Origin of the sequence: Erwinia sp. PsM31, from assembly GCF_030433775.1 — a bacterium.
GTDB classification, from domain to species: Bacteria; Pseudomonadota; Gammaproteobacteria; order Enterobacterales; family Enterobacteriaceae; genus Erwinia; species Erwinia aeris.
On the sequence record NZ_JARUWZ010000005.1, the window covers coordinates 1 to 57,671 of the forward strand.

General features: G+C 51.3%; 51 protein-coding genes, 2 tRNA genes and 1 pseudogene (1 of these 54 running past the window's edge). 20 read left to right on the forward strand and 34 right to left on the reverse strand.

Annotation, left to right across the window (positions count from 1 at the left end; all coding sequences use genetic code 11):
* On the reverse strand, window positions 1–292 hold a 292-nt coding region (locus tag QCD69_RS05685; protein WP_441004975.1), incomplete at its 3' end, for a flagellin N-terminal helical domain-containing protein.
* A gap of 358 nt (window positions 293–650) precedes the next feature.
* On the opposite strand from QCD69_RS05685, the gene paoA reads away from it, so the two are divergent.
* From paoA to QCD69_RS05705, 4 genes are read left to right on the forward strand one after another with little or no spacing between them, the layout of a single operon-like run.
* Window positions 651–1,364: an aldehyde dehydrogenase iron-sulfur subunit PaoA gene (paoA, locus tag QCD69_RS05690; protein WP_301251312.1), complete on the forward strand. Its 714-nt coding sequence runs from the start codon at window positions 651–653 to the stop codon at window positions 1,362–1,364.
* Window positions 1,361–2,311: an FAD binding domain-containing protein gene (locus tag QCD69_RS05695; protein ID WP_301251313.1), complete on the forward strand. Its 951-nt coding sequence runs from the start codon at window positions 1,361–1,363 to the stop codon at window positions 2,309–2,311. Before paoA ends, QCD69_RS05695 begins: the two co-directional genes overlap by 4 nt.
* Before the next feature lie 3 nt (window positions 2,312–2,314).
* Entirely contained in the window at window positions 2,315–4,513 is a 2,199-nt protein-coding gene (gene paoC / locus QCD69_RS05700) for an aldehyde oxidoreductase molybdenum-binding subunit PaoC (RefSeq protein WP_301251314.1), read from the forward strand.
* Window positions 4,514–4,522: 9 nt separating this feature from the next.
* The gene (locus tag QCD69_RS05705) at window positions 4,523–5,470 is read left to right on the forward strand and encodes an XdhC family protein (RefSeq protein WP_301251315.1); all 948 of its coding nucleotides are present in this window, start codon (window positions 4,523–4,525) and stop codon (window positions 5,468–5,470) included.
* A 108-nt stretch (window positions 5,471–5,578) separates the two neighbouring features.
* Here the strand turns inward: QCD69_RS05705 and QCD69_RS05710 are convergent, their stop codons facing one another.
* Complete coding sequence (locus QCD69_RS05710; RefSeq protein WP_301251316.1) at window positions 5,579–6,478, reverse strand: LysR family transcriptional regulator; 900 nt, start codon at window positions 6,476–6,478, stop codon at window positions 5,579–5,581.
* A 141-nt stretch (window positions 6,479–6,619) separates the two neighbouring features.
* On the opposite strand from QCD69_RS05710, the gene QCD69_RS05715 reads away from it, so the two are divergent.
* From QCD69_RS05715 to QCD69_RS05730, 4 genes are all read left to right on the forward strand, one after another.
* The gene (locus QCD69_RS05715) at window positions 6,620–7,345 is read left to right on the forward strand and encodes an SDR family oxidoreductase (RefSeq protein ID WP_301251317.1); all 726 of its coding nucleotides are present in this window, start codon (window positions 6,620–6,622) and stop codon (window positions 7,343–7,345) included.
* 251 nt (window positions 7,346–7,596) lie between these two features.
* On the forward strand, window positions 7,597–8,775 hold the full coding sequence (locus QCD69_RS05720; protein ID WP_441004976.1) for an alpha/beta hydrolase-fold protein: 1,179 nt from the start codon (window positions 7,597–7,599) through the stop codon (window positions 8,773–8,775).
* A 348-nt stretch (window positions 8,776–9,123) separates the two neighbouring features.
* The gene (locus tag QCD69_RS05725; RefSeq protein WP_301251318.1) at window positions 9,124–9,672 is read left to right on the forward strand and encodes a GNAT family N-acetyltransferase; all 549 of its coding nucleotides are present in this window, start codon (window positions 9,124–9,126) and stop codon (window positions 9,670–9,672) included.
* Between the two features lie 426 nt (window positions 9,673–10,098).
* The gene (locus QCD69_RS05730) at window positions 10,099–10,302 is read left to right on the forward strand and encodes a hypothetical protein (RefSeq protein ID WP_301251319.1); all 204 of its coding nucleotides are present in this window, start codon (window positions 10,099–10,101) and stop codon (window positions 10,300–10,302) included.
* A gap of 327 nt (window positions 10,303–10,629) precedes the next feature.
* Here QCD69_RS05730 and QCD69_RS05735 read toward each other — a convergent pair whose 3' ends face one another.
* The 5 genes from QCD69_RS05735 to QCD69_RS05755 form a co-directional block, all read right to left on the reverse strand.
* Entirely contained in the window at window positions 10,630–10,932 is a 303-nt protein-coding gene (locus QCD69_RS05735) for a contact-dependent growth inhibition system immunity protein (protein WP_301251320.1), read from the reverse strand.
* A gap of 279 nt (window positions 10,933–11,211) precedes the next feature.
* Entirely contained in the window at window positions 11,212–13,608 is a 2,397-nt protein-coding gene (locus tag QCD69_RS05740) for a DUF4062 domain-containing protein (protein ID WP_301251321.1), read from the reverse strand.
* Window positions 13,609–13,933: 325 nt separating this feature from the next.
* Window positions 13,934–14,179 (reverse strand): ogr/Delta-like zinc finger family protein, encoded by a 246-nt coding sequence (locus QCD69_RS05745; protein ID WP_301251322.1) that lies wholly within the window; start codon window positions 14,177–14,179, stop codon window positions 13,934–13,936.
* Window positions 14,176–14,829 carry a hypothetical protein gene (locus QCD69_RS05750; protein ID WP_301251323.1) on the reverse strand — a complete coding sequence of 218 codons (654 nt, stop codon included), beginning with the start codon at window positions 14,827–14,829 and terminating at the stop codon, window positions 14,176–14,178. Before QCD69_RS05750 ends, QCD69_RS05745 begins: the two co-directional genes overlap by 4 nt.
* Before the next feature lie 119 nt (window positions 14,830–14,948).
* Window positions 14,949–15,060, reverse strand: a tRNA-Ser gene (locus tag QCD69_RS05755).
* 25 nt (window positions 15,061–15,085) lie between these two features.
* Here QCD69_RS05755 and QCD69_RS05760 point away from each other — a divergent pair.
* The 3 genes and pseudogenes from QCD69_RS05760 (at window position 15,086) to QCD69_RS05770 (ending at window position 17,268) form a co-directional block, all read left to right on the forward strand.
* Window positions 15,086–16,159, forward strand: a complete 1,074-nt coding sequence (locus QCD69_RS05760; RefSeq protein ID WP_301251324.1) for a site-specific integrase — start codon at window positions 15,086–15,088, stop codon at window positions 16,157–16,159.
* A 9-nt stretch (window positions 16,160–16,168) separates the two neighbouring features.
* The gene (locus QCD69_RS05765) at window positions 16,169–17,059 is read left to right on the forward strand and encodes a hypothetical protein (protein ID WP_301251325.1); all 891 of its coding nucleotides are present in this window, start codon (window positions 16,169–16,171) and stop codon (window positions 17,057–17,059) included.
* Window positions 17,046–17,268, forward strand: a pseudogene (locus QCD69_RS05770) (antitoxin VbhA family protein). The gene QCD69_RS05765 and the pseudogene QCD69_RS05770 overlap by 14 nt, the downstream one beginning before the upstream one ends.
* A gap of 21 nt (window positions 17,269–17,289) precedes the next feature.
* Here QCD69_RS05770 and QCD69_RS05775 read toward each other — a convergent pair.
* The 5 genes from QCD69_RS05775 to QCD69_RS05795 all read right to left on the reverse strand — a co-directional run bounded on the left by QCD69_RS05775 (window position 17,290) and on the right by QCD69_RS05795 (window position 20,947).
* Window positions 17,290–17,502, reverse strand: coding sequence for a hypothetical protein (locus tag QCD69_RS05775; RefSeq protein ID WP_301251326.1), 213 nt, complete (start codon window positions 17,500–17,502; stop codon window positions 17,290–17,292).
* Window positions 17,503–17,571: 69 nt separating this feature from the next.
* Entirely contained in the window at window positions 17,572–18,966 is a 1,395-nt protein-coding gene (trbL, locus tag QCD69_RS05780) for a P-type conjugative transfer protein TrbL (RefSeq protein ID WP_301251327.1), read from the reverse strand.
* A 187-nt stretch (window positions 18,967–19,153) separates the two neighbouring features.
* Complete coding sequence (trbJ, locus tag QCD69_RS05785) at window positions 19,154–19,948, reverse strand: P-type conjugative transfer protein TrbJ (RefSeq protein WP_301251328.1); 795 nt, start codon at window positions 19,946–19,948, stop codon at window positions 19,154–19,156.
* A gap of 81 nt (window positions 19,949–20,029) precedes the next feature.
* Entirely contained in the window at window positions 20,030–20,383 is a 354-nt protein-coding gene (gene traJ, locus QCD69_RS05790; RefSeq protein WP_301251329.1) for a conjugal transfer transcriptional regulator TraJ, read from the reverse strand.
* Between the two features lie 282 nt (window positions 20,384–20,665).
* Complete coding sequence (locus QCD69_RS05795) at window positions 20,666–20,947, reverse strand: hypothetical protein (protein ID WP_301251331.1); 282 nt, start codon at window positions 20,945–20,947, stop codon at window positions 20,666–20,668.
* 708 nt (window positions 20,948–21,655) lie between these two features.
* Here QCD69_RS05795 and QCD69_RS05800 point away from each other — a divergent pair.
* On the forward strand, window positions 21,656–21,913 hold the full coding sequence (locus tag QCD69_RS05800; RefSeq protein ID WP_301251333.1) for a HigA family addiction module antitoxin: 258 nt from the start codon (window positions 21,656–21,658) through the stop codon (window positions 21,911–21,913).
* A 596-nt stretch (window positions 21,914–22,509) separates the two neighbouring features.
* On the opposite strand, the gene QCD69_RS05805 is transcribed toward QCD69_RS05800, so the two are convergent.
* From QCD69_RS05805 to proB, 8 genes are all read right to left on the reverse strand, one after another.
* Window positions 22,510–23,685, reverse strand: a complete 1,176-nt coding sequence (locus QCD69_RS05805) for a YaaC family protein (protein WP_301251335.1) — start codon at window positions 23,683–23,685, stop codon at window positions 22,510–22,512.
* A 62-nt stretch (window positions 23,686–23,747) separates the two neighbouring features.
* Window positions 23,748–24,884 (reverse strand): hypothetical protein, encoded by a 1,137-nt coding sequence (locus QCD69_RS05810; RefSeq protein ID WP_301251337.1) that lies wholly within the window; start codon window positions 24,882–24,884, stop codon window positions 23,748–23,750.
* A gap of 586 nt (window positions 24,885–25,470) precedes the next feature.
* On the reverse strand, window positions 25,471–27,135 hold the full coding sequence (locus tag QCD69_RS05815) for a UvrD-helicase domain-containing protein (RefSeq protein ID WP_301251339.1): 1,665 nt from the start codon (window positions 27,133–27,135) through the stop codon (window positions 25,471–25,473).
* Window positions 27,132–29,036: an ATP-dependent nuclease gene (locus QCD69_RS05820; RefSeq protein ID WP_301251341.1), complete on the reverse strand. Its 1,905-nt coding sequence runs from the start codon at window positions 29,034–29,036 to the stop codon at window positions 27,132–27,134. The genes QCD69_RS05815 and QCD69_RS05820 overlap by 4 nt, the downstream gene beginning before the upstream one ends.
* Window positions 29,037–29,869: 833 nt before the next feature.
* Window positions 29,870–29,945, reverse strand: a tRNA-Thr gene (locus QCD69_RS05825).
* A gap of 179 nt (window positions 29,946–30,124) precedes the next feature.
* On the reverse strand, window positions 30,125–30,754 hold the full coding sequence (locus QCD69_RS05830; RefSeq protein WP_253455156.1) for a LysE family translocator: 630 nt from the start codon (window positions 30,752–30,754) through the stop codon (window positions 30,125–30,127).
* Between the two features lie 72 nt (window positions 30,755–30,826).
* Window positions 30,827–32,080 carry a glutamate-5-semialdehyde dehydrogenase gene (proA, locus tag QCD69_RS05835; protein WP_301251343.1) on the reverse strand — a complete coding sequence of 418 codons (1,254 nt, stop codon included), beginning with the start codon at window positions 32,078–32,080 and terminating at the stop codon, window positions 30,827–30,829.
* 10 nt (window positions 32,081–32,090) lie between these two features.
* Window positions 32,091–33,194, reverse strand: coding sequence for a glutamate 5-kinase (gene proB, locus QCD69_RS05840; protein WP_301251344.1), 1,104 nt, complete (start codon window positions 33,192–33,194; stop codon window positions 32,091–32,093).
* A 243-nt stretch (window positions 33,195–33,437) separates the two neighbouring features.
* On the opposite strand from proB, the gene QCD69_RS05845 reads away from it, so the two are divergent.
* Window positions 33,438–34,538, forward strand: coding sequence for a porin (locus QCD69_RS05845; protein WP_253455160.1), 1,101 nt, complete (start codon window positions 33,438–33,440; stop codon window positions 34,536–34,538).
* A gap of 138 nt (window positions 34,539–34,676) precedes the next feature.
* On the opposite strand, the gene crl is transcribed toward QCD69_RS05845, so the two are convergent.
* The 3 genes from crl to gpt form a co-directional block, all read right to left on the reverse strand.
* Complete coding sequence (gene crl, locus QCD69_RS05850) at window positions 34,677–35,078, reverse strand: sigma factor-binding protein Crl (RefSeq protein WP_125289119.1); 402 nt, start codon at window positions 35,076–35,078, stop codon at window positions 34,677–34,679.
* A 57-nt stretch (window positions 35,079–35,135) separates the two neighbouring features.
* A complete protein-coding gene (gene frsA, locus QCD69_RS05855; protein ID WP_253455162.1) occupies window positions 35,136–36,386 on the reverse strand; it encodes an esterase FrsA in 1,251 nt (416 codons plus the stop codon).
* A gap of 113 nt (window positions 36,387–36,499) precedes the next feature.
* Complete coding sequence (gene gpt, locus QCD69_RS05860; RefSeq protein WP_125289117.1) at window positions 36,500–36,958, reverse strand: xanthine phosphoribosyltransferase; 459 nt, start codon at window positions 36,956–36,958, stop codon at window positions 36,500–36,502.
* A 254-nt stretch (window positions 36,959–37,212) separates the two neighbouring features.
* Here gpt and pepD point away from each other — a divergent pair, with 254 nt between their 5' ends.
* Window positions 37,213–38,670 carry a beta-Ala-His dipeptidase gene (pepD, locus tag QCD69_RS05865; RefSeq protein ID WP_253455163.1) on the forward strand — a complete coding sequence of 486 codons (1,458 nt, stop codon included), beginning with the start codon at window positions 37,213–37,215 and terminating at the stop codon, window positions 38,668–38,670.
* A 77-nt stretch (window positions 38,671–38,747) separates the two neighbouring features.
* Here the strand turns inward: pepD and dinB are convergent, their stop codons facing one another.
* Window positions 38,748–39,803 carry a DNA polymerase IV gene (dinB, locus tag QCD69_RS05870; protein ID WP_301251345.1) on the reverse strand — a complete coding sequence of 352 codons (1,056 nt, stop codon included), beginning with the start codon at window positions 39,801–39,803 and terminating at the stop codon, window positions 38,748–38,750.
* A gap of 239 nt (window positions 39,804–40,042) precedes the next feature.
* Between dinB and dpaA the strand changes: the two genes are divergently transcribed.
* Window positions 40,043–40,777, forward strand: a complete 735-nt coding sequence (gene dpaA / locus QCD69_RS05875) for a peptidoglycan meso-diaminopimelic acid protein amidase (protein ID WP_253455166.1) — start codon at window positions 40,043–40,045, stop codon at window positions 40,775–40,777.
* Here the strand turns inward: dpaA and QCD69_RS05880 are convergent.
* Both QCD69_RS05880 and lpcA read right to left on the reverse strand, forming a co-directional pair.
* On the reverse strand, window positions 40,748–41,515 hold the full coding sequence (locus QCD69_RS05880) for a class II glutamine amidotransferase (protein ID WP_253455167.1): 768 nt from the start codon (window positions 41,513–41,515) through the stop codon (window positions 40,748–40,750). The genes dpaA and QCD69_RS05880 overlap by 30 nt on opposite strands.
* Before the next feature lie 18 nt (window positions 41,516–41,533).
* Window positions 41,534–42,112 carry a D-sedoheptulose 7-phosphate isomerase gene (lpcA, locus tag QCD69_RS05885; protein ID WP_253455168.1) on the reverse strand — a complete coding sequence of 193 codons (579 nt, stop codon included), beginning with the start codon at window positions 42,110–42,112 and terminating at the stop codon, window positions 41,534–41,536.
* A 214-nt stretch (window positions 42,113–42,326) separates the two neighbouring features.
* Here lpcA and fadE point away from each other — a divergent pair, with 214 nt between their 5' ends.
* The 3 genes from fadE to QCD69_RS05900 all read left to right on the forward strand — a co-directional run bounded on the left by fadE (window position 42,327) and on the right by QCD69_RS05900 (window position 46,820).
* Window positions 42,327–44,819 carry an acyl-CoA dehydrogenase FadE gene (gene fadE, locus QCD69_RS05890; protein ID WP_301251347.1) on the forward strand — a complete coding sequence of 831 codons (2,493 nt, stop codon included), beginning with the start codon at window positions 42,327–42,329 and terminating at the stop codon, window positions 44,817–44,819.
* A 191-nt stretch (window positions 44,820–45,010) separates the two neighbouring features.
* A complete protein-coding gene (locus QCD69_RS05895) occupies window positions 45,011–46,132 on the forward strand; it encodes a serine hydrolase domain-containing protein (RefSeq protein WP_301251349.1) in 1,122 nt (373 codons plus the stop codon).
* Between the two features lie 148 nt (window positions 46,133–46,280).
* Window positions 46,281–46,820, forward strand: a complete 540-nt coding sequence (locus QCD69_RS05900; RefSeq protein ID WP_301251351.1) for a DUF2058 domain-containing protein — start codon at window positions 46,281–46,283, stop codon at window positions 46,818–46,820.
* A gap of 71 nt (window positions 46,821–46,891) precedes the next feature.
* On the opposite strand, the gene QCD69_RS05905 is transcribed toward QCD69_RS05900, so the two are convergent.
* Window positions 46,892–47,590 (reverse strand): RluA family pseudouridine synthase, encoded by a 699-nt coding sequence (locus QCD69_RS05905; protein WP_253455175.1) that lies wholly within the window; start codon window positions 47,588–47,590, stop codon window positions 46,892–46,894.
* Between the two features lie 249 nt (window positions 47,591–47,839).
* Here QCD69_RS05905 and QCD69_RS05910 point away from each other — a divergent pair, with 249 nt between their 5' ends.
* Window positions 47,840–48,322: a cold-shock protein gene (locus QCD69_RS05910; RefSeq protein WP_125289108.1), complete on the forward strand. Its 483-nt coding sequence runs from the start codon at window positions 47,840–47,842 to the stop codon at window positions 48,320–48,322.
* A 125-nt stretch (window positions 48,323–48,447) separates the two neighbouring features.
* Here the strand turns inward: QCD69_RS05910 and mtnK are convergent, their stop codons facing one another.
* The gene (mtnK, locus tag QCD69_RS05915) at window positions 48,448–49,647 is read right to left on the reverse strand and encodes an S-methyl-5-thioribose kinase (RefSeq protein ID WP_301251354.1); all 1,200 of its coding nucleotides are present in this window, start codon (window positions 49,645–49,647) and stop codon (window positions 48,448–48,450) included.
* Between the two features lie 124 nt (window positions 49,648–49,771).
* Here mtnK and mtnA point away from each other — a divergent pair, with 124 nt between their 5' ends.
* Window positions 49,772–50,797, forward strand: coding sequence for an S-methyl-5-thioribose-1-phosphate isomerase (gene mtnA / locus QCD69_RS05920; protein WP_301251356.1), 1,026 nt, complete (start codon window positions 49,772–49,774; stop codon window positions 50,795–50,797).
* A gap of 255 nt (window positions 50,798–51,052) precedes the next feature.
* On the opposite strand, the gene QCD69_RS05925 is transcribed toward mtnA, so the two are convergent.
* From QCD69_RS05925 to lpxB, 6 genes are all read right to left on the reverse strand, one after another.
* Window positions 51,053–51,493, reverse strand: a complete 441-nt coding sequence (locus tag QCD69_RS05925) for a hypothetical protein (protein WP_253455179.1) — start codon at window positions 51,491–51,493, stop codon at window positions 51,053–51,055.
* 31 nt (window positions 51,494–51,524) lie between these two features.
* A complete protein-coding gene (locus QCD69_RS05930; protein ID WP_253455180.1) occupies window positions 51,525–51,701 on the reverse strand; it encodes a hypothetical protein in 177 nt (58 codons plus the stop codon).
* 363 nt (window positions 51,702–52,064) lie between these two features.
* Window positions 52,065–53,024 (reverse strand): acetyl-CoA carboxylase carboxyl transferase subunit alpha, encoded by a 960-nt coding sequence (accA, locus tag QCD69_RS05935; protein ID WP_125289105.1) that lies wholly within the window; start codon window positions 53,022–53,024, stop codon window positions 52,065–52,067.
* A gap of 12 nt (window positions 53,025–53,036) precedes the next feature.
* The gene (gene dnaE / locus QCD69_RS05940; RefSeq protein ID WP_301251358.1) at window positions 53,037–56,519 is read right to left on the reverse strand and encodes a DNA polymerase III subunit alpha; all 3,483 of its coding nucleotides are present in this window, start codon (window positions 56,517–56,519) and stop codon (window positions 53,037–53,039) included.
* A gap of 22 nt (window positions 56,520–56,541) precedes the next feature.
* Window positions 56,542–57,153, reverse strand: coding sequence for a ribonuclease HII (gene rnhB, locus QCD69_RS05945; protein ID WP_253455182.1), 612 nt, complete (start codon window positions 57,151–57,153; stop codon window positions 56,542–56,544).
* Window positions 57,153–57,671, reverse strand: the end of a protein-coding gene (gene lpxB / locus QCD69_RS05950; protein ID WP_253455183.1) for a lipid-A-disaccharide synthase. Its footprint extends 621 nt past the window's final position; only the last 519 of its 1,140 coding nucleotides appear in the window; its start codon lies beyond the right edge, outside the window; the stop codon is at window positions 57,153–57,155. The genes rnhB and lpxB overlap by 1 nt, the downstream gene beginning before the upstream one ends.

The following is a 57,671-nucleotide window of genomic DNA, read 5'->3' on the forward strand; positions in this document are numbered from 1 at the left end:
CCTGAACAGTCAGTTCACGGATACGCTGTAAGTTGGTGTTCATCTCGTTCAGAGAACCTTCAGCCGTCTGAGTCAGAGAGATACCGTCGTTGGCGTTACGTGCCGCCTGAGTCAGACCTTTGATCTGAGAGTTCATGCGGTTAGCAATCGCTTCGCCTGCTGCGTCGTCTTTTGCGCTGTTGATACGCAGACCAGAAGAAAGACGCTCGATAGCGGTGCTCAGAGAAGCCTGTGATTTGTTCAGGTTGTTCTGAGTGGTCAGGGACATAATGTTAGTATTGATAACGGACATAGTCGTTTCCTTAAAATTTTTACCAGAGTTCGGATACGGCGCCAGGATGCCCGTCACCGTCTGTATTCTTTATCGTCACGCCCTGGCAAAACTTTAAAGCGACTTGCATAAAAATCTGCAAAAACTGCCGTTTAGGATAAGTCTTAACTTGTGCGAACCAACAAAAGAACCAGCCCTGAAATAGTCGACCGCCGCCGCTAAAACTTTATCCTTTTTCATTAATTAATTTCCCTCACAACAGCATTGCGGAATCAAAGGCTATCCCCCGGCCAGTAGCGTCTATGCTTAATGCTCTAAAAACAGAAATAGTCCCTACCTACTTTGTCGTTCCTTTCTCTTTGCATACCGGAGGCCTGGCATGAGCAACCAAGGCAATAACAGTAAGAACCAGCCGTTTCGCCGCACCACGGGCGAAGCCAGTAACCAATATGAAAATATCCCTTTTCACCTGACGCGCCGCACGCTGCTGAAAGTAAGCGCGGCAACAGCGGCTACGGCGGCAGTTGCGCCCGGCGCGGCGCTGGGCGACAGCGAACGTCCAACCGCCCGCGCGCCGGAAATGCTGCCCCTGACGCTAAAAGTGAATGGTGAGAGCAAACAGCTTAACGTTGACACTCGTACCACGCTGCTGGATGCGCTGCGCGAGCACCTGCACCTTACCGGCACGAAAAAAGGCTGCGATCACGGTCAGTGCGGCGCCTGTACCGTGCTTGTGGATGGCCGCAGGCTGAACGCCTGCCTGACGTTGGCCGTGATGCATCAGGACGCCGAGGTCACCACGATCGAAGGTCTGGGCACGCCCGACAACCTGCATCCGATGCAGGCCGCCTTTGTGAAACATGACGGCTACCAGTGCGGCTACTGCACGCCAGGCCAGATTTGCTCGTCCGTGGCGGTGCTGAAAGAGATCGAAGCGGGCATTCCCAGCCACGTCACGCTCGATCTGGTGTCATCCCCGGAAGCGACGGCGGATGAGCTGCGGGAGCGAATGAGCGGCAATATCTGCCGCTGCGGCGCTTACTCCAATATTCTTGCCGCGATCGAAGATGTCGCCGGGAGCCAGAAAGCATGAAGGCCTTTACCTATGAGCGTGTGAAAACGCCCGCCGAGGCGGCAGCCAGCGCGCAGCGCACCCCCGGCGCTAAATTTATTGCGGGCGGCACCAACCTGCTCGACCTGATGAAACTGGAAATTGAAACGCCTTCCCATCTGATAGATGTCAATCATCTGGCGCTGGATAAAATTGAACCCACGACCGACGGCGGTTTGCGTATCGGCGCGCTGGTGCGCAATACCGATTTGGCCGCCGACGAGCGCGTCCGCCGCGATTACGCCGTGCTTTCCAGGGCGCTACTTGCCGGCGCGTCGGGCCAGCTGCGTAATCAGGCCACCACGGCCGGCAATCTTCTTCAGCGCACGCGCTGCCCCTATTTTTACGACACCAACCAGCCCTGCAATAAGCGTCTGCCTGGCAGCGGCTGCGCCGCACTGGAAGGCTTCAGCCGTCAACACGCGGTGATTGGCGCCAGCAAAGCCTGTATCGCCACCCATCCCAGCGATATGGCCGTTGCCATGCGGCTGCTGGATGCGGTGGTGGAAACGGTCAGCCCGGACGGTAGCGAACGCCGTATTCCCCTCAGCGATTTCTATCTGGCGCCGGGCGACACGCCTCACCGTGAAACCGCGCTGAAGCCGGGCGAGCTGATTGTCGCCGTTACCCTGCCCCGCCCGCTCGGCGGCACGCATATCTATCGCAAGGTGCGCGATCGCGCTTCTTACGCTTTTGCGCTGGTGTCGATTGCTGCTGTCGTGCAGCCTGATGGCACGGGGCGCGTTGCGGCTGGCGGTGTGGCGCATAAGCCCTGGCGGCAGGAAGAGGCGGATGCACAGCTGCCGCATGGCGTGCAGGCGGTTTACGATCGGCTGTTCGCCGACGCGCACCCCACCCATGAAAATGAATACAAGCTGCTCCTGGCGAAGCGCACGCTCGCCTCGGTACTGACGGAAGCGAGGGCATAAAATATGAAATTCGATAAGCCCGCAGGCGATAACCCTATCGATCAGCTGAAAGTTGTAGGGCGTCCTCACGATCGTATCGACGGCCCGATGAAAACCACGGGAACCGCGACTTACGCCTATGAATGGCACGATAAAGCGTCCAACGTGGCCTATGGCTATGTTGTCGGTGCCGCCATCGCTAAGGGGCGTATCACCTCAATGGACCTTCAGGCCGCGCAGAGCGCGCCGGGCGTGCTGGCCGTGGTCACGGCGAAAAACGCCGGCAGCCTCGGCAAGGGCGAAAAAAATACCGCCACGCTGCTGGGCGGGCCGGAGGTTGAGCACTATCACCAGGCCGTGGCGCTGGTAGTGGCGGAAACCTTTGAGCAGGCACGCGCGGCCGCCCAGCTGGTTGACGTGCAGTATCGCCGTGAACGAGGTAGCTGGGATCTCGCTGCGGAAAAACCTGGCGTCACCGAAGCGCCGGAAGACCAGCCGGATACCCACGTCGGTGATTTCAACCAGGCCTTTTCCTCGGCGGCGCTGAAGCTTGACGCTTCCTACACCACGCCGGATCAAAGCCATATGGCGATGGAGCCGCACGCTTCTATGGCGGTCTGGGAGGGCGAAAAGCTGACCGTCTGGACCTCTAACCAGATGATTAACTGGTGCCGAACAGACTTAGCGAAAACGCTGAAGCTGCCGGAAGAGAACGTGCGCGTGATCTCGCCCTATATCGGCGGCGGCTTCGGCGGCAAACTGTTCTTACGCAGCGATGCGGTGCTGGCCGCGCTGGGCGCTCGTGCCGCAAAAAGGCCGGTAAAGGTGATGCTGCCGAGGCCGGTTATCCCTAATAACACCACGCACCGCCCGGCCACCATCCAGCATATTCGTATCGGCACCGACCAGTCTGGTCATATCACCGCTATCGCCCATGAAAGCTGGTCGGGCAACCTGCCCGGCGGCACGCCGGAGACGGCGGTGCAGCAGACCGAACTGCTTTATGCCGGCGCGAACCGTTTCACCGGCCTGCGGCTGGCGAAGCTCGATCTGCCCGAAGGCAACGCCATGCGCGCGCCGGGCGAAGCGCCAGGTCTGATGGCGCTGGAGATCGCCATTGATGAGATGGCGGAGAAAGCGGGTATCGATCCGGTGGCCTTCCGCATCCTTAACGATACCCAGGTCGATCCTGCCAATCCTGACCGCCCTTTCTCGCGTCGTCAGCTGGTTGAATGCTTGCGCACCGGCGCGGAGCGCTTCGGCTGGGATCGCCGCAACGCTACGCCCGCACAGGTAAAAGAAGGTCGCTGGCTGGTCGGCATGGGCATGGCGGCAGGCTTTCGTAATAACATGGTGATGACGTCCGGCGCGCGAGTACATCTGGATGCCAACGGCATCGTTACCGTGGAAACGGATATGACCGATATCGGCACCGGCAGCTATACCATTATTGCCCAGACGGCGGCCGAGATGGCGGGCGTGCCGCTGGAAAAAGTGGTGGTGCGGCTGGGCGACTCCAGCTTCCCGGTTTCCGCCGGTTCCGGCGGCCAGTGGGGCGCGAACAGTTCTACTGCGGGCGTTTATGCCGCCTGCGTCAAGCTGCGCGAGGCGATAGCCAACAAGCTTGGCTTCGATCCGAACACAGCGACCTTTGCCGATGAACAGGTACGCGACGGAGAGCGCAGCGCTCGTCTTGCCGATGCGGCAGCGGACGGTACGCTAACGGCGGAAGACAGCATCGAGTTTGGCGATCTGGAAAAGCAGTATCAGCAATCCACCTTCGCCGGCCACTTTGTCGAAGTGGGCGTGGACAGGGCGACCGGTGAAGTCCGGGTGCGTCGAATGCTGGCCGTGTGCGCTGCGGGCCGTATCCTTAACCCTAAAACCGCCCGTAGCCAGGTAATTGGCGCGATGACGATGGGCCTGGGCGGCGCGCTGATGGAAGAGCTGGCGGTTGATAAGCGGCTGGGCTATTTCGTCAATCACGATCTGGCGGGCTACGAAGTGCCGGTTCACGCCGACGTGCCGGAACAGGAAGTCATTTTCCTGGATGACACCGACCCCGTTTCCTCACCGATGAAGGCGAAAGGCGTGGGCGAGCTGGGCCTGTGCGGCGTCAGCGCGGCTATCGTCAACGCGGTGTATAACGCGACCGGCGTGCGGGTGCGGGATTATCCCGTTACGCTCGATAAGCTGATCGCTTCGCTGCCGGATGTCGTTTAAGGAGGCGCTATGCTGCAACAGGCTTTCCTTAGCGACCAGGCTGCGCCAGCGAACCCGGTGCCGCAGCAGGCGCTGCTGACCGACGACAGCGCCGCTATCCTGCGCTTCGCGGTAGAAGCGTTAAAAGCGGGCGTCGCGGCGGCGCTGGTCACGCTGGTGGCGATCCGCGGCGGCGCGGCGCGTGCGCTGGGCGCGCAGATGGTGGTGCGCGAAGACGGTTTGTACTGCGGTTTTGTCTCCGGCGGCTGCGTGGAGGCCGCTGTCGCTCACGAAGCGATGGCGGTTATCGCCTGCGGCCGCGACCGTCAGGTGATGTATGGCGAAGGCTCGCCCTGGTTCGATATTGTGCTTCCCTGCGGCGGCGGCATTACGCTCAGCATCCATAAACTGCGCGGCGCGCGGCCCCTGCTGGACGTGCTGAACCTGCTGGCGCAGCGTCAGCCTGCGGGGCTGCGCTACTTTCCGCAAAGCCAGCGGTTACAGAGCGACGCCTCGCTTATCCGGACGGGCTGGCACAACGATTTTTTCGCCACCGGCTATCGCCCCTGTACGCGGACCATTGTGTTTGGCCGTTCGATAGAGGCGCAGATCACGGCCAGCCTTGCCCAGGCGGCGGGCTATGATGTGCACCTCTGCGAAGCGCTCGATCCGCAGGCTGCTGCACAGATAGATGCGCATACCGCCGTGCTGCTGCTCTGGCACGATCTGAACCGCGAGCTGCCGGTATTACAGGCCGCCCTGACGGCCAGACCGTTTTACATTGGCGCGCTGGGCAGCCAGCGCACCCATGCCAGACGCGTGCAAAAACTCAGCGAGCTGGGCTGGCGCGATACGGATATCGCCCGCATCAAAGCGCCCATTGGGCTGTTCCCCAAAGCGCGCGATGCCAGCTCGCTGGCGCTTTCCGTTCTGGCTGATGTCGCGGCGGCCCGCCTTAGCCTGGCGGAGGATGGCTAGCCGGATTGGGCGGCTTTAAGGTACCGACAGGGCAGCCCTGTTCGGCTGCCTTAAAGTTGTTGCCAGGGTAATCCTGCCCGGCTGCCTTAAAGTGCCGATACAGTTGTTTCACCGATCCTGAAGCCCCTCGCGTTCCCCGGCGAGAAAGTCCACAAACGCGCGTAGCGGCGCGGACATAAAGCGGCTGGGGAAGTAAAGCCAGGGGCCTTCAAACGCGGTCCACCATGCCGGGAGCACCGGCAGCAGCTCGCCCGTAGCGAAATGGGGTTGCAGCCAGTTTTCAAAAGTAGCGATTACGCCTTTGCCGCTGCGTGCCAGATCGATAGCCGCGGCAGCGCCGTTAACGCCGATAGTCAAACGCCCGGCGGGATTGACGCTGACGGTTTCGCCATCGCGTTCAAATTCCCACGGGATCAGGGCGCCGCTTGAATATTTCAGGCGAATGCAGTCATGTGCCACCAACTCTTTCGGATGCAAAAGAGCACGGTGAGAACTGAGCCAGCAAGGTGCGGCAGCCAGCGCCAGCCGCTGCGTTCGCGGCCCTATGGGGACAGCGATAATATCTTTTGCCAGATGCTCGCCGTAACGGATACCGGCATCGCAGCCTTCGGCCGTTGCTTCAATAAGACGGTCATCCACCATGATTTCTACGTGTAAGCCCGGATGACGACTAAGAAAACGGTCCAGCAAGGGCGGTAAGATATCAACCATGACCGCGCCGGTAACGTTCAATTTAAGCGTGCCGCGCACCTCTTGCTGAGAGCTGGCAACGTCATTCAGTACCGATCGCATTTCATCAAGCAGCGGCGTCATTCGTTCAGCCAGCGTCCGGCCTGCTTCGGTTGGCATAACGCTACGCGTGGTGCGAATAAAAAGCGGCACGCCAAGCCTCACCTCCAGCGCCGTGATCCTTTCACTGACCGTGGAAGGCGACAGGCCCAGCTTTTTTGCCGCTACCCGAAAGCCCTTATCTTTAAAAACCGCGAGGAAAACCGCTAAATCATCCATTGCCCTTTCCCGTGATTGTTCGCTATTGCGATCACCTTATTCGTATTGCACCCGATTATCAAACAGCGCCGCACAGGTTATAAATCAGACAACGCACTGCTTTCCGTTACGGAAAAAATCAAACCTGACTGGAGCCCGCATATGAAAAACAAAAGTGTTCTTATTACCGGCGCGAACAAAAGCATCGGATTCGAAACGGCCAGACAGCTGGGCCTGCTGGGTTACAAAATTTGGCTGGGCAGCCGCGACAAAGAGCGTGGGCAAGCTGCCGTAGACAAACTTACCGGATGGGGCATCAACGCCCATTTGGTTATTATTGACGTCACCAAAACAGAAAGTATTGAGGAAGCTGTTCAGCAGGTGCTAAAGGAAGACGGGAAGCTGGATATTCTTATCAACAATGCCGGCATTTCGGGCGCGCAGCCGGTAGCCCCGAGCGCGCAAAGCATCAGCGATGTTATGGCGGTCTACGACACCAATGTTTTTGGCATTATCAGGGTCACGCAGGCTTTTATTCCGCTGCTTAAAGCCGCGCAGGAGGCCAGGGTTATTATGATCGGGAGCGGGCTGGGCTCGCTGACATGGGTCGCCGATCCCAGTCATCCTTATTCCCACGTACAGGCAATGGGCTACACCAGTTCAAAAACGGCCGTTAATGCGATAACGGTCGCCTTCGCTAAAGAGCTTACCGCTTACGGTATCAGCGTGAACGCAGTCGATCCGGGCTATACCGCCACGGATTTCAACGGCCATTCCGGCCCCAGAACGGTTACCGAGGCTGCCGCCGGCATTGTCTGGCTGGCGGACCAGGCGCCTGGAGAGACCACCGCTGGCTTCTATTTCGATCAAAATCGCGCGCCGTGGTAATGCTTTAAAGCGTGTAATTATCTGAGCAGAGGTGATGCCCTCGCCTCTGCGATCGTGCCCCGCCTGACAGTATCAGCACCCCTTTTCCCAATAACAGCAAAGGCCGTTATCACGCAGGCCCTGGACAAAAAGCGTGCTGTTGATACGCTGGATAACGACCAGGCCAACCGCCTCGTTTACAGCAGGCGCTCTGATTGACCTGCCAGTCGTACCCGTTCAAAGGTTGTGTATAAAAAAATAAGGGACTTAAAATGAAAAACAACATCGCCTGCCTGACCCTGGCCGCCACCGCCCTGCTGGGCTGTGCGGCTATGCCTGCCGCCGCCGCGCCTTTTCCGGCCACGCCTGATTTATCGGTGCCGGTTAGCCGTTACGTGACGCAGGTAAACGCAGATAAAAGCGTGACCTTCCGTCTTTTCGCGCCGGATGCAAAGCGGGTATCAGTCATTACCGGCTCCTCCCCGGATAGCTTTGTCTCTCACGATATGAGCAAGGATAAAAGCGGCGTGTGGTCGTGGAAAAGCGGCTCGCTGGCCCCGGATTTGTACGAATACTACTTTGATGTAGACGGCTTTCGTTCTGTCGATACCGGCAGCCGTTTTCAGAAGCCGCAGCGCCAGGTCAATACCAGCCTGATCCTGGTGCCGGGCAGTATTCTGGACGATCGCGCCGTGCCGCATGGCGATCTGTTGACGATGACTTACCACTCAAAAGAGCTGCATTCAGAGCGCAGGATGTTTGTCTGGACGCCGCCGGGCTATAGCGGCAAAAGCGAACCGCTGCCGGTGCTCTATTTCTATCATGGCTTTGGCGATACCGGACTTTCCGCTATTGACCAGGGACGCCTGCCGCAAATCATGGATAACCTGCTGGCCGAAGGCAAAATCAAACCGATGCTGGTCGTTGTCCCGGATACAGAAACGGATATCGCTCAGGCAATCCCGGAAAATTTCCCGCCGAAAGATCGCCGCAAAACCTTTTACCTTCTTAATGCCAAAGCCGCAGACCGCGAACTCATGCACGATATTATTCCGCTGGTCGACGCCCGATTTAACGTGCGCCGGGATGCGAACGGCCGCGCGCTGGCCGGCTTATCGCAAGGCGGTTTTCAGGCTCTCTTTTCCGGCATGAACCATCTGGACAGCTTTGGCTGGCTGGCGACGCTGAGCGGCGTAACCAGCGCAACGGTGCCGGATACAGGCATTGCTCGTCAGCTCGACAGGCCCGAGGAGATTAACAGGCAGCTGCATAACTTCACCGTGGTGGTGGGCGAAAAAGATTCCGTTACCGGCCAGGATATTGCCGGGCTGAAAAACGAGCTGGAGAAAAAGCACATCAGGTTCGACTATAAAATGTATCCTGGCTTAAACCATGAGATGGATGTCTGGCGTCCGGCCTATGCCGAGTTCGTGCAGAAACTGTTTAAATAATGTTTTGCGCCTCCTTCAGGACTGGAGGGGGCGTTGGAATGATTTTGCGCCTGGTCTGTCGGCTAACGGCACCTTCATCATGTCGGGATGCAGCACTGCGCTGAGAATTTATTTTCGTTTTCGGACAGGAATGACCGCAGATGGAAGACATTAAGAATAAGTTCACCCAGCTGTACTGACGTGGGTAGCGTCGTAGCGTTAGCGACAGTAGAAGACCCGGCATGTGACGAACCTTCAGTTTGTAAACCGGACTTCTGGTGTGACCGGGAGCCATTCTTAATGATAAGAACCCGCAGCCGCTGACGTCACTGTTCGAAAACGTCGAAATACACAAAAGGAAATTGACTGATGCAGATACCTACGCTCATAACGGAACGTCTGTGGCTTAAACCGCTGGTTACAGAAGATGCGCTTCAGATTCAAAAGCTCTACCCGCATTGGGAGATTGTCCGCTATATGGTCGCCTCAGTACCATGGCCTTATCCTGATAACGGCGCTGAGAATTACGTTAATAACGTTGCATTGCCCGATATGGCAAAAGGAATCGCCTGGTTCTGGACTATCAGACGTCGTGAGGCACCTGATGACCTTATGGGTTTAATTTGTCTTTATGACGTTGAGGATAATAATCGTGGATTTTGGCTGGCGCCGGAGTATCAGAGGCAGGGCTATATGCGTGAGGCCAGTACTGTGGTTACAGATTATTGGTTTAATACATTAAATAAGCCGCTACTGCGAGCTCCGAAGGCTGCACTCAATAGCCGATCACAGCTTATTTCAGCCAGTAGCGGTATGCGGCTTATCAGGACGGGGAAGCAAGAATATGTCAGCGGCCTGCTTGATTCCGAACTCTGGGAAATTACCCGCGACGAGTGGAATGCCCGTCAGGTTAACTGATATTTTTTATGGATACCCGCTTTCCGCTCCAGGACGAAGAGCGCCTTCTTATCCCTGCCGGGCTGCTAAACGCCAGAAGCGGATATCGGCTGTACAGCGAGATACAATCGGGCAGCATGTTCCTCAACCGCGTGTTGCAGGGATCTGTCCTTTTTGTTTTCTGCCGATGGTTCTTCCCTGAGTGACGAGACAGCTTTGCTGGCCAAATTTGACCCTCTACGAAAATTTCCCATAGCGCTTCTACGGCCCGGGGCATCTTGCTGCAGCCCGGAAAAGCCTCATCTCAACGAAGATCCAGAGGGCGCGGTCTTTACCTGCAATCCGCTGAGCTCAGGGGAGCTTTTCAGGATAGGCTAAAATTCTATAAGGAAGGGTCAGTAAAACACCCCAGAGTTACCACGCGGTTTATCAGAAAGAGGACGGGAAATGAAAATTACTGTGATTTTTGAGGATACAGGCATTGAAGAGGAGCATGATTTTGACACTAAACCTCGCGCCGGAGAGTTAGTAACTTTAGTTCGCGATGGTAAGGATGCAGATTATATCGTTATAATTGAGCCTGATCCCGACCATACTCATGATAATGGGCGTGACGGATATCCTACAAAGGCCAGGGTCCGGCCAGCTTAATAAGCAATGATTTAACCGACCGCCCACCAAGGCGGTTTTTTGCATGGCCGGGAGCTAACCATCCTGACTGGCTTCGTACTGCTCATCACCCTAACCCTCCACGTAATGCCGGTATCAGACAGCACCTCCCCTGCTAAAGCCGCCTGTAAGCAGATAACGGTATGTTCACTGGAGCGCCGGTCATTTGTTCAGCTTAAGTATGGGTAAGTAAGAAATAAACTTCCTGCTGACGATTTAAAGAAAGTAATATTTGTACGAGCGAGGAAGTAATGTGGGCGATACAGTATAGCCGTTAAGTTCAATCATCAATTACGCGTAAGACGCCAGTCAAAAAAGTTGTCGTTTATTATCAAAATGGCTTTTAACTTTCTCTAAGAAAGATCGTATCGTTTCCCCCCAAGGTTCGGGGCAGAACTCTCCCTGACTGATAGCGCCAAATGCCTCTGTAAGCGCACCATCGTTTAACGACAGTAAATCATCAGTTTCCTGGTAAACTTTCAAAGCTGTTTTGGGGTTTTCGGTTTCTAAGTAGCTGTCCAGTATTTCTTCTATCGTTTCGCCAAACAGATCGTAATCCTGACCAAAAAACACCCGTACAAGCGTCCCGACATTTTTATAATTTTTAGCCATTGCCAGCCTCAAAAAGAAGGATATGAAGTAATAAACATGCGAAAAAGCACGCTGCCATTTAGCAAGACGCTGAAGAAACGCTGATTTTATTAAGAAAGTGGTGCCGATAATAGGAATTAAACATCACAGCAACTAATTGAAAAAAATGAAAAATAACAATAAAAAATATAATCCCCTCATTAATGCCCCCTATATATTGTCTTGCCTTTCTGCTTCTGCCCCTCCCTCTTGGTAAAAGGCAGCCGCAATTGATATAAAGCTTTCTTTGATCACATTGAATTACTTCATTTCGATGAAGTCTTCCAAAACCAACCTTGTCGCACGTTGGGAAATTTCTTTTTTCATTGATAGTCCTAAATCAAGCCAATGGACAACATTATAGAAGTATTGATGAGTGCTGAGAACATCAGCCATGATAGTTTCAATTTTAGACCTCGAGGAAAACTGAACGACCTTTTGTGAGGTTTTTTCTCTTATAGCTGAGTTTTCATGCCCAAGCAGCTTCTTGATATTTTCATCAGATATACTCATGAAAGCAGTTTTGTTAAAGCCAGCAACAATAATCGCTAAAATATTTTCGTTGATAGAGAATGTCAGAAGTTCATTCTCTCTACCTCTAGCAAGTTTTAAAATTGTTTGGGCCGCCAAAATAGACACTTTGTTACTTAACCCTCCTAGAAGCTTTTTATTTCCGTTTAAATCCTCATTAGGACAACATATTAATTTTATATCCTCCCACTCACCAAACCTCGACAAATAACTCAACACAACAGGCGTCAAGGAAATACAGTTATCACTTAGCAACCTCCTCAAAATTATTAGATCGGAATCATCCATATGTTGGAGGAGCCACTCAGCACACTGAGAAACTATATTACTCCTAACATTGTCTCCTATCTTGTTCAGTGCATCAATCAAGGCTTCATTTTTATTAGGTATTGCGCTAACAATACTTTTAAAATGCTCCTCGCAATTATCATTCAATATCCCTCTAACTTTGGGAGTGTACTTTTTTTTATCCTTTACAGCCAATGCAAGTAATGCATCAACATTAAAGTTAAAAGACTCACTGGCTTTTGCTTCTAAATATTTTTTATCTTCTAAGTAGAGTGTTAATTTAGTATACACATCATGTAAAGATTTATTTTCCTTCCCGTCCTTATCTTTATAAATAAGAATCTCTTTAGATTTGGCTTTATATAGATAAAATGACTTACGAGAAAGGTTTATTAAACACTCAGCTCTTATGTCATAATCCTCATGCTCTAAAAGAGTAATTAAAAAATCATCATTAACTATCTGGCGACTTAAAACTTCTTCAAGACAAAGCATTCTTATTCTGCCATTTTTATGGCTTAAACCTTCTACAAGCTCTTCATTGGAGATGATTTTAATATTCCCCTTTATTTTTCTTACTATCTTCTCGCCAATTACTACAGGTTGCAACTCTAACAACGCGTGAAAACCACTTGAGATTGAATCTCTTATTTTAATATTTATTATTGCATCAATCGCTTCATTATTCGTTAAAATATCTTTCTTTTCATATTCTTTCATTATTACAGAAAGGTCATTACTCAAACCGTTCTCAGATAAATATTTTAATGCAGAAACCTTAACTTGACTTGGGCTTTTTTCCGAGAACCAGTCTTCTAGATAAATATCCCTAACCTTCCCAATTTTATGACATAGTAATTTCATAGCATCGATTACCTTATGCCTCCATTCTTTACTTATAAAAAAAGTAAAAGCTTCTATCGGGATATTACTGTTTTTTAACCATATCCATAAAGGAACGTTATGACTATTAAATTTTTCAAAGCCTGCCATTGCCAGACCGATAAACTCACTCCCACCAAAAGAGTAATTATCTTTATAAAGATAAACTAAGTTAGCATCATGTGCGCCCAAGCACTCATTATCATTACCACTCTTTTTCAATATATTTGCCAACAAACGCATGTAAGCAGTATCAGCGGCAGTAGTCTCATTAACCCCTTCAGTCTTCAACTTATCCTTTATATGACCTAAAAAATCAAGGCTAGCTTCAGAAAGGTAAGAATTTTCATGAGTTTTTATTTCCCTTTCTTTTTTATCTTGGCTTACTACTGAAGATTGATCATCTTTCTCAATATTTTTTGTATTATCAACTAAATCATAAATATAAGTAACAAGTCTTCTTCTCAGTTTTCTTTCAAAATCTTTTTCATTGGTGAACTTTTCAAACAAAATCTTTTTTTCACTTATCAACTTACCACTAAAATCAATAACCTTCTTTAAATCCGTACCAGGATCTCTAAGCAACTCTTCATCAACTGCTTTAAAAAGCATACTCATCTGCGGTTTCCCTTCTCGAGTATATCTGTCAATTGATAATGAAAACTCTTCTTCAAAGCCTGATGTATATGCTCCTCCATTATCAGGAGGCGTCCCCCATCTTTTCCAAAGAATACCAATGAAAAGCTCACACCTAGCTAAATCTTTATTAATAATTTCTTGGGGCCTACCTAATGAACCAACAGTTTCTTCCCACCCTACTAAATCAATCTGGTAGCCGGTATATTCTGCGTGAAGTGAATTAATTTCATCAACAAGATCTCTTGCAATTCCACGCTCAGTATTTACATCACCAGGAGAAGCAATAAATACCTTGACCACTTTTCTCATGTTTTGCATGTAAATAATACCCCTTGCAGATAGATTCAAAATTACCAATGATAGTTCGTGAGCCAGGTGCATTGATACCCGGCCATTCTACTTAGCGCGCAATGCTATCCCCGCCACGCCTGCCCGCTTTATGCACCGCTTTTCATGCAGCTGCATGCACGGACTCAGGCCGCGTCAGCACTGGCCATGTTCGTGCTTCCAGTACGCATTTTTTGCATGCAAAACCATGCGGCTCTTGCATGCATCACTATTTATACTCGTCACTCTGCAGAAAATCTTTAGCTTTGTACAAAAAAATCCCCACCGGATAGCAGGGATTGAGTGAGGATTTGGGTCAGTGGCGGAAGGCGCTTCCGTAGCGGCCCAGCGTCTGTGACTGGCGCGGAGGCAGTGGCGGCGGCGCCTCGCAGACTTCAGGCTGCGGCGGCGCGGTGATCACACGGGTAACACTCTCGCTGGTCTTGAACGCACACGAGCAGTCCAAATTGGTGCACTGATGATAACGTTCCTTAACCTGTTCGGACATGTAGCGGCTCGATTTGGCGTGCGCCGGGCTTTTGCAGTACGGGCAGTGCATCATGCCTGGCTCTCCTTCTGCTGTTTTCTCTCAAGCTTTGCCTTGCGCTCGTGTACCAGTTTGTGAATGGCGGCCGGGCTGTTTAAAAGGCGCATATCTACGCCGGTCAGCGCCGGGCGATGAACGCCAATCTCTGACACGACAGGCTCCGCGTCCATATCCAGCCGCGCGGCTTCCGCCTTATCGACCAGCACCTTACCGACCTCGCGGGCGAGTATGGCTTCCGGCTCCACATGCTGCGGGTCGGTATGGCGACCCCGGTCGTTGAGCCGGAGCGACAGCAGCTTAAGACGAACGGCGCGTATCAGCGTCGGGCTGAGGTTGCGCATGGCGGCCTCCCACTGGCCTTCAGCATACTGCGTGAAGGCCGTGTTATGCGCGTTCACGTAAACCCTACCGGTGCCTGCGGCCTTCATCATCTCCCCCTCGTGCTCAAACTCCAGCTCCTCAATCAGGCCGGTGAACTCTTCGGCCAGCTCGCGGCTGACAATGCGCTGGCTGTGCTGCGCCCTCAGCTCGTCGGTGAGATTGCCGCGCAGGCTGCGAAAGCGGGTGCGCCAGCTCGTTTCCGCTTCCTTGCCGTTCTCAATGGCCGCCTTGCGCTCTTTTTTACTGCGGGCTATCGCGGCGGTGATGTCGTTGATTTTCATCATCTGCGCGGTGTGTTCGGCTCTGGCTAAATTCCAGTTGACGTCAGGTAACTGGTATTAAGGCAATATATTTGTTTATAAAGACTTTTATTGAGCTTAATTGTCTTGAAAGTACGTAAGGATGGTGCCGATAATAGGAGTCGAACCTACGACCTTCGCATTACGAATGCGTAAATTGATCTTGTAAAATCAATACCTATCGAATTTAAATGGATTTTTTGCCACAATATTGCCACAGTTCGTTAGGAATCAGACAGAAATGGCGACTATACGCAAACGTGGTAACTACCAATGGGAAGCTCAAATCCGTAAACGTGGTTTTCCCTCTCAAACCAAAACCTTCAACACCAAAGTAGAAGCAGAAGCTTGGGCCAAAATGATCGAGTCAGAAATGGCGAGAGGAGTTTGGCTTAGCCGCAGCGAAGCGGAATCTACGACATTGTATGAAGCCCTAACACGATATGAAAAAGAGATTGTTCCCGACAAAAAAGGGGCAGTGCAAGACCGATCATTGGTGCGGATACTAAAAGGCACTCAGCTGGCGAAAAACTATATGGCCAGCATCAGGAGTGCCGATGTCGCCAAGCTGAGAGATGAATGGTTGAAAATCTATGCTCCTGCAACCGTTTTAAGGCGTTTGGCCTTACTTTCTCATGTATTCAATGTTTCGCGGAAAGAATGGGGCATGGAGAGCCTGCTGAACCCCGTAGAGGCCATTCGCAAACCCCAACCCAAGAACTCCAGGACCAGACGTTTGGAAGCGCTGCCTGTAGTTTCTGAGAAAACCGGTGTTACCTCAGGAAAGGAAATAGCCAACGAGATCGAACATATCATTGCCGCAACACATTCATTAGTATTGCCAGCAATCATTCTTCTGGCGTTAGAGACAGCCATGCGCCGTAGCGAAATCGCAGAACTTCGATGGCGCTTTATCGATCTTGATAGGCGAGTTGCACATTTGCCGGATACTAAGAATGGTAATGCCCGCGATGTCCCTTTATCAACGAAAGCCATTACGATACTGTCCAGTCTTAAGGAACATTCTAAGTCAGATGCTGATAAGGTTTTCGATATGCGTGCAGACGCGATTACTCGGGCTTTTGACCGAGCTGTAAAACGAGCCAGAGAAAGATACGAGAAAGCAAGCTCATTATGCGATAAATCTTTCCTTAAAGATTTAAGATTTCATGACCTTCGACATGAAGCAACTTCTCGACTTGCTGAAATTTTCCCAATGCATGAACTAACCAAAATTACGGGACATAAAGATCCAAGAATGATGATGCGATACTATCATCCCAAAGCTGAAAATTTGGCGTTAAAATTGAAATAAGGACTTTATATGGAATATGAAAATAAGTTAGCTGATGTATCACCAAAATTAAATAACCCTCAACTACTGGCTATAATATACTTAATACCTTTTGGATACTTGATTGTAGAAAACCCATTATGGCTAGAAAATATATACATTGCCGCTCCAGTTTTTCTATCATCTATAGCTTTATTAACTAGTGTATACATAGGATATCGTGATTTATTAAATAAAGTATTCAATAATACAGTGGTTAAATGGGGTATAACTGGCTTTACATATTCAGTATGCTTATGGATCGCAAACTTTAAGCTTAACATAGCTTATGGTATAGCCCCAGAAAATCTTAATTACTCGACATTAGCTTATGCTTTCATGCTCTCATTTCCAATAGGAGCAATGATTTGTGCAATTACAGTCTATATATACATATTTTTGCGAGATGTATCTCCAGCAAAAATAGTAATATCCTCTATAATTTCGGTATATATTGGGAACTTAGCTCAACATCATATGCAGATGAACAATCTTCCTGAAAAAATAATATTAATAGGACTCATAATTATGGTCCCCTATAGCATGGTCAATCTAGCCAGTTCATTATTTATTAAAAAGAAATTTAATTTTAATCGCTTAGTATCAGGCTTATCCCTTTTTGCTGTGTCAGTTGCTCTTTTTATTATTAGCATGACAGCAATGAAATACATTGAAAGATTTCAAGAAAAGTTTGTTTTTCTCGATGCAAGAACATCTACGACATGTGGTAGCTCAGAAAGCAAATCTCTTTACATTGAAAAAAATGAAACCCAGTGTTATAAAATATCAGGAGATGAATTCTCGGAGTTAAAACTAATTCTTGTCGATAAAAATATCTCGAATATAAATAATAAGGGTATTTCAACTTATGAACAAAAGTAATCCTGCTAATTCATCTTCTATAGAAGCAAGGAAAGAAGCTTTTCAGAGAGCTGAAGCCAGTCTTTTTTTATCAAGTAAAGACCCCAAGGGCTCCTCATTTTTTAATGAAATAAAAAAATAAGGTGATCAATGGAGAGCTAACCTATGAAGAGGCAAAGAGAGAAGTATTAAATTATCACATTGAACAATCTAAAAATCAAAAAGGCTAACATTTAGTTAGCCTCTTATCACTAGTGAGCCATTTTATAGTCCCTTAATGCACTTTTAAGTAACTCAGTTTGTTCATCAGCATCATCATAATTATAAATTCCGGTAGCAGAATAATACTCTTCGATGCATAGAATATTTATCAATGGTTCACAAATCTCTTTAATAAACTCCTTGTTGTTATCGGCAAAAATAATTTTTATTCCTTCCAAAACAAAGCTATTATAACCAGCCATTATTCACCTCCTTACAGGTGTTTAGTGGAAGCGTCAGTTAACGTTACCGCGCTAACTGACGCGCCTAAATCAAGATTTTTTACTGCCAGTTAAACTATCACCCTCAAACTCATCCTGTTCGTGGTTACTCTGACGATCGGCTGTGTGTTTACGTATTTGATTCGCTATTTCCCCACCAACGGTCTGTTGTGATCGGATAGAATTAGTACTTCCCTTCATCATCTGATACTCCGCAGCTCCATTAGACAGCCCGCTCGCCATGTGAGAAGCCATGTGGCCAGCTCGTGAGAATGATGAAGCAAACCCTTGGCTTCCTCCGCTGGCGCTACCTGTATTGCTCCCTGCAGACGAACCACCGGAACCGCCTGATGGTTGTCCTCCAGAAGTATCTACGGAACCGGTATCTTCCCCGCCGCCAAATCCTCCACCTGAACCGCCTCTATCACCAGAACCAGATTCTTCGGCCATCGCCGCTTGTGCAGATTCAAATGCTGCTTTTAGAGCGGAAGCACCACCACTGACTTGAGCTGTAGCGCTCATTGCCATTGCCCCAGCGCCACTCATTGCAGTAGTAGCAGCGCCAGTAATCATACCTGCTCCAAAACCACCGATCCCTTGTAAGGACGCTCCTCCTACAACGCCTGATAACAACAACGGTAATCTATTAGTCAATACTAAAAGAATGATTGACGCCAGAAGTAAAACAATAAGACTATTAAGATCAGGAATATCATTTTTAATAATAGAAAAATACTGATCTATAAATGATTGCCCAATCCCAATAATTAATGCCATCGTAAATAATTGAATACCAATGGATAATACAGTGCGTAAGTAATTTATTGCTATATCAGAAGTCCATTTCGAGCCACCAAACCCAAGTAATATAACTCCTGCATAACACAACACCCATGCAGAAACTAACATTATTAGCATATTTATCGCGATAAGTGCCATTACGACTAATACTATTATCGCGACGGTTATCATAATGGTCGAAATCATTGGCGACCAAATTGATGCTGCTGCACTGACCTTTGTTAATATCGCAAAGGCCATATCAACTATGCTTGAGGGTGAAATACCAGTACTTGTTCCTAAAGCATTTGCTGCAAGTTGTCTCATTGAGTTAATAATAGATTGTGATATGGCTGGGCCGTTGATTAAAAGATAGTAAAAAAAACCAATTACGGCAAAAAAACGAACTATCTCTGCAAGTGCACTGGTTAAACCTTCCCCTTGCATCGCCAACATACCAAATGTCCAAACCATACTTATCAATACCATTCCCCAGAAGAGCCAATTTGCATAATCACCAATTACTAAAGTCCATGTGCTGGCTACTTGCTGAAACTTATCTAATAACGTATCAAGTAATCCGCTACTATCTAATTGACCAGCGTAAGCATTTACAGAAAACAAAAAAATCATGCCTAGAAAAGTGAGTTTGCTTACTATTCTCATAATTACCATTCTCGCTTAGGACTAGGATTGTTATTACCGTTCAGGGCACATTTATCGTAGTTATGTTCCTTCAATTTATTCTCTGGCGTCGATAAACAATCTTCATCTTTTTTATCGCAAGAGCATAAAATTAATGAAATGATTAGAGTAAAAATGAACAAAAATTTATCTTTCATTCAGCTATCCCTCACCAAATTCGCTTCGGGCTTGGTGTGTTCTCACCAGCTAACGCTTTTTCATCAGCGACTATTTGTTGGGCTCCTTTATCAGCCTGAGCTTGCGCCAGTGTCGCTGTAGCGTTTTGCTGAGCTACCAGAAGCGAGCGGATTTGCAGTAACTGGTTTGTCTGTGCACTGGCAAGCTGGTTAGCCGCCTGAATAGCTTCCATTTGCCCTTGTGCGCCTGTTGCCTGGCTTTGTAAGTCAGCCAGGTTATCAGCATCGCGCTGCAGCGTTTCTTGTTGTTCGTCAATTGCCTTGAAAACGGCGTCATTAGCCTTTTTACGCGCCTCAGAGCTGTTCTGTTCAGCCTTACGCAGCGCGCTAATTTCAGACGAAGTACATTCAACATTACTGTTAAAGCACGGTGATGAGCGGTAGTAATTAACGTCCTGATAGCGTTTCAGATATGAATCGAGACTTCCGGCCTGATTTTTGTAGTAATTAAGAGTGTCCTGCGCCTGCAATAATTTGTTGATGTTCGAATTGGCCTGATCCCATATGTAGGCCGCAGGTGCTACTGTGTTTTTCATCATGTTTTCATACTGCTGTAGCTGCGTCTGGTACTGCTGGATCTGTTTTGCCACAGCCTGAACGTTGTTGACTGCGCTGATAGTGGTCTGCACAACATTAGTACCATCAATGACAGGGATACCGGCCGTCGCCGGTAATGCCATGATTGACACCACAAAAGAAGCTACTAAGGCCTTTTTAGCAGCTAAAATTCCTCCCTGTGATGAAAATACTCGGAGCATTAACTTCATTTGCTTACCTCAATTTCAAAAGATTATTGATAGTGAACATTTAGACTGTTAACAGATGCAGATATATAGAAAAACATGCATTTATTTATCCAAGATTCTATCCATAATAATTCTTAGCTCATATCTAGTTGATTCTATTTTCGCAAGCAACGTTTTTATCTGTGTGGGTGAAAAATTAACTGTGCGAGAATCATTAGCTAACCACAATTTAAGTAACCCACCAAGTCTACCAAGATCAGCATTTACACGGCTGAGCTCTATAACCTGTTTAATATCTACAATAGACTCAACTTGATAACCCATTGCAACTTTCCGAATGAAACTCGCTACACTTAAGCCAGAAGCTTCTGCATTTTTCTGGATTTGCGCTTTTTCATTTGGCAAACAATAAACTTTAATGGGTGTACTATTTTTTCTAGTCTGAGAAATGGTCATATCATTCTCCATACAGGCGGTAGCCGATCAGCCTCGCAGAGCAGGACTCCCTTGAGCAGCCATTCGGCGAATAAGGGAAGGTAAAGTTGGGCCATCGTTTACGGTGGGCCTACTTTACATGTCCTGCCCCACTGTAGCCGTTGTATATCTGTGTGCCCATTGTGTATTTCGGTGTACGTAGTGTGTTTTCCTAAAGCATTTGTGCAGGATTAGTCGTGTAAAAATGTGCAGCATGTGTGTTTATTGAAAGGGGAATTATTTGAATAACCCCAATAAATATATTTATTCTCGCGGCTTGTGTTTTAGCGGCCTGCCACGTTTTCTTTGAAACCTATTTATCTCTTTCGCTATATCGTCATTCTCTGTCTTTGACTCAACAGATTTATCTATCCAGTCCTTAACATCTTCTCTACGCCAGAGAAGACGTTTATTACCGGGAAGACGGCATCTTGGTGGAAGACATTTTGGATTTCGCGTTGCATCACTGCGGATACTTTTTACAGTTTTCTTTAATGCAAAAGCCAACTCTTCAACGGTTATAAGTTCTGGCATAACTGATTTCATCGAAGAACCCATCTCTCAGTAGAAATTTGAGGATTTTAGCGGCTAAAATTTTAGCCGCTAAAGTTTGCTAACCAACGTTATGAATTGAGAATAATTAAAACTTACTGGCAAAAAGAATAATGTCAACAGTGTTTTTATTCATCGGGTTCTTTTTATATCTGAAATTATTTTTATTGACCGTTTTCTGAATGACACTAATATTTTAATAATTATTTTAATCTTTTTGGTTATATAAAGGGTTAAGGATCAGGTTAGAGGGCTGTGGAAAAGAGACATATCCATTTGTTTATTATGACAATTTTAAATTATATCCGTACCTCAAATGTCATGAAAGCGTACCTCATATGTCATAAAGGCGTACCTCATATGTCATATAATAAAAAAACAAACAAACAAGTTACACACAACATTATTAACAGAATCTGTGGATAAGTACACAGCTTATACATGGAAAAATAGATTGTTTAGCTAAACTAAATAGCAACAAATAAAATGAAACAAAATGTAAATAACGGAAGGGTTATAGATGCATTATAAATTTTATTAGCTAACCTTTATAACAAACACTATTGGTAAATATTTCATTCCTGACAATGGATATATCGAATTTTAGTAAGAAAAACACTTCAACTAACCTTACTCTCTGATTTGTTTAGCTAAACAAATTACTACAAGGAATTCTATGCCCTATGAAAAAAAGGGGGAGATATGAAGACGATAAATGCTGCACCTTCAACTGTCGGAGAAATTTTATACGAAGAATTCTTGAAACCATTGGATATGCCTCCCGCAAGACTTGCTGAACTGATGGATACAACATATGAAAAAATTTGGGAAATAATTAAAAATAAGCGAGATATAACTCTTGAAGAAGCTACTCAACTCTCGATAATTTTCAACACAGATGCATCTTTTTGGATGAAACTGCAAGAGCTACATGAGACATGGTTAAATAAAAAAAAGTAAGGACATTCAATTAGATTACTTAATCCTAGAACATAATTTTCCTTGAAACATACTCATACATTACTAACGACTTATTAAAGCAAGATAACACTCGGACGACTGAGGGTAAAAAAATCGAATCCAAGATGATGGTACCTAGTCCGGACAGGACAAATCATTTTAGCAGTGGTACAGGCGACACTGTAAGTCGATATAAAGAAGCCAGAATGGTAACATCTGGCCTTTTTGTTTTGGGACTCTGGCTTGAATAGAACATCCTACATTAGACGTTAAGATCTTACATCTAATTATCCGAAAATACTAATGGATGCGTAGTTGCATTTGACCTGACCGCCCATTTGAATTTAACCTTATGACTGTTTGCTGATTACTCGATCATCGCCAATAAAATCCGACTACTCAACTTCGGAAGTGTTAGGCTGTAGGTCTTAAACCTGAATGGCTGCTATGTGCCAGAAGCGTACATCATAAACGCCACAGCGTCTTAGATCAGAGCCCTAAAATCATGACAGGCGCTTATGATTTAACCAGAATTTTTTTTAGAAGATAATCCTTCTAATAAGAAAAGAACAGACTATAAATAAAAGCTCTTTAAATTAGAACATTGCGTATGCCTTTGTCACTTGCTGACCTAAAATTTGAGCTGTTAATAAATATAGATACTGCTTAGGTTGTGTTTTCAAAAACTCACTTACCAACCATTGTTCTTTATTTGAAAACAAGCTATCAAAGAGGTGGGGGCGATATCTTGTGATTGAGCCAAGATAAAACATCATCATATAAATAATAGACTCCTGACTATATCTGAATGACGGATCCATACATTTTGATATGTAAATTGTATAACCATCTGAGCCAATATAGTACCAAACTCCATCTTTTCTAATCTCTTTAGAAAGATTGTAATATTCCGATTGAGTAGGATCCTTAGAATAGCGCATGGTGATCGAACAAATGTAATAATAATGTCCATCTTTTAGGCCAGGGTAAGTTGCTCCTGTATCTAAACTCCAATGAATATTAGAGCCATTTTGTAGACTTGATGAATGGCAGATACCATCTTTAAATTTTATAATATTATATCCAGACTTAACTAAATTTTCTGCATCTGTCTCATTCAAGCATCCTAGGTCTCCACGGAAGTACAATATTTTCCCTTTTCTAAATAATGTATGGTCAATTATTTTAATAAAAAACTCCGGCTTTTTATATATTTCACTATATGATCTGTGTATGCCTATGCAGTGCGATAGTATATCTCTGATATTTAATTTTTTTGGTCCATTATTATAAGGCGGCGCTTTCGATAAATCAAAAAGACGTAACATCTCATGGGCAACTTGAATATCACCGTTATTACTTGTTTTTATAGTTACGCTGGATTTAGAAAATTCACTCTGATAATCTTCAGATATACCATGTATATATCCCTTAAACAAAACATTATCTGACCGGGAAATGTTTATTGCGATTTTTGAAAGGTTAAGAAATGCATAGTAATATAATAACGGCTGGGATTTCACCGGGCTATTTTCTGCTGATTCGTAAAAGTTTCTTGCCTGCTCCAGAAAAGAAAATAGTACCTTTTCTTTTCTAAGTTTATCAGTAGTCGTTTTGGTTGTTTTCTCAATATAACGTTTCAAGATATAGTCCCAAAAAGCCCATATGTCAGAAATAATTATTTTTTCACCTGAACCAATTTTTAGCTTATTATAATCCATGGAAAACAATGGAAAACCATTAAGATACTTTCTTATCTGTATAATTGACATATACCATCCCAGTACGTTACTGTGTAATTTAAAAAAAGCCATTTTTTCATTATGCTATATATTTATGATTCACCCTTATTTAGTCCGTAAAGTTCAGATAAACGCTTTTTTTCGACCTGAAACTCTTTATCAATACTAGCGAAATCAGGTAATGAATCAATCAAATCCTGAATGCGGTGAATTATTTTCCATGCATCATAATGAATGAATGGGTTCATACCTATAACATTTCCGGCATCGGGCATAGTCGAATTTCCGACATTAGCGAGCATATTAAATTTATCTATAGCCATGTTTTCATTCCAATCAGATACAAATAGAAGCAACGCGGAGACAGCAAGCAGCTGATTATTTCTCATTATTGAGAGTGGAGTAGTAAACTTTCTCCTGAGAGAATCATAGCGCTTAATTATTGCCGTTGACAAGTGCATGACTGCCACGTATTTATCATTTAGCTCTCGCCTGTCAAATATCCTTATTCCTTTATCCTTTATAATAAGTCGATGCGCTTGTTTTGCTAATGTTTTACTATACAACCTCATAAGCGGGTTGTTTTCTTCAGTGTTCAAATCAATATTTAAGAAAGGTGGGTATTTGTATTTTAATGACTCATACACTTCATCATTTATATTAAACCATGATTCGTATTGCTTACCATCCTGAACTACATATTCATCAGCATCACCTTTACTATAAAATGACGCTCTGATAAGATTAATAATGTGCGGGCTGTAGTTGATGACGACATTCCCCGACTCGCGCAGACCAGCAAACCACTTTCTCATATTTCTGATATCAGTCTGGTTAAAAATTTTATGCTCAATTCCTCGACAAACCAGCTCTCTTACTAATATCGTAATTTCTGAACCATCCTTCCCGAACTTAATAAAGGCGTCACCACCTGAATCTCTAACTTTGTCTGGGCCAGTATAATGGTCACAAAAAACCTTGTGTGCATCCGTATCGTCAGCTTTTCTAAATGCAAAGCATGCCTGCTTAACCTTTTTACCAGTTATCTTCGAATAGCCTTCCGATACATAATATGCACCTGTAGCGTTGCACATTGGGCATTCTGCGTCTTCATGTACGAATTGTCGAAAACCATCTAAGTTATCTGACATATTTTTAAGATATAATCTTTCTAATTGTTCTTTATCCAGCTCGATTTCAAACTTCTTTGAATAAACAGTGATTGCCACATGCTTCTCCATTAGTTAATGGTTAAATAATGCAGGCTGCTATTAATAATTAGGTAAGCCCAGTAGTTTTTAGCCAGTTGGTGTTCCGATTCGTGTAATGCTTTATTATATTACTGCTATGAGGGGCATAGTATAAGCCAGTACGATCACAACTTGCGCTAATTATACGTTTTCTATCCCATAGCTACTGTGAGAAGTAAAGCCTCAGCTACACTGCTCTGACATGCTCCCCATTGATTATGAAACATTTCTGTAAGTGATTTCATTATAATGTTCCTTACTGTGTATACAACGCAGTCCTCTCATTGCTGCTCTTAACAGACGCTGTTCGGCGTACAGCTCCGCGTTGTATCAGGAGCAGACGTTGCAGGCTTCAGTCTGTGCTAATCAACGGGGAATCGGTCACAATCACAGACTATATATTTTTAGGGTCTACCACTTGGCGCAATAAGCAAGCGCTGCAAATTGCACTCCGCATTAATTATTGAACGATGTTTGAATAGCCAATTGTAAAAATCAATGCATTATAGCCCAGTAAATGATGTGAAAATAATTGTGCCATTATAAGGGGTTTTTGGGTTGACCGTTACCTCACAAACGGAAGAACGTAATCAAAATACTCTAATCGAGCAGTCCGAAACACTTTCCAGTGCCTGGCATTAGCAGGTTCATCACGCTTGTTAGTATGAGTTAAAATAAGGCGTCTCTTTGCTCGCGAAACACCGACAAAAAAAGCGCAGCGATTGTCTTCTTCATTACCAAAGAAAATCTCATTTTCTACAGCCATGATTACAACCGAATCAAACTCTAATCCTTTGCTTTTATGGATAGTCAAAATTCGTACAGCTTGATCATCAGTAAATCTTTTTAGTGCTAGCGGTAAATCAGATTCGATTTCTAAAAAATCTTTGATACGTGCTTTTGCATCGCGAATAACCTGTTTCAGACGCTCATGGGACTCATAATCTGACGATAATGCGACAAGCGTCTGGAAACCTACGTGCTTTAAGAAAGCGCGGCCAAATTTCCACCATTCAGAAAAGGGAGTGTCCGTTTTTTTTGCATCAGACACCTCCTTTCGATGCTTTCTTATCAGTTGATCTAAATCTTTTCGCGCGCTGGTCTGAGTTTCTTCATCAGCAAAGGGAAGCAGCTGATTCATCAGGCGAATCCATGCTTTAGGTTCACGCTGTCCAAATAGACAAGACAGGTAATCAACGATTAAACGAGCCACGGGCTCGACCGTGATATCCTGTACTTGCTGCTCATTTCGATAGGGAATTCCCCGTTGCTCTAGCTCTCTGAAGAGGTGGTCAGCATACAAATCTGGTTGCTTAGAAATCAGGACTGCAATTTCAGCCGGAGGTAGTTTCTCTGTGTTTATCCAGCCATTAATCAGCTCAGCCAGATAAATAGCTTCTGTTTGGCTATCTGCAAATTCCCATGCAAAAACCTCCCCTTCGTCACCCTCAATTTGCTCATCAGGCATTACGGAGTCAGGATCTAACTTACGAATAATTTCGTTCTGAACACGCAGCAATGTTGGTTTTGAACGGAAGTTGCGATACATGTTGAGCGGTACCGCATTAAAATCCTTAGTGAAAGACTTGAAAATACCGTCCAGAGCACCTGCCCAGCCCATAATTTTCTGCTTTGTGTCACCGACTGCAGTCAGTCGAATTCTGGTCCCCCGGAAAGCGAGCTTTACAAGGTCATATTGTAAATTTGTGCAGTCCTGAAATTCATCAAGAAAAATATCACTATAAGTTTGCCGGATTGCATTTCGGGCTATTTTTGAGGTTTGCAATATCTTAATCGCATAGGGAACCATTTCGCTGTATTCTATTTCATTATGAGATGGCTTGTTTTTTTTGTCTACAACGGCGTAACCAGCATTTAGGGCATATTTCCCCGTGAGTATCGGTCTGAAGCGATCAATAATCCGCTTGGCAAATCCGTGGAAAGTATAACTGTCAAAGCGTGAAGCCAGATCCCGCCCACACCTACGTTCTACGCGCTCTTTGAGGTTTTTGCTGGCATCAACCTTAAATGAGATCGCCAAAATCCTTTTGGGGTATCGACACGTTCCTGTTCGCAAAAGGAAATCAGCACGCTGTGCGAGCATTTCCGTCTTTCCCGCGCCCGGTCCGGCAGTTAGTGCCAGACAACGTTTACGCGCTTTCGCAGCACGTTTCGCATTAGGTTCCAGCGTCAATCCATCTGCAGGCTGCCATTCTTCTACAGTAATCATTCTGGAAGTTCCATGAGTTTAGCAATAACAGCATTAGCCAGCCTTTCCAGTGAATCCGGCATGCTCTTAAGCAGATCAGCATCATTTAGCTGAGTTAACGCCTCAATATGTGCTGCAGGTTTGCTGCCAAGCTTGAAACGTTGGTGATAGGTATTAAAAAGCGCTAATTCATCATTACTGTACTGAGATGGCTCGTAATGACTTTTCCCAAGAACAGCTTTAAGGGTTGCCTCGTCGGGCTTCTCTTCGTGAACGTCATAGGCTTTTGGATATGCAAGTAACATCGAAAAGTCTAAATCCATCGGATAGGAAAAAAATATGCCCCGCTCTTCAAGCATGCCGAGATAATTTTCGGAGTTCCGAATTTTCTGTTTTCCATCATTCCATTTTGGAATTACGCAATCATCGGGGAGTTTTTTACGCCGTTGACGTTTGGAAAGCTGGTCATTTACATACCTAATTCTTCCCCACCCTGCCGCATAGCGCGCAACATCAAGATCAAGCAGTGTAAAATAAGGGATCTTTAATGCTGCAAGCAAGCGCCAGAAATGGTTTACATGCCGCCCACCCAAAGGCGCTATCGTGATAGCTGACTCATCAACGGGTGCACCCTTGGCCTGAAGCAAGCGTGGCAACACAATCTCTTCGCTATCCCCTTCGCCAAGCACTACCAGCCGTGAAAAATAGATTTCCGGAAATGCCTGCACGGCTTCCCGCACGAACTTATGTGCCTCATCAGTTTCATCAGGCAATTTAATACAAGTGACGCGCGTCTCTCGTGACTCAGTCAGTCGAAGATAGCGTATGAGCTCAGGACCTACTCGGCGCAGCATTGTGGGTGCATGCGTCGCAATGAGAGCTTGCGCATCCAGGTTTTTTGTCATGACATTCAGGGAGCTTACAATGCGTCCCAGGTAATGTGGAGAAAGGCTGTTTTCTGGCTCCTCAAGGGCTACCAATGTGAAGACAGGAGGACGCAATTTATCGGGATCAAATGATACATCTTCTTCAGCAAGAACAGCTCTGCCAATAGCTTGAGACGATAGGACAAGAGAAAGGTAAAGCATGGATTTTTGGCCATCGCTCAGCCGTGAGAAATCGACAAATGAGCCATCGTGACTTGGGGTAAAGGAAACTGACAGATGCCTTAACAGCGATTCAATTTCTGATGCGACAAAAGTAATTTTAGGGTCAGCAAAAAATTTACCTTTATGCAGCGTTGCCCATGTTGCCTTTAAACTCTCACTGAAAGCATTCACTGAGGGGTTTGCAGCAAGACTTTCACTTACTTGATCGGTCAGCCCTTTAATTGTTTCGCGCTCAGCGTCCCAACGTACAGCGCGAAGTAAACGCCCGAGTAATGCATTCGCACCGTAGGTAATATGGTCAGCGGGATCGCGTCTGGCAGGCAGATAGTGTACCTGGATATGATTACGTTCAGCGCGTGGAACTTTAGCGACATTCAGAGGCAAGTCATCCCCATCAACTTCATGGACATATACCAAAGTTTCTTCAATATCGCCATCCAGCCCCATAGTCGCCGAAAGGCGAAAACGCACGCGCGGAACCCCATCTGGCTCGTCCAGTCGCATATGACTAAAGTGGGGAGCTACGGTACTGTTGTCCTCTTCCTCTGCCAGTTCGGGAAACAGAAAATCAGCTTCTATCCACAGCTGGCGCTCAAGCGGAACCTCCTCCTCATTAAAGGGGACGTGGAAATCTGAACGCTGGATCCGCCTTAAGGCGGGGTCAAATGCAAACAGTCGACATAAAGCCTGAAGAACTGCAGTTTTACCTGAGCCATTAGGACCAATGATATATGTTATATCTTCTAGGCTCAGTTCGGTTGGTTCATGTCCAAACGACTGAAAACCAGATAAACAAATTGTTTCAAGCTTCATGCGCCTCCCTACATAAAGTAATTAAATCTCTAAGTTAATTACTTAATCCACTCACCATCTAACAGTGGCATTATGTTAAACCCAGACATAAACATGATAATTACAGAAAATTCTTATTCCTTATGCTTAATTATTTTTTAACATTTTTAATGAAAACATTAAAGTCATTTTTGTTAATCCAGTCATTCGGTAATCTCGCTTTCCACAGCAGAACTGACACTTGAGGCTAGAGCAGAACGCAAATAGACCGCAGCTAAGGGGAAGTGAGTGCTGAAATTAAGCAAAGCGACTCTTGCATAAGGTCGCCAGGGTGGCAGAGAAAAAAGGATATGTAACCGGGCCCCTTACTACCAAGCTCAGGTGACCTGCTCCGACTGACTCAAGCCACCTTGATGTAAGCATGCATTCCGAACTTCCGCTTCTCGCTCAAAGCTGCCTGTCAATGTAGCTGGGCCCTGGATGCATTTTTTGTTGGAGATGACCAAGTAAAATGCAAACGGGTAGCCAAATGAATGCAAATACCCAAATGGGCGACTAAAAGTGTTTGTATGTATGCTTTTTTAATAACATCCTTTCGACCCATTCTTGCAGACAGTGAACTGGACTGACAACCTCGGTAACTAGAAACCATCAAAGTAGTAATATTGCTCAAAAGACAAGACAGGCAGGAGCTACAAGGTAATACATGCTGTTAGCATATCCTTGCATTGAGCCACAAACGACCACACTGTAAATGCCACAATTTTGCCACACGTACAACGCGCAAAAATGCACATTAGTGTTAATAAAAGCAAAGCAATGCAACAGTAACCAGATGATTTTATGAGAAAAGATGGTGCCGATAATAGGAGTCGAACCTACGACCTTCGCATTACGAATGCGCTGCTCTACCAACTGAGCTATATCGGCTTTCAGGAGGGATACTGCGGTCACTACGTTAAAAAAAACCTGACGCGGAGTCAAGCGCCTGCGGACTAAATGATGACTTTATAATCAACAGGTAACGCTCGCCCCGTTTTTTGCCTGCTCTGCTTTTCTTACTCTCTTCTGGCCTGTCTGGCGGTTCGCGGTCTGCTCGTCCTTCCGCGTTACTTCCGCCCTTCCAACAGCATGCGCATCGCCAGGCCGGTTAACACCGTGCCCATCAGCCAGCGCTGAAGCTTTTGCCACGTTGGGCGCCGTGCCAGAAAGCCAGCAATACTGCCAGCGGCAAAGATAAGTGAGCCATTAACCAGCATACTGATTGCGATTTGGGTAAAGCCAAGCTGCAAAGACTGGGACAATACGTCGCCCTGCTCCGGTCGGATAAACTGCGGCAACAGCGTGAGGTAAATAACTGCCGCTTTAGGATTTAACAGGTTGGTCAGCAAGCCCATAGTAAACAGCTTACGGGTGCTGTCGGGCGGCAGGTCGCGCAGCGCAAAAGGTGATTTACCGCCAAAAACCGCCTGCCAGGCCATATAGAGCAGATAGCAGGCACCCGCAATGCGCAGCGCCTCATAAGCCAGCGGCACCGCCATAACCAGCGCGGTGATCCCCAGCGCGGCGCAAACCATATAGAAAATAAAACCGAGCGCCACGCCGCTCAGCGAAACAAAGCCCGCTCGGCGGCCCTGGCACAGGGAACGGGAAAGCAGATAGATCATATTCGGGCCTGGCGTCAGCACCAGCCCAAAAGCGATAGCCGCGAAGGGAAGCAGTTGGGAAAACGTAATCATCAGAACCTTCCTTTTCAGTTCAGTTACTTATCTCCCTGTGGAATGTAAGCCACTTCCCTGTGGCCCACGCAATCAGCTGCGCACGGTGTCGTTGCCGAAAACTACCCATTTGTAGGTGGTCAGCGCCTCCAGCCCCATCGGGCCGCGCGCGTGCAGCTTCTGGGTGCTGACCGCCACTTCCGCGCCCAGGCCAAACTGCCCGCCATCGGTAAAGCGCGTGCTGGCGTTAACGTATACCGCAGAGGAATCAACCTCGTTAACAAAACGCTCTGCGTTCACAATGCTGCGCGTGAGGATCGCGTCGGAGTGCTGCGTGCCATATTCACGGATATGCGCGACAGCCTCGTCCAGTCCGTCCACCAGCTTCACGTTGAGATCCAATGCCAGCCATTCATCGCGATACTGTTCTTCCGTCACCGCGCTGACCACCGCCGGGCCTTGTTGCAGCAGCGGCAGCGAGCGCGGATCGGCGTGCAGATTAATACCTTCATCCTGCATACGCGCGCTTAGCGCAGGCAGGAACGCCTCGGCTATCGCCGTATGCACCAGCAGCGTCTCTACGGAATTACAGGCGCTGGGACGCTGTTTTTTGGCGTTAACGATCACGTTTAACGCCGCCGCAGCGTCCGCGTTACTATCGACAAAAATATGGCAAACGCCGATCCCGCCGGTGATCACCGGAATGGTCGACTGCTCGCGGCACAGCTTGTGCAGGCCAGCGCCGCCGCGCGGGATCAGCATATCGACATAGCGATCCAGCTTCAGCAGCTGGTTGACCAGCTCGCGATCCGGGCTTTCAATCGCCTGTACCGCGCCCGCCGGTAAGCCGTGCTCCTTCAGCGCATCCTGGATCACGCGCACGGTCGCGCCATTGGTGCGATAAGTCTCTTTACCGCCGCGCAGGATCGCCGCATTGCCCGTTTTCAGGCACAGCGAGGCGACATCCACCGTCACGTTCGGACGCGCTTCATAAATCACGCCCACCACGCCCAGCGGCACGCGCCGACGTTCAATACGCAGCCCGCTGTCCAGCACGCCGCCGTCCATCACTACGCCGACCGGATCGGCCAGATGGCACACCTGACGCACGTCGTTCGCAATCCCTTGCAGCCTGGCAGGATTAAGCATCAGGCGATCCAACAGCGCCTCGCTCAGGCCGTTTTTGCGGGCGTCCGCCAGGTCAAGCTCGTTAGCGGCCAGGATGTCCGCGCTCTGCGCTTCCAGACGATCCGCAATGGTCATCAGGACCTGATTTTTTTGTGCGGTAGAGAGCACCGCCAGCTGGTAAGAAGCGGCTTTCGCGGCTTTACCCATTTCTTCAAGCATCTGCTGCTCCTTAACTGACGATCATATCGTCACGGTGAACCGCGACCGGGCCATATTCGTAGCCTAAAATTTCGCTGATTTGCTGGGAATGGTGCCCGGCTATCATCCGCATCGCATCGCTGTTATAGCGGCAGACGCCGTGCGCCACATCGCGCCCTTGCAGGCTGCGAATGCGGATCACCTCGCCGCGCGAGAAGTTGCCGCTGATTTCACGGATACCTTTTGGCAGCAGCGAGCTGCCGCGTTCCAGCATGGCGGCCAGCGCGCCGTCGTCGATGGTGATCTCGCCCGCCGGCGGCGCGCCGAAGATCCAGCGCTTGCGGTTCTCCAGCGGCGTTTGCAGCGCGTGGAAGCGGGTGCCGACCGGCTTGCCGTCGATCGTATCGCCAATCACGCCCGCGCGGCTGCCGGCGGCGATAATGGTATCGATACCGGCGCGGCAGGCCACGTCGGCAGCCTGAAGCTTGGTCGCCATACCGCCGGTTCCCAGGCCGGAGACGCTGCCGCCCGCCAGCTCGCGCAGCGCATCGTCAATACCGTGCACGTCGTGGATCAGCTCCGCCTGCGGATTATTGCGCGGATCGGCGGTAAACAGGCCGGCCTGATCGGTCAGCAGCAGCAGCTTGTCGGCCCCGGCCAGCATCGCAGCAAGCGCGGACAGGTTATCGTTGTCGCCGACTTTAATCTCTGCCGTCGCCACCGCGTCGTTTTCATTGATAACCGGCACGATATGGTTATCCAGCAAGGCCCGCAGCGTATCGCGCGCGTTCAGAAAGCGCTCGCGATCTTCCAGGTCGGCACGCGTCAGCAGCATCTGGCCGATATGAATGCCGTAGATGGAAAAGAGCTGCTCCCACAGCTGGATCAACCGGCTCTGCCCCACCGCAGCCAGCAGCTGCTTTGAGGCGATGGTCGGCGGCAGTTCCGGGTAGCCCAGGTGCTCACGTCCGGCGGCCATTGCGCCTGAGGTAACGATCACAATCCGGTGGCCTGCCGCGTGCTGCTGCGCGCACTGACGCACCAGTTCGACAATATGTGCCCGGTTCAGCCGACGCGATCCGCCGGTTAATACGCTGGTCCCCAGTTTAACGACCAGGGTCTGGCTGCTGCTCATTGTTTCCTGCCATAGCTTTAAAAAGGTGAAGAAGACGTTTTATCAGGTGTGGTGCCGGAAGCCAACAGCCGCCGCCCGAAAAGGCGTAAAAACACGGTGCAAGCCGCTAGTCCAGAAACGGGGAATTAACAAGAAGTGAGAATAAATGTAATAAAAGTTTCATCTCCTCAGGGTAAAACGTTCGTGCCCCGAACAACGTCATCGGGCCATTTAAAATTTTACTCATTTGGGAATAACAACAAAATGAAGAAAAGCGCACTGGCAATCCTGACCGCCGCTCTGGCTATGACCACGGCAGCCCAGGCCGCAGAAATTTATAATAAAGACGGTAATAAACTCGATTTCTACGGCAAGCTGAAAGCCATGCATTATTTAAGCGACGCGGACAGCAATGACGGCGACAAATCTTACGTACGTATTGGGTTTAAAGGCCAGACGCAGATTAACGACCTGATGTCAGGCTACGGCCAGTGGGAATATCACGTGCCGTTGAACAACGCGGAAAGCGACGGCACCACCGGCACCAAAACGCGTTTAGGCTTCGCCGGTCTGAAATTCGGCGACTACGGATCCATCGACTATGGCCGTAACTACGGCCTGATTTACGACGTGGAAGCCTATACCGATATGATGCCGGAATTTGGCGCCACCGCGTATACCAAAGCTGATAACTATATGCTGACCCGTACCAACGGCGTGGCGACTTACCGCAACACCAACTTTTTTGGTCTGGTCGACGGCCTGAAGTTCGCCTTGCAGTATCAGGGCAAAAATGAGAGCAGCAGCCGCTCTAACGCCACGTCCAACGGCGACGGCATGGCGGCGTCGGTAGCCTATACGCTGATGCAGGGCCTGACGATTAATGGCGCTATCTCTTCTTCCGACCGCACCAACGGTCAGCAGGCCAGCGTTTACGGTCGCGGCGACAAGGCGGATGCCTGGGCGACCGGCCTGAAGTATGACAACAACAGCGTTTACCTGGCCGCCACCTACGCCGAAACGCGCAATATGTCGCCCATCAGCGGCACGGCACGCATTAATGACGCCAACGTTGCCGTTAACGGTTACGCTAACTATCTGCAAAATATCGAGCTGGTGGCGCAGTATCAGTTTGATAACGGCTTCCGCCCTTCTCTGGCCTATGTGCAAACCAAAGCGAAAGATATTGAGAACGGCGTGGGCGATGCGGATATTTATAAATTTGCGGACGTGGGCGCGACTTACTACTTCAATAAAAATATGTCCGCGTTTGTGGATTACAAAATCAACCTGCTGGATGACGATAATAAGCTGGCGCAGAATACCGACGATATCGTTGCGGTAGGCGTAACTTACCAGTTCTGATTTAAATGTGAGCCGCACGGATGCGGTTGTTGTGCCCCTCGTTATGTGTCTGTAAGCAAAGGCTGGCAATCGCCAGCCTTTTTTTATGGGTGCGCAGACAAAAGCGCAGGGAGCAATTAAGCGCAGCCCTGCGTTTTTTTATGCGGTCAGCTTTACCGGCTCGTCAGCGAAATCCGCAGCGGGTTTCAGACCCAGCTCCAGCTCTTCCAGCAGCGCTTTCAGGCGCACGTGGAAATTACGCAGCGTCTCTTCCAGGCGTTCGTTGTTTTCCTTTCCTTTAATTGCCGAAGGCTTCCAGTTGCCCTCTTTATCGAACAGGCCGAAGTGATACTCATAGGTGAAGTGATCTTCCTGTGCTTCCAGCTCCATCCACCAGCCCCAGAACTCACGCAGTTCCGGCGCAGGTTTCACATTGACGCAAACGGCCAGACAGTCGAAGAAGAAGCGCTCATCCACACATTTGGCCTCGCGGATATAAGGTCCTAATGTGCCGAAACGCTTCATTAAGCGGCTTTTGGGATGCCCACTCGGTAACGCCATTGTTAAAACTCCTTTGTTGAGCCCGTTAGTTTTCGCTAAGCGTTAATATTTAGCCACTCAGCGTGTTAATCGTTTAGCTAACCAGTCAACAATATCACGTAATGCTTTATCAAAGTTGCTCAATACAGGCGAAAGTGCGATTGGCATCAGCTTACCGTCGAGCGAGGAATTCACGATCAGCTTTGATTCCTCCGCCGGGCTGAAAGGATCGTTCGGCCAGTAAGCGGACAGCATCGGCGTTGGGCAGCGGCGGCCCAGCAGCCCCTGGGTTTTCAGCGAGTAGCGGCTCAGCTCGACCCGCAGCGCGGAATCGGCGGCCGATGCCATGCCCAGCCGGCTGGCCAACACGTCCATATACATTTCGGGAATGCTGTCCTGCAACGCGCTATCGCACAGCAGGCTGTGTACCACCGGCCCCAGACAGGCCACGGCGCGCAGTCGAGGCGCTTCCAGCCAGGCCAGCCGCACGGCAATGTTGCCGCCAAAGCGATAGCCGAAAGCGGCCACGCGGGTATGATCGACCCAGGCAACGTTTTCCAGCTGTTTTAACACCTGCTGGTGCAGAAAACTGGAATCCTGCGTCAGCTTCCATTTTGCAGAGAAGCCGACCGAAGGCATGTCGATGGTCAGCATTGCGATGCCACGCGGCGCAAGGTAGTCGTGGAAAAGGCGATAGTGATCGGTTTGCAGTGAATCCAGGCTGCTGCACAGCAGCACCGTAGGATAAGGCGCGCGGGCTTTTTCCGGCATATGCAAAAAGCCAAAAATGGAACTGCCGCCGGGAATGGTGAACTCCAGCTCTTTCAGCTCGCCCGGCAGTCTTGAGGTGGCCTCTTCATAGGCACGATTCGCCAGCTGCTGCGCCTGATCGGCCAGCTCATCGCCTTTCAGATGCGGATAGCCCGCTACGCCGTACAGGTTAGCAGCGTGCAGCCAGCACTGGCCCGCTTCGGCATCGGTAGCCGCCGAGGCGGCTTTATCCTGCCAGCGCGCGGCCTGCTGCGACCATTCGTAGATCCAGTTGCCGCCGCGATAGCCAATCACCGTATCCAGCAGCTGTTCATCAGTGTGGTCGGCGCGGCTGCTGGCTATCCTGGCCAGCACTTCGCCAATCTCCAGCGGCGACAGTCCCCGCCACGTCCAGAGCAGACGATTAACCATCCGATACCAGCCTGCATGGCTGTCGCCTTCCAGCGCGGAATGCAGCGGCAGCGGCTTGTGATGATGCAGGCGCCGGATCAGGGAGGAGGTTTCAGGATGCTTAAAGCGGGGTTTAAAGAGTTCTTCGCTGAGATTTTTAGGCGACATAGTACGATCCTTCGACATACGGAGAATCGTCTTAGTCTATAGCAGCCTGGCGGCTGATGCGAACCGTAAAACGCGCAACGCCCGGCGGAACCGGGCGTTTTGATTGAGCTAAATCAACCTTTTACGATTGGCGGGATATACACCACGCCCATATCCCACGGCTGTTCAATCCAGGTATTCTGTGGAATATCCACGACATAGTCGTCCACCAGCGGACGACCGGCCGGTTTGGCGAAAATAGTCACGAAACGCGCTTTTGGATACATATCGCGGATCGCCTGAGCGGTGCCGCCGGTATCGACCAAATCGTCAATCACGATAAAGCCTTCGCCGTCGCCTTCCGCGCGCTTCAGCACGTGCATTTCACGTTGGTTGTCGTGATCGTAGCTGGAGATGCACACGGTATCGACATAGCGGATGCAGAGTTCGCGAGCCAGCAGCGAAGCGGGCACCAGGCCACCGCGGCTGACCGCAATAATGCCTTTCCACTGTTCGACAGGAAGCAGGCGCTGGGCCAGTTTACGGGCATGGATTTGCAGCATGTCCCAGGTGACGACGTATTTTTCACTCATAAAAGGAGTCCCGGCCGATAATAACGGCTTAAAAATGTACAATGGGATGGGTTGCGCGGAATTATAGAGATCTGAGCCGCTAAAAACCAGCACAGGATAGCCCGGAAGGTGCTTTTTTGCCGAAGCGAACTAAGCATGCCTCTGGAAACAATGATATTCTTTGGGTTTGCTGCGTCAGATACTGACAAACCCTATCACAAATGCTCACTATCCCGCGCGCCGCTGGCCGGGGATGTCGACACAGGAGATTTAACGTGTCCGAACTTTCTCAACTGTCACCACAGCCGCTGTGGGATATCTTCGCCAAAATCTGTTCAATCCCGCATCCTTCTTATCATGAGGAAGAGTTGGCTAACTATGTGCTGAGCTGGGCTGGCGAGCAGGGTTTTGTCACCTTTCGCGACGAAGTGGGCAATATTCTGATCCGCAAGCCGGCCACCAAAGGGCTGGAGCACCTCAAGCCGGTCGCGCTGCAGGCGCATCTGGATATGGTGCCGCAGAAAAACAACGACACCACCCACGATTTCACCAAAGATCCAATTCAGCCATGGGTTGATGGCGAATGGGTCAAGGCGCGCGGTACCACGCTGGGCGCCGATAACGGCATCGGCATGGCGTCCGCGCTGGCGGTGCTGGCGGATAAAACCGTCGAGCACGGCCCGCTGGAAGTGCTGCTGACCATGACCGAAGAGACCGGCATGGTCGGCGCTTTCGGTCTGCAACCGGGCTGGCTGCAGGCGGATATCCTGATCAATACCGACTCGGAAGAGGAAGGCGAGATCTATATGGGCTGCGCGGGCGGCATTGATTTTACCACCACGCTGCCGCTGAGCCGCGAAGCGGTGCCGGCCGGTTACGAGCATATCCAGCTGATCCTGAAAGGCCTGAAGGGCGGCCACTCCGGTGCGGATATTCATCTGGGCCTGGGCAACGCCAACAAACTGCTGGCCCGTTTCCTGTTCGCACACGCCAAAGCGCTGGATCTGCGCCTGGTGGATTTCACCGGCGGCACGCTGCGTAACGCTATCCCGCGTGAGGCGATGGCGACGCTGGCCGTTCCGGCCGACAAGCTCGACCAGCTAAAAGGCATGGCGCTGCACTATCTGGAAACCCTGCGCAACGAGCTGGGTCTGAAAGAGAAAAACATCAATATCGTGGTGGAAAATATCGCCGCTAACGACCAGGCGCTGTCCACCATCAGCCGCGACGCCTTTATTGCGCTGCTGAACAGCACGCCAAACGGCGTGATCCGCAACTCCGACGTGATGAAAGGCGTGGTGGAAACCTCGCTGAACGTCGGCGTGGTGTCGATTAAGGATGACGAAGCACGTATCAACTGCCTGGTGCGCTCGCTGATCGACAGCGGCAAAGATTACCTGGTGGAAACGCTGACGGCGCTGGGCGATCTGGCGGGTGCGAAAACCGTGGCGAAAGGCAGCTATCCAGGGTGGCAGCCCGATGCCTCTTCGCCGGTGATGGCGCTGGTGGAAGAAACCTACAAAAAGCTGTTTAACAAAGCGCCGAATATCCAGGTGATCCACGCGGGTCTGGAGTGCGGCCTGTTTAAAAAGCCGTACCCGGATATGGATATGGTTTCTATTGGCCCCACCATCACCGGCCCACACTCGCCGGATGAGCAGGTGCATATCGGCAGCGTCGGCCTTTACTGGCAGCTGCTGACCGCGCTGTTGAAGGCGATCCCGGCTAAATAAAACAGGACGGGCGAAGCACCACGCTTCGCCCGTTTTCTCTCCCGCTCGCAATCTCGCTCAGGGCAACGTACGCGGCATTAAATCCCCAGCAGTAATTGTCTTTCCAATTGCGGATTCAGCAAGGTTACGTGCAGCCCGACCAGACGCACGCCGCGCCCTGCCCGCCGCTCTTCCCAGGTTTTTTTCGCCACGTCGATCAGGTCTTCTTTATTCAGCACTGGCCAGACGTGCTCCTGAGTCGTCTGCTGGAAATCGTCAAACTTCAGCTTTACGCCCTGCCTGGCGATCAGCAGATCGGGCTTAATCACCTTTAGCCGCCGTTCCAGCTCCGCATAGAGAAAATCGATGATTTCCAGGCACGCTTCCCATTCATGAATATCCGCCGACAGCGTGCGCTCCACGCCCAGCGATTTACGCAGGCGATCCGTTACCACCTCGCGCTCGTCGATGCCGTTACAGCGCTCCCACAGCACGCGGCCAAACTTGCCGAAGCGCTTTAGCAGCGCGGCCAGATCCGTTTTCTGCACGTCGGCGCAGGTGTGCAGCCCCAGCTCCTCCAGCTTTTTCGCGGTGACCTTGCCGACGCCGGGTATTTTTGCCAGCGGCAGCGTCAGCAGAAACTGCGGGAGTTCCTGCGGCGTGATCACAAACTGGCCGTCCGGCTTATTCATATCCGAAGCGATTTTTGCGACGAATTTAATCGGCGCCACCCCGGCCGACGCGGTGAGATCCAGTTCGCGGGCGATGGTCTGCCGGATCTCCCGCGCCATCAGCGTGGCGGATCCGTGGCAGTGCGGGCTGTCGGTAACGTCCAGGTAGGCCTCGTCCAGCGACAGCGGTTCGATAAGCGAGGTATAGCGCGAGAAAATATCCCGAATATGCGCGCTGGCTTCTTTATAAGCGTCAAAACGGCCGGGGATCACTTTCAGATGCGGGCAAAGCTTAAGGGCCGTCGCGGTCGCCATCGCGCTGTGCACGCCAAACTTCCTGGCGGGATAGTTAGCGGTGCTGATCACGCCGCGCTTGTGCTGGCTGCCGCCAATAGCGATAGGGATATTGCGCAGGCTGGGATCGTCGCGCATCTCCACCGCCGCATAAAAGCAGTCCATATCTACATGTATAATCTTGCGCATTCGCCCCTCCGCCAGCACTGGATAAGTATACAGGCAGCGAGCGCGTTTTCAACAGGTTAACGGGCGGCCGAAGCGCAGCGGCAGCGGCCTGGCGCAACTTTTCTCGGTTTTTTCTACGCGGCTCTCTTGATAAAAAAATAGACAATGCTAATGTGACGCAGCTTTTACGGATATTTCCGAAACTGCGAGTCAACCACGTCTTCGGACGGCGTATCAACCCTACTATCAAGGGAACCAGAATGGGCAAAATCGCACTGCTGTTTGCGATGTTTTTTCTGCCAGCCGTTGTTTTCGCCAGCGCGCCGGTCGCACCGATCGCTCCTCTGGCGCCGGTAAGCAAAGAGTTAAAGAAGCAGTTACTCGGCACACCTGTTTATATTCAGATCTTTAAAGAAGAACGCACGCTTGAGCTGTATGGCAAAATCGGCACCGAATATCGGCTGCTCGACAGCTACCGTATCTGTAATTTCTCCGGCGGGTTAGGCCCTAAACGTCGCCAGGGCGATTTTAAAAGTCCGGAAGGGTTTTATAGCGTGGGGCTTTCCCAGCTGAAGCCGGACAGCCGCTTTTATCGCGCTATTAATACGGGTTTTCCGAACGAATATGACCGCCAGCAGGGTTATGAAGGGAAATACCTGATGATCCACGGGAACTGCGTTTCCGTGGGCTGCTATGCCATGACGGATGCCAATATCGACGATATCTATCGCTATGTGGAAGCGGCGCTGCGCAACGGCCAGCCGCGCGTGGCCGTCAGCATTTATCCATTCCGCATGACCGACAGCAACCTGCAGCGCCATCGCTATTCGGTTTATTTCAGCTTCTGGCAGCAGCTCCAGCCCGGCTACGCCGAGTTTGTGAAAAACCGCCAGCCGCCGGCAATGGGCGTCAGCGGCGGCAAGTACGTGCTGAACAGCCCGTTGCTGAACGATGCCACCAGCCAGTCAGCGCTGGCGCTCTCCGAGGCAAAATAACGCCCAGTCGCCTGGCGCAATTTTGTGCCAGGTTTCGTTGCCCGTTAAGGGCTGAGTGGCGATCACCGTGACCACGTCATCCGGCGTGGTCTGCTTCTGAAAATCTATCTCCACGTCCTGATCCAGCAGCGTCGCTTTACCGAACGGCGCGCGACGCGTGATCCAGAACAGATTGGTCGAGCAGAACGCCATCAGATAGCGGCCATCCGACAGCAGCATATTAAATACGCCCTTTTCCCGCAGTTCCGTCGCCAGCTCCGCAATATAGCGAAACACCGCCGGCCAGTTGCCCGGCGTGCGCGGGTAGCGCGTGGTCAGCTTATGCAGCAGCCAGCAGAACGCCTGCTCGCTGTCCGTCTCGCCTATCGGGCGAAAAGGGCCGGTTTCCAGCCCGCGATAGCCTTTCAGCTGGCCGTTATGCGCGTAGGTCCAGTTGCGTCCCCACAGCTCGCGGGTAAAAGGATGGGTGTTTTCCAGCGACACCTCGCCACGGTTCGCCTGACGAATATGCGCCACCACCGAGCAGGATTTTATCGGATAATCCTGCACCAGGCGCGCTATCGGCGAATTAAAGCTGGGCTGCGGATCTTTAAACGTCCGGCAGCCTTTCCCTTCGTAAAAGGTGATGCCCCAACCATCCTTATGCGGGCCGGTTTTTCCGCCGCGCTGCACAAGCCCGGTAAAGCTGAAACAGATGTCCGTAGGGACATTCGCGCTCATCCCGAGCAGTTCGCACATAGCCGTTCCTCGCGTCAGTTACTTCGCCATCTCTTTTTCAATCAGCAGGATCAGGATATGAATAACTTTGATATGAATTTCCTGAATGCGATCGGCGTAGCCAAAGTGCGGCACGCGGATTTCCACATCGGCCGTTCCGGCCATTTTGCCGCCGTCCTTGCCGGTCAGGGTAATCACTTTCATTCCCTGCGCGCGCGCCGCCTCTACCGCTTTAATCACATTAGCAGAGTTGCCGGAAGTCGAAATGCCCAGCAGCACGTCGCCCGCGCGGCCCACGGCCTCAACATAGCGTGAGAAGATATGATCGTAACCAAAATCGTTGCCCACGCAGGAGATATGGCTGACGTCGGAGATAGCGATTGCCGGATAGCCGGGACGGTTGTCGCGATAGCGGCCGGTCAGCTCCTCGGCGAAGTGCATGGCGTCGCAGTGTGAACCGCCGTTGCCGCAGGAAAGCACCTTGCCGCCGGCTTTGAATGAATCCGCCAGCAGTACCGCAGCACGCTGAATAGCATGGATATTGGCGTCATCGCTGAGGAAATTATTGAGCGTGTCCTGTGCTTCACTCAGCTCGGCGCGAATGATGTCCTGATACATAGGGAGAGTCCTTTTAGGTGAGGTCTGCGGCAGTTTAGCAAGTTGCCACGCGGGCGAAAAGCGCCCTGCCCGTTCACGCGGCGCTTTGCCCTGTGCCGGTCGCGCTTTGTGAGCCAGGTTGTAATTATCATGTAAATAGATTGATAAAGAAAATCATCTCTATTACATCTGTAGCTAACAGGTCAGACCTCTTACAACTTACGGAGCGATGGTTATGATGGTTTTCAGTTGCGTGGCGACAATTTTGCTCATTGGCGCGCTGTTTTATCACCGTGTTAACCTGCGGCTGGCGAGCCTGCTCGTGCTGCTCTGGACGGCAGCCTGGGCGATGGCTGGCGTCTGGACGCCGTGGCTGCTGGTACCGTTAGCGATTATTCTGCTGCCCTTCAACGTGCTGCCGCTGCGGCAGGCGCTTTTTTCCAGACCGATGTTGAAGACCTTCCAGAAAGTGATGCCGCCGATGTCGCGCACGGAAAAAGAAGCGATCGACGCCGGCACTACCTGGTGGGAAGGCGATCTGTTTCGCGGACGGCCGGACTGGAACAAACTGCATGACTATCCGCAGCCAAGGCTGACGCCGGAAGAGCAGGCTTTTCTGGATGGCCCGGTAGAAGAAGCGTGCCGACTGGCTAATGATTTTCAGATAACCCATGAGATGGCCGACCTGCCGCCGGAGCTGTGGGCTTATCTGAAAGAGCAGCGTTTCTTCGCGATGATCATCAAAAAAGAGTACGGCGGCCTTGAGTTCTCCGCCTATGCCCAGGCGCGCGTGCTGCAAAAGCTGGCGGGCGTTTCCGGTATCCTGGCGATTACCGTTGGCGTGCCTAACTCGCTTGGCCCAGGCGAGCTGTTGCAGCATTACGGCACCGACGAGCAGAAAGATTACTATCTGCCCCGGCTGGCTAGCGGCCTGGAAATCCCTTGTTTTGCGCTGACCAGCCCGGAAGCGGGTTCCGACGCGGGCGCTATCCCGGACGTGGGCGTGGTGTGCCGGGGCGAGTGGCAGGGCCAGCAGGTGCTGGGAATGCGGCTGACCTGGAACAAGCGCTATATCACGCTGGCACCGGTCGCCACGGTGCTGGGCCTGGCGTTTAAGCTTTCCGATCCCGACCATCTGCTGGGCGAAAAAGAAGAGCTGGGCATTACCTGCGCGCTGATCCCAACCCAGACGCCGGGCGTGGAAATCGGCAAGCGCCACTTCCCGCTCAACGTACCTTTCCAGAACGGCCCGACGCGCGGCGACGCTATTTTCGTGCCGATTGACTATATTATCGGCGGGCCGGCGATGGCCGGTCAGGGCTGGCGGATGCTGGTGGAATGCCTCTCGGTCGGACGCGGCATCACGCTGCCGTCCAACTCCACCGGCAGCCTGAAAAGCATCGCGCTGGCTATTGGTGCCTATGCCCATATCCGTCGCCAGTTCCGTCTGCCTATCGGCAAGATGGAAGGGATCGAAGAGCCGCTGGCGCGCATCGCCGGAAACGCTTATGTGATGGACGCGGCCGCCTCGCTGATCACCAGCGGCATTATGCTGGGCGAGAAACCGGCGGTGCTCTCCGCTATCGTAAAATATCACTGCACCCATCGCGGCCAGCGCGCCATTATGGATGCGATGGATATCGCCGGCGGTAAAGGCATTATGCTGGGTAAAAGCAATTTCCTGGCCCGAGCCTATCAGGGCGCGCCGATCGCCATTACCGTTGAGGGCGCGAACATTCTGACCCGCAGCATGATCATCTTCGGTCAGGGTGCTATTCGTTGTCATCCCTATATCCTTGCGGAAATGGCGGCGGCCCAGGATCATAATCTGCACGCGTTTGATAAAGCGTTGTTTCACCATGTCGGCCACGTCGCCAGCAATAATCTGCGTAGCCTGTGGCTGGGCCTGACCGCTGGCCGCACCAGTAAAACGCCGACCCGCGATGCAACCCGCCGTTACTATCAGCATCTGAACCGCTTAAGCGCCAACCTGGCCCTGCTTTCTGATATTTCGATGTCGGTACTGGGCGGCAGCCTGAAACGCCGCGAACGCATCTCTGCACGCCTCGGCGACGTGCTCAGCCAGCTTTATCTCGCCTCCGCCACGCTGAAGCGTTATGAAGACGAAGGCCGCAACGAGGCCGATCTGCCGCTGGTGCACTGGGGCGTGCAGGATGCGCTGAACCAGGCCGAAACCGCTATTGAGGATCTGCTGCGCAACTTCCCGAACCGGCTGGTCGCGGGTTTGTTGCAGGTTGTCGTCTTCCCGCTGGGCCGCCACTGCCGCGCGCCTTCCGACCGGCTTGACCATCAGCTGGCGCGTATTCTGCAAGTGCCTTCGGCCACACGCTCTCGCTTAGGGCGCGGCCAGTATCTGACGCCGGGCGAAAATAACCCGGCAGGCCAGCTGGAAGAAGCATTAACGGACGTGATAGCGGCGGAAGCTATCCATGACAGACTGAACAAGAAAGCGCAAAAGCCGCTCTCCTTTACCCGTCTGGACAAGCTGGCGCAAAAAGGCCTGGTGGAAAAATGGCTGACGGAAGAAGAGGCCGCCGTGCTGACGCGTGCCGAAGCCAGTCGCCTGCGCTCCATTAACGTGGACGAGTTTGAGGCGGATGCACTGGCAACGCAGCCGGTAAAGCAGCAGGATGATCCTTTGCATAAGGATCGGACGGAGAAAAGCCAGCCGCAGGCAGAAACCGAACGCAAAACGGAAGCCGCCTGAGTTGTCCGGCAGTCGTCGTGAAAGGTAGCGGCCTCGGCAATGGAATAAGGGAACCGGAAACGGTTCCCTTTTTGGCTTAACCGCCTCCGCTTTCTCAAGCAGGCCCTCTTTGTGCAGATCGGCTACACGCCTGCTTTCCTGAACCCGGTTTAAAATTAAGGCGAAACGAAGCAGATAAAGGGACAGAAAGCATGTATCCAGCCGAAGCGACATTAAAGGCTTTGCTTGATCAAAGGGCAGAGAAGACCTTTCCCGCCCTTGCTATGGCTATTGGCAAAGGCGATAAACTAATATGGCAGGCGGCAGCGGGCTACGCTGATGCTAAAAACCACCTCAGGGCCACGCCGGAAACGCTGTTTGGCATTGGCAGCATCACCAAGGTTTTTGTAGCGGTCATCATCCTGCAGCTGGTTGAAGAAGGCTCCCTGACGCTTGACGCTTTCCTCGCAGACTGGCTGGCGGAAGAGAGCCTGGCAGGCGTCGCCAATGCAGAAACCGTTACCGTCAGGCAGCTGCTTGCACATTATTCCGGGATACCCAGCTGGGAAAACCAGCAGGCATGGATTTATGCAGCGCGCGGTCGGGAGGTCAAACCGGATAAGATATGGCTGCCGGAGGAAAACCTGGACTTTATCCGGGGGAAAAGCCCGCTCTGCCAGCCTGGAGAAGCCTTTCACTATTCCAACAGCAACTTTACGTTACTGGGTTTACTGATTGAAAAAGTCACCTCCCACGCGTTCGAAGAAGCCTTGCGCCAAAGAATCATCGGCCCGTTGCGGCTAAAAAATACCTTTCTTGAAACGTCGTTTTCTTCAGGCAGGAAAAACCTGGCGAAAAGATTTCACAGGCTGGATGCGCATTTTATTAAAAATGCCGGGATCTCAGCTTATTTCAAGGCAGAGCCTGGCGATCTTCTGGACGTTTCCGCCGTTAATCTGTCCGTTGAGTGGGCTGCCGGCGGCATCGTTTCTACCGCACAGGATGTGATGACTTTTATACTGGCGCTGAAAAATGGAAAATTGCTCAACCCTGAAAGCATGGCGGCAATGCAGCGCTGGCTGCCGGCCGATAGCGGAGAAATGGGGTTAAGCTTATTCAGAATAAATACCGATGGCGGGCCGGCTACAGGACATGGCGGCAACGTGCTCGGCGCCAGCGCCTGCGTATGGTGGTATGAAAAAGCCAACTGTGCGGTCGCCCTTCTCACCAATGTAGGTTCAATGCATGCGGCCCCTGAGGCTGACTGCGCAAGCGCACTTTTTAAAAACTCTGCGGCAGGTAGCCTGGCCCGACAAATCGCCGCGCATTATTAACCCCTTAAAGTCTGGCGCGGTGCGGCGTCCGGCCCGCCAGGCCGATGCCAGCGCCCTCCGGCAATGCCATACCGCACGGTGAAACGCGGTACAGCCTTAAAAATTACAGGTATAATCCCTGAATTATTCAACAGCCTCAGAAACGAAAATGACAAAACTTACCTTACAAGAGCAGATGCTGAAAGCTGGATTAGTGACCAGCAAAAAAATGGATAAGGTCCAGAGAACGGCTAAAAAATCACGGGTTCAGGCTCGCGAGGCAAGAGCGGCCGTGGAAGAAAATAAAAAAGCCCAGCTTGAGCGCGATAAGCAGCTAAACGAGCAGCAGAAACAGGCGGCTTTATCCAAAGAGTATAAGGCTCAGGTGAAGCAGCTGATTGAAATGAACAGGATCGTTGTTGCAAGAGGCAATATTGATTTTAACTTCACGGATAACAATCTTATTAAGAAAATTACCGTGGATAAGCTTACTCAGGCGCAGCTGACAAGCGGTCGCCTCGCCATCGCTCGTCTCACGAGTGATAACGGCGGCGAGCACCAGTACGCTATTATCCCCGCGAGCGTAGCCGATAAAATTGCGCAGCGGGATGCGAGCAGCATCGTATTAAACAGCACCCTGAGTCAGGAAGAGCAGGATGAAGAAGATCCGTATGCCGACTTTAAAGTGCCTGACGATCTGATGTGGTAATAAACGCCTGCGGCCTGGGGTTATCTGACCTCATCCAGCCGCTCTTACGTTAGTTCCGGACGGGGTCGCTTTCAGAACGGGCTGGCATGACGGGTTTCTATCCGCTGCTGGCTAACGGGATGAACGAAATGCAGTTCGCTGGCGTGCAGCATCATGCGCGGCGTCCGTTCGGTGCCTGGCAGCAGGCGTCCGCCATAAAGATCGCATCCCCAGATAGGGTGGCCCAGCAGCTGGCAGTGAATGCGGAGTTGATGGGTGCGCCCGGTTTCCGGCGTCAGCTGTACTCGCGTCAGCGGCAGCGACGTTCCGTTTTCCAGCTCATGATAAAAACGCTCAACGACCCGATAGCCGGAGCGAGCGGGCTTGCCGTGGGTGGCGCAAATTGACATCAGCGGGAACAGCGCCGGATCTTTGGCAATCGCGGCGTCTATCACCCCTTCGTCATCATCGGCATGTCCACAAAGCAGCGCGCTGTACACCTTGGTTACGGCGCGCTGGCTGAACTGCTGGCAGAGAGCGGCATTGATCGCCTTAGTGCGCGCAACCACCATCAGCCCGGAAGTGCCGAAATCCAGACGGTGAACCAGGGTGCAGCCGGGAAATAGCTTTACCAGCCGATGATGCACCGAATCCAGATTCTGCGGGTTTTTCCCCGAGAGGCTCAGCAACCCGGCGGGTTTAGCGATCAGCAGCAGATACTCGTCCTGATAAAGGATAGCTATTTCGTCATGGCACGGCGGAGCAATAAAGGTGTCGGGGATCACAGGCATCGGGTTACCGCACGGAGAGTGGCTGCGGATGATAACGAATTTTCAGCCCGCTGACGAATCTGTCTGCGCCCCGTGCTTAGCTTTCTCTCCGTCACGCCAATACTTCCCTCACCCTCGCCGCGCTTTTGTCGGCCTCGCATAGCCGAAAATTATCGTCCAGACTTAAAGTAAAGGCGTAGTCTGCGCGGGCATTGTGCTTTACACTGCGCGCTGCAAAAACTGAGTAGATAATCGATTAAGTAGGCGGTAATGGCGATGAACGGAACGATCACAACCTGGTTTAAAGATAAAGGCTTCGGATTTATCAAAGATGAAAACGGCGATAACCGTTATTTTCATGTGATTAAGGTCGCCAACCCAGACCTGATTAAAAAAGATGCGGCGGTAACTTTCGAGCCTACCACCAACAGCAAAGGGCTGTCAGCCTATGCGGTGAAAGTCGTCCCGGAAAGCAAATACATCTATATTGCAGGCGAGCGCCTGAAGCTCACCGCCATTAAAAATTACGTGGTGTTCAGCGAAGAAGTGCCGGTCGATGCCCGTATTGATAAAGAAAATCCGGTGCTTTCCGTGGGCGTATTGATGAGCAGCATCCGGCCGAAATCATCGGTTAAGCCAGGAGAAATGCGTACGCTGAAAAAACTGGCGATCACCACCTTCCAGGGCACCACGCTGATCTTCTCGGAAGATGAAATTGATATTGATGCGACGGTGAAACTGCTCAAGATGTAAATTAAGCCAAAATCCCGCAGCGTTAGCGGGATCCCCGCCCCGCTGGCCGGCCCGAATGTTCAGTACAGGGCGCGGCTGGCGGGTTGGCACCATTTTATCGGGCCGAAACCGCCTTGCGTAACGCCTCAGCCGTTCTGGCGCACTCGCGCTATCAGCGCATCAATGTTTTCGACATGGTCGGCGGCCAGAATGAGCGTTCTGCCCAGCGTTATCGCCTGACGGACGCATTCCGCTTTCATCACTTCATCCTGAATCGTTTTGATATCGGCAACCTGCGACATGCCCACGGTACGACGGATCAGCTCTGTGCCGCAGTAGCCCAGCGTATCGCGCCAGACTTTTGCCAAAAATTCGGCGGCATACCCCGGATAAGCCAGCGCGCGATCCCGCGTTTTTTCGGCAGCCAGCGCCAGGAAACCTTCGGCAAAGCTCTGCCAGGTTGTACGCACGTCGTCCAGGCGCTTTTCCCGCGCGTCGGCCGCTTCACGCGGCGCCAGCAGGCCGGGCAGCGCGCAGTAGTTGATTAGTAAATTACCTAATGCACTGCCAACGTCAAAACCCATCGGGCCGTAAAAGCCAAATTCCGCATCGATCACTTTCAGGCTGTTTTCCGCGACGAAGATCGACCCGCTGTGCACATCGCCGTGCAGCAGCGCTTCCGCATTCGACAGAAAACGATGCTTCAGCCCGGCAACCTTCTGGCGCAGCTCGTCATCGGTACGCAGCTGAGCGACCAGCGACTCCAGCGCGCGCGGATAGCCGTTGCGCTCATGCACTTCATACGGCTCGTTAAAGAAGAGCTCTTCGGTGATATCGCACAGCTCTGGGTTGGTAAAACGGATAACGTCCGCTTTTTTCTGATACGGATGCTGATAAAAGTCGGAGGTATGGAACAGCGTCTGCGCCAGATATTCGCCCAGCTGCGCGGCGGCCTGCGGATAATCAATGCCTTTCACCTGCTCACCGCGCCAGATAGCGTGGCTGGAAAGATCTTCCATCACCATTACCGCCAGCGCCGGATCGTAATGCAGAATTTTTACCGTATGCGCCGGACAAAACTGGCCGTGGATTTGCAGCACTTCTGCCTCAATGCGCGCGCGATCGAGCGTCAACGGCCAGGATTCACCCACGCAACGGACATAGGGGAGCGCCTGCTTAACGACGATGCGGCTGACGTCGTCACGATCGAAGATTTTAAAAACAAGGTTAAGATTACCGTCGCCAATTTCCTGCGAACTGACCAGGCTTTGTGGGTCGGCAACGCCGCCAAATTCACGGGCATATTCCACCGCATCAGCTGCGGTGAACGTACGGTATTGCGACATTAACTCCCCCTCCACGTTTTAACTTGTCTGCTGCCTTCTTTACCTCAAGCCGTTCAGACGTCTATACATCCGTCAGGCATGTTGGCACAATATGACCTGACTACGCAACCAGGATTTAACCTTCATGCAGACACTAAGCACAACCAGCTTACAAGTTCGTGACAACCAGCTGTGGATCCTTGACCAGCAGGCGCTGCCGCAAAAGAAGATTTGGTGTCCAACGCCCGATGTGGCGGCGCTGGTCGAACATATTAAAACGCTGCGTGTACGCGGCGCGCCGCTGATTGGCCTTTCCGCCAGCCTGCTGCTGGCCCTGCTGGCGGAAAACGGTATGCCTAAACCGGCGCTGAGTGATGCGCTGGAAGTGCTGCGCGCCTCCCGCCCTACCGCCGTTAATCTGATGAACAATCTGGATCGGATGAAACTGGCGCTGGCTCAGGAGCACTTTGTCACCGCGCTGACTTTTGAAGCGCTGCGGCTGGTAGCAGAAGATAAAGCGCTGTGTGACAGCATTGCAGCGGCAGGCGTGAAGCTAATCAAGCCCGGCAGCCGCCTGCTGACCCACTGTAATACCGGCGGTCTGGCGACGGCCGGCGTCGGCACCGCACTGGGCGTGATTGCGCGCGGCTGGCAGGAAGGCCGGGTGGAAAAGGTCTGGGTAGATGAGACGCGCCCACTGTTGCAGGGCGGCCGCCTGACGGCCTGGGAGCTGGGCGAACTGGGCGTACCCTATCGTCTGATCTGCGACAGCATGGCGGCCAGCCTGATGGCGAAAAAACAGGTCGATGCCATCTGGGTTGGCGCGGATCGTATTGCCGCCAACGGCGACGTGGCGAACAAGATTGGCACCTACAGCCTGGCGGTGCTGGCGCACTACCACAATGTTCCCTTCTACGTGGCTGCGCCGCACACCACGCTTGATGCGCACTGCCCGAATGGGGACGCCATCCCGATCGAACAGCGAGCCGCCAGCGAAGTCACGGGCGTGACGGGCAGTTTCGGCCAGGTGCAGTGGGCGCCGGAAGATGCGCAGGTCTATAATCCGGCCTTTGACGTCACGCCAGCGGCGCTGATAAGCGGCTGGGTGCTGGATACGGGCGTGGTCACGCCAGCCCAGGTTGAGGCAGGGGTTTTTCAGGCGGTGGATTGAGAGGCATAAACAAGAGCCTGTACGATGAAAAGTGGCTGGATTGCAAAATCTGTCGTTTCCAGGTTGTGCAACTCAAAGCGCTTTTATTAAAGCGAGGCTCTTTTCTTTTACGAACCTTGCCCTTAACACAAAGGGCTTTATTACCCAAATACAGCCCCAGCTTCACATACAGGAAAATAATACAACATTGAAGCCGTTAATCGCTCAGCGCTGAAGCTTTTCAACCTGTACCGTTAACTTTTAATTATCTGCGGCTTACTCCTCGCAGGAAAAAAACGGATTTTCGCCCCAATCTGAAGCGAGGAAAGGTATGTGCCTCCTTGAATAGCCAATAATAGTTATTTGTGTATCGCTTTTTTTTATATAGTGAATGCATTCATCGGAAGCCATGCCGTTTGGATTAAATCTTAAATCGACAGTCAGCCCTTTGAAGGTTTCTTCATACCACGTTGGGCCACAGTGATAGTGCCAATAATTTTGCTCTTCATAGCCATCTGAACCAGCGATTTTTTCATAATTATCGTTGACCCATGATGGTTTATTCTTTCCTTTCAGAGCGCGGCCTTCACCAATATCTATTGCAAACCTGGCGATTGTCCTTTGTTCGTCAGGAGTCAGATATATCCAGTCAGTTGAAAAAGGCTCATCTAAACTGCCAGGATTGAACTCATCGGAAAGAGTGGCCTGGATTTTCACAAGTCGTCCTTACTTGTTATCGATATAGTGACTACCGCTGCTTGCGATTAGCCGCAGACAGAAAATCCTCTACCGTCATGCCTGGTTTATAGCTGACGCTCTTGCCAGGCGTAGTTTTACCACGGTTAAGAATGGCCTTACCTATTTTATCCCAACACTGATGCGCTTCTTCCTCACGCGCCATACGCTTTAGTTCCTGAACATGCATACTATGCTCCACTCCACCAGATTGCTTTGCGATGGTGTTTTTTAACGACATCGCCAGTGTACGTCTTTTAACCACTTCCGGGCAAAGAGAAACTGTCAGCAATAATGCTAAGCGCCTTCCAAAACTTTAACGTTTTCCCGAGCCAGGTTAATCAGTCCAGATTACGAGCGTTCGGGGGATGAGCTCAATTCGTACGGCCCTGAACCAGTTTTGTACCCGCTGTTACGGCAATGCCATCCCGTAATCTGTTAATCTCGCTGGCCCTTTGCTGCGTCCAATAAAAAAGCGGGCCCTGAACGCTCCGCTGCCTTAACTCAGACAACGCATTGTTCAGAACCCGCTCTTTCCGCGATCGGACAGCTATCAGGCGTAGCCGTAGCTCATCAGACGCTGATAGCGACGATCCAGCAGCTCTTCTTTGCTTAGCTCGTCCAGCTCGGCCAAATCGGCCAGCAGCTGTGCCTTCATCGAAGCGCCAATCGCCAGCGGATCGCGGTGCGCGCCGCCCAGCGGCTCCGGGATCACCGAATCGATCAGCTTCAGCTCTTTCAAACGCGGAGCGATAATGCCCATCGCTTCTGCGGCCAGCGGCGCTTTATCCGCGCTTTTCCACAGAATTGACGCACAGCCTTCCGGCGAAATCACCGAGTAGGTGCTGTACTGCAGCATATTCACTTTGTCGCCGACGCCAATCGCCAGCGCGCCGCCGGAGCCGCCCTCACCGATAACGGTACAGATAACCGGAACGGTCAGGCCAGACATCTCACGCAGGTTACGTGCGATAGCCTCAGACTGCCCGCGCTCTTCCGCGCCCACGCCCGGATAAGCGCCCGGCGTATCGATAAAGGTCACGATCGGCATATTAAAACGCTCGGCCATTTCCATCAGGCGCAGCGCCTTACGGTAACCTTCCGGCGCCGGCATGCCAAAGTTACGACGGATCTTCTCTTTGGTCTCGCGGCCTTTCTGATGACCGATGATCATCACCGGACGGCCTTCCAGGCGAGCAATGCCGCCGACGATAGCTTTGTCGTCCGCGTAAGCGCGATCGCCAGCCAGCTCGTCGAAATCGGTAAAGACATTACGGACATAGTCCAGCGTATAAGGACGCAAAGGATGACGCGCCAGCTGCGCGATCTGCCATGCACCTAAATCGGAGAAGATTTTCCGGGTCAGCTCGACGCTTTTTTCGCGCAGACGCTGGATCTCTTCATCCAGGTTAATATCCAGTTTTTCATCCTGACGGCCAACCGACTTCAGCGAGTCAATTTTCGCTTCAAGTTCTGCGATTGGCTGTTCGAAATCCAGGTAATTAAGACTCATAATATTCCTGTTTTAGTCAAACTCCAGTTCCACCTGCTCCGACCCGATCAGCGATCGCAGGTCGTTTAATAAACGATCGCTGGGCGATACGCGCCACGCTGCACCGAAGCGCAGCCTCGCCCGCGCATCCTCTCTCTGATAGTAGAGATGAACCGGAATAGTCCCCGAACGATAAGGTTCCAGGGATTGGCGGAGACGGTTTAAAAGCTGGTCATCAATTTGCCTGTCCGTCAGCGAGATAGCAAGCCCGCGAGCATATTTTTCACGGGCTTCATCAATGTCCATCACATCGCGAGCGGTCATTTTAAGCCCGCCGCTGAAGTCATCGAAGCTGACCTGTCCGCTGACGATCAGGATACGGTCTTTTTCCAGCAAATGCTGGAACTTATCAAGTGCATCGGTGAATAACATCACTTCCAGACGACCGGATCGGTCGTCCAGCGTACAAATACCGATACGGTTTCCGCGTTTTGTTACCATTACGCGAGCCGCCACCACCAGACCGACGGCCATGGTCATTTTGCCACGTTCGGTCGGGTGCATGTCTTTCAGGCGCATTCCTCCCACGTAGCGCTCGATCTCTTTCAGATACTGATTAATCGGGTGCCCGGTTAAGTAAAGCCCTAAGGTTTCTCTTTCGCCATCCAGCCTGACCTGTTCTGGCCACGGCGTCACGTCGGCGTAGGATTTTTCAATCTGTTCCGGCTCATCGGCCAGCACGCCGAACATATCCGCCTGGCCAATGGCCTCGGCTTTGGCGTGTTGATCCGCCGCTTTCAGCGCATCGTTCAGCGCGCTCATCAGGGCCGCACGGTGTGGCCCAAGCCGGTCGAACGCGCCGGACATAATCAGCTTTTCCAGCACGCGCCGGTTAAGCTTTTTGGTATCGGTACGCGCGCAAAGATCGAACAGTTCCCGGAAGTAGCCGTCTTTATTACGCGCTTCCAGAATCGCTTCGATCGGGCCTTCGCCCACGCCTTTGATTGCGCCGATACCATAAACGATTTCGCCATCGTCATTCACGTGGAACGGATACAGCCCGGCGTTGATATCCGGCGGCAGGACTTTCAGCCCCATCCGCCAGCATTCGTCCACCAGGCCAACCACCTTCTCGGTGTTATCCATATCGGCCGTCATTACCGCCGCCATAAACTCGGCCGGATAGTGCGCCTTCAGCCACAGCGTCTGGTAGGAAACCAGCGCGTAAGCGGCGGAGTGCGACTTGTTAAAGCCGTAACCGGCGAACTTCTCCACCAGGTCGAAGATTTTTATCGCCAGCTCGCCGTCGATGCCGCGCGCTTTCGCGCCGTCTTCAAAGCCGCCGCGCTGTTTGGCCATTTCGACCGGGTTCTTTTTACCCATCGCACGACGCAGCATATCCGCGCCGCCGAGGCTGTAGCCCGCCAGCACCTGCGCAATCTGCATCACCTGTTCCTGATACAGGATAATGCCATAGGTCGGTTCCAGCACCGGCTTCAGCGACTCATGCTGCCACTGAATGTCAGGATAGGAAATCGCTTCGCGCCCGTGCTTACGGTCGATAAAGTTATCTACCATGCCCGACTGAAGGGGGCCAGGGCGGAACAGCGCCACCAGTGCGATCATATCTTCAAAGCAGTCCGGCTTCAGACGCTTGATCAGATCCTTCATGCCGCGCGATTCAAGCTGGAACACCGCCGTGGTTTCCGAGCGCTGTAGCATATCGAAACTTTTCTTGTCATCAAGCGGAATCGCCGCGATATCGACAGGCGGCTCGCCGTGCTTCTTGCGACGGGCGTTAATCATCGCCAGCGCCCAGTCGATAATGGTCAGCGTACGCAGCCCCAGGAAGTCAAACTTCACCAGACCGGCGTATTCCACGTCGTTCTTGTCGAACTGGGTAACCGGATGGTTGCCGTTTTCGTCGCAGTAGAGCGGCGCAAAGTCGGTGATTTGCGTAGGCGCAATCACCACGCCACCCGCATGTTTACCGGCGTTACGCGTGACGCCTTCCAGCTTGCGCGCCATATCGATCAGCGCTTTGACTTCCTCGTCCGCCTCGTAAATTTCCGGCAGCTGCGGCTCGGCCGCAAAAGCTTTTTCCAGCGTCATGCCCGGATCGGGCGGCACCAGTTTAGAGATACGATCGACGAAGCCGTAAGGATGCCCCAGCACGCGGCCCACGTCGCGGATCACCGCTTTCGCCGCCATCGTACCAAAGGTGATAATCTGCGAAACCGCCTTGCGGCCGTACATTTCGGCCACGTGCTCAATGACCAGATCGCGTTTTTCCATGCAGAAGTCGACGTCAAAGTCGGGCATGGAAACACGTTCCGGGTTAAGGAAGCGTTCGAACAGCAGGTCGAATTCCAGCGGATCGAGGTCGGTGATTTTCAGCGCATAGGCCACCAGCGAACCGGCGCCGGAACCACGGCCCGGCCCGACCGGCACGTTGTTATCCTTCGACCACTGGATAAACTCCATTACGATCAGGAAGTAGCCGGGGAAGCCCATCTGGTTGATAACGTTCAGCTCGATTTCGAGGCGCTCGTCATATGCCGGCCTTTTTTGCGCGCGCACTTCCGCGTCCGGGAACAGGAACTCAAGCCGCTCTTCCAGCCCCTCTTTCGATTTCATCACCAGGAAATCTTCGGTGGTCATATCGCCAGTCGGGAACTGCGGCAGGAAGTATTCGCCCAGGCGGATAGTGACGTTACAACGCTTAGCAATTTCCACGCTGTTGGCCAGCGCTTCCGGGATGTCCGAGAACAGCTCGCACATCTCATCAACGCTGCGCAGATATTGCTGAGGACTGTAGAGGCGTGGCCGTTTGGGATCGTCCAGCGTGAAGCCGTCGTGGATGGCTACGCGGATTTCATGCGCGTCAAAATCGTCCTCTTCCAGGAAGCAGACTTCATTGGTCGCCACAACCGGAATACCTTCGACCGTGGCCAGCTCAACGGCGGCGTGCAGCCAGGACTCTTCGTCAGGCCGACCGGTGCGGATCAGCTCCAGATAGTAGCGATTGGGGAAGTATTGCTTGTAGAACGCCAGGCATTCGGCCACCTGCGTCTGGTTGCCGCGCAGCTGCATTTTGCCAACGTCGCCCCGACGACCGCCGGAAAGCAGGATCAGGCCTTCGTTCAGCTCAATCAGCCAGTCGCGATCGATGGTCGGGCCGGCCGCGCCATAGCCGCGCTGATAGGCGCGTGAAATCAGCAGGGTAAGATTCTGGTAGCCGGTATTGGTCGCGGCCAGCACGGTCAGCTGCGACAGTTCTTCGCCCATCGCCTCGCTGGCAACGTTAAAGTCCGCGCCGATAATCGGCTTCATGCCCTGACCGTGGGCCGTGCCGTAAAACTTCACCAGTCCGCAAAGGTTGGTGAAGTCCGTAATGGCTATGGCGGGCATACCCATCGCCGCCGCTTTTTTCACCAGCGGGGCAGTCTTGGCTAATCCATCCACCATGGAGTAGTCGCTGTGTACGCGTAAATGAACAAAACGAGGTTCGGCCATCTTTAATCCTGCTGAGAACTTGTTATCGGGCCGCAGCGAGCACTTCGGCATCCAGCAGCGCATTGCGCACCGGCGCGAAGCTGCGGCGATGATGTGGCGTAGCGCCGTGCAGCGCCAGCCGCTCCATATGCAGCGCCGTTGGGTAGCCCTTATGCTGGGCGAAGCCATACTGCGGGAACAGGAGATCCAGCTCTGCCATTTCTTTGTCGCGCGTCACTTTGGCGATAATCGACGCGGCGCTGATTTCCGCCACCAGGCTGTCGCCTTTGACCACCGCCTGCGCGGGCATCGGCAGCGCCGGACAGCGGTTGCCGTCGATCAGCACGAAATCCGGCACGATCGCCAGGCCCGCCACGGCGCGCTGCATCGCCAGCATGGTGGCGTGCAGAATATTCAGCTGGTCGATTTCTTCCGGTTCCGCGCGGCCCAGGCTCCAGCTTAACGCCTTCTCTTTGATCTCATCGAACAGCGCCAGACGGCGTTTTTCCGACAGCTTCTTCGAGTCGGCCAGGCCAACGATCGGTTTTGCCGGGTCAAGGATAACCGCAGCGGTCACGACCGCGCCGACTAACGGGCCGCGGCCTACTTCATCCACGCCAGCAATCAGGCTGGCCTGGGGATAGATAAAACTCATTAACACAGCTCCAGTACGGCGGCGGCGGCCTGCTCGTCGGCATTCCAGCGAATTTGGTGATGCAGTTCGGTAAAGGTCGCCAGCAGGCGATCGCGGGTTTCGCCCTGCGCCAGCAGCGGTTCCAGCGCGGCCGCCAGCTGTGCCGGCTGGCACTCATCCTGCAACAGCTCTTTCACCAGCTCGCGGCCGGCTAACAGATTTGGCAGCGAGACGTAGTCGGTTTTCACCAGGCGCTTCGCCAGCCAGAAGGTAAAAGGCTTCATGCGGTAGCCTACCACCATCGGGCATTTCGCCAGCATACACTCCAGCGCGGCCGTGCCGGAAGCGAGCAGCGCCGCATCGCTGGCGATCATCGCCTGACGGCCTTTGCCATCCAGCAAATGCATTGGCAAATCGGGCGCGACTTCCGCTTTTATCTTTTCGAACTGCTCGCGACGCCGTGGATTCACCAGCGGCACCACGATTTCAAGATTGGGCCATTTGGCGCGCAGCAGCTCTGCAGTGCGCAAAAAATCGGC

What these genes read in the sequence shown, in the direction of transcription:
- dinB (WP_301251345.1), bottom strand. Translation starts at nt 39,803, where the DNA reads ATGCGCAAGATTATACATGTAGATATGGACTGCTTTTATGCGGCGGTG.
- proA (WP_301251343.1), bottom strand. Translation starts at nt 32,080, where the DNA reads ATGCTTGAAGAAATGGGTAAAGCCGCGAAAGCCGCTTCTTACCAGCTG.
- QCD69_RS05795 (WP_301251331.1), bottom strand. Translation starts at nt 20,947, where the DNA reads ATGAAATCAGTTATGCCAGAACTTATAACCGTTGAAGAGTTGGCTTTT.
- dnaE (WP_301251358.1), bottom strand. Translation starts at nt 56,519, where the DNA reads ATGGCCGAACCTCGTTTTGTTCATTTACGCGTACACAGCGACTACTCC.
- dpaA (WP_253455166.1), top strand. Translation starts at nt 40,043, where the DNA reads ATGGGCAAAATCGCACTGCTGTTTGCGATGTTTTTTCTGCCAGCCGTT.
- QCD69_RS05705 (WP_301251315.1), top strand. Translation starts at nt 4,523, where the DNA reads ATGCTGCAACAGGCTTTCCTTAGCGACCAGGCTGCGCCAGCGAACCCG.
- QCD69_RS05750 (WP_301251323.1), bottom strand. Translation starts at nt 14,829, where the DNA reads ATGATGAAAATCAACGACATCACCGCCGCGATAGCCCGCAGTAAAAAA.
- QCD69_RS05730 (WP_301251319.1), top strand. Translation starts at nt 10,099, where the DNA reads ATGAAAATTACTGTGATTTTTGAGGATACAGGCATTGAAGAGGAGCAT.
- QCD69_RS05880 (WP_253455167.1), bottom strand. Translation starts at nt 41,515, where the DNA reads ATGTGCGAACTGCTCGGGATGAGCGCGAATGTCCCTACGGACATCTGT.
- mtnK (WP_301251354.1), bottom strand. Translation starts at nt 49,647, where the DNA reads ATGTCGCAATACCGTACGTTCACCGCAGCTGATGCGGTGGAATATGCC.
- QCD69_RS05740 (WP_301251321.1), bottom strand. Translation starts at nt 13,608, where the DNA reads ATGCAAAACATGAGAAAAGTGGTCAAGGTATTTATTGCTTCTCCTGGT.
- frsA (WP_253455162.1), bottom strand. Translation starts at nt 36,386, where the DNA reads ATGTCGCCTAAAAATCTCAGCGAAGAACTCTTTAAACCCCGCTTTAAG.
- QCD69_RS05905 (WP_253455175.1), bottom strand. Translation starts at nt 47,590, where the DNA reads ATGCCTGTGATCCCCGACACCTTTATTGCTCCGCCGTGCCATGACGAA.
- QCD69_RS05815 (WP_301251339.1), bottom strand. Translation starts at nt 27,135, where the DNA reads ATGATTACTGTAGAAGAATGGCAGCCTGCAGATGGATTGACGCTGGAA.
- QCD69_RS05800 (WP_301251333.1), top strand. Translation starts at nt 21,656, where the DNA reads ATGAAGACGATAAATGCTGCACCTTCAACTGTCGGAGAAATTTTATAC.
- gpt (WP_125289117.1), bottom strand. Translation starts at nt 36,958, where the DNA reads ATGAGTGAAAAATACGTCGTCACCTGGGACATGCTGCAAATCCATGCC.
- QCD69_RS05930 (WP_253455180.1), bottom strand. Translation starts at nt 51,701, where the DNA reads ATGCATGTTCAGGAACTAAAGCGTATGGCGCGTGAGGAAGAAGCGCAT.
- traJ (WP_301251329.1), bottom strand. Translation starts at nt 20,383, where the DNA reads ATGACCATTTCTCAGACTAGAAAAAATAGTACACCCATTAAAGTTTAT.
- trbJ (WP_301251328.1), bottom strand. Translation starts at nt 19,948, where the DNA reads ATGAAGTTAATGCTCCGAGTATTTTCATCACAGGGAGGAATTTTAGCT.
- QCD69_RS05715 (WP_301251317.1), top strand. Translation starts at nt 6,620, where the DNA reads ATGAAAAACAAAAGTGTTCTTATTACCGGCGCGAACAAAAGCATCGGA.
- QCD69_RS05760 (WP_301251324.1), top strand. Translation starts at nt 15,086, where the DNA reads ATGGCGACTATACGCAAACGTGGTAACTACCAATGGGAAGCTCAAATC.
- paoA (WP_301251312.1), top strand. Translation starts at nt 651, where the DNA reads ATGAGCAACCAAGGCAATAACAGTAAGAACCAGCCGTTTCGCCGCACC.
- QCD69_RS05710 (WP_301251316.1), bottom strand. Translation starts at nt 6,478, where the DNA reads ATGGATGATTTAGCGGTTTTCCTCGCGGTTTTTAAAGATAAGGGCTTT.
- QCD69_RS05720 (WP_441004976.1), top strand. Translation starts at nt 7,597, where the DNA reads ATGAAAAACAACATCGCCTGCCTGACCCTGGCCGCCACCGCCCTGCTG.
- trbL (WP_301251327.1), bottom strand. Translation starts at nt 18,966, where the DNA reads ATGAGAATAGTAAGCAAACTCACTTTTCTAGGCATGATTTTTTTGTTT.
- lpcA (WP_253455168.1), bottom strand. Translation starts at nt 42,112, where the DNA reads ATGTATCAGGACATCATTCGCGCCGAGCTGAGTGAAGCACAGGACACG.
- crl (WP_125289119.1), bottom strand. Translation starts at nt 35,078, where the DNA reads ATGGCGTTACCGAGTGGGCATCCCAAAAGCCGCTTAATGAAGCGTTTC.
- QCD69_RS05820 (WP_301251341.1), bottom strand. Translation starts at nt 29,036, where the DNA reads ATGAAGCTTGAAACAATTTGTTTATCTGGTTTTCAGTCGTTTGGACAT.
- QCD69_RS05900 (WP_301251351.1), top strand. Translation starts at nt 46,281, where the DNA reads ATGACAAAACTTACCTTACAAGAGCAGATGCTGAAAGCTGGATTAGTG.
- QCD69_RS05735 (WP_301251320.1), bottom strand. Translation starts at nt 10,932, where the DNA reads ATGGCTAAAAATTATAAAAATGTCGGGACGCTTGTACGGGTGTTTTTT.
- QCD69_RS05830 (WP_253455156.1), bottom strand. Translation starts at nt 30,754, where the DNA reads ATGATTACGTTTTCCCAACTGCTTCCCTTCGCGGCTATCGCTTTTGGG.
- QCD69_RS05695 (WP_301251313.1), top strand. Translation starts at nt 1,361, where the DNA reads ATGAAGGCCTTTACCTATGAGCGTGTGAAAACGCCCGCCGAGGCGGCA.
- accA (WP_125289105.1), bottom strand. Translation starts at nt 53,024, where the DNA reads ATGAGTCTTAATTACCTGGATTTCGAACAGCCAATCGCAGAACTTGAA.
- QCD69_RS05725 (WP_301251318.1), top strand. Translation starts at nt 9,124, where the DNA reads ATGCAGATACCTACGCTCATAACGGAACGTCTGTGGCTTAAACCGCTG.
- paoC (WP_301251314.1), top strand. Translation starts at nt 2,315, where the DNA reads ATGAAATTCGATAAGCCCGCAGGCGATAACCCTATCGATCAGCTGAAA.
- QCD69_RS05805 (WP_301251335.1), bottom strand. Translation starts at nt 23,685, where the DNA reads ATGTCAATTATACAGATAAGAAAGTATCTTAATGGTTTTCCATTGTTT.
- fadE (WP_301251347.1), top strand. Translation starts at nt 42,327, where the DNA reads ATGATGGTTTTCAGTTGCGTGGCGACAATTTTGCTCATTGGCGCGCTG.
- proB (WP_301251344.1), bottom strand. Translation starts at nt 33,194, where the DNA reads ATGAGCAGCAGCCAGACCCTGGTCGTTAAACTGGGGACCAGCGTATTA.
- QCD69_RS05765 (WP_301251325.1), top strand. Translation starts at nt 16,169, where the DNA reads ATGGAATATGAAAATAAGTTAGCTGATGTATCACCAAAATTAAATAAC.
- QCD69_RS05745 (WP_301251322.1), bottom strand. Translation starts at nt 14,179, where the DNA reads ATGATGCACTGCCCGTACTGCAAAAGCCCGGCGCACGCCAAATCGAGC.
- QCD69_RS05895 (WP_301251349.1), top strand. Translation starts at nt 45,011, where the DNA reads ATGTATCCAGCCGAAGCGACATTAAAGGCTTTGCTTGATCAAAGGGCA.
- rnhB (WP_253455182.1), bottom strand. Translation starts at nt 57,153, where the DNA reads ATGAGTTTTATCTATCCCCAGGCCAGCCTGATTGCTGGCGTGGATGAA.
- QCD69_RS05775 (WP_301251326.1), bottom strand. Translation starts at nt 17,502, where the DNA reads ATGGCTGGTTATAATAGCTTTGTTTTGGAAGGAATAAAAATTATTTTT.
- mtnA (WP_301251356.1), top strand. Translation starts at nt 49,772, where the DNA reads ATGCAGACACTAAGCACAACCAGCTTACAAGTTCGTGACAACCAGCTG.
- QCD69_RS05910 (WP_125289108.1), top strand. Translation starts at nt 47,840, where the DNA reads ATGGCGATGAACGGAACGATCACAACCTGGTTTAAAGATAAAGGCTTC.
- QCD69_RS05845 (WP_253455160.1), top strand. Translation starts at nt 33,438, where the DNA reads ATGAAGAAAAGCGCACTGGCAATCCTGACCGCCGCTCTGGCTATGACC.